The organism is Nocardia sp. JCM 38205 (assembly GCF_058222935.1).
The window spans coordinates 303,906-361,070 of sequence record NZ_JBYHFL010000002.1 but is presented as its reverse complement, the minus strand read 5'-3'; the positions used below and the strand labels follow the sequence as shown (position 1 = coordinate 361,070).

General features: G+C 67.9%; 50 protein-coding genes (2 of these 50 running past the window's edge). 26 read left to right on the top strand and 24 right to left on the bottom strand.

The annotated features are described in order from the left end of the window. A protein-coding gene (locus AC4HOU_RS08430) for an AIM24 family protein (protein ID WP_163813440.1) crosses the window boundary here: on the top strand, positions 1–597 show its 3' portion. 165 nt of this gene lie to the left of the window's left edge; the window shows 597 of its 762 coding nt (coding positions 166–762); the start codon falls outside the window, past its left edge; it ends in the stop codon at positions 595–597. 30 nt (positions 598–627) lie between these two features. Here AC4HOU_RS08430 and AC4HOU_RS08425 read toward each other — a convergent pair whose 3' ends face one another. Next, entirely contained in the window at positions 628–1,191 is a 564-nt protein-coding gene (locus AC4HOU_RS08425; RefSeq protein WP_195020301.1) for a DinB family protein, read from the bottom strand. 93 nt (positions 1,192–1,284) lie between these two features. On the opposite strand from AC4HOU_RS08425, the gene AC4HOU_RS08420 reads away from it, so the two are divergent. Further along, complete coding sequence (locus AC4HOU_RS08420) at positions 1,285–2,280, top strand: helix-turn-helix transcriptional regulator (protein ID WP_195020302.1); 996 nt, start codon at positions 1,285–1,287, stop codon at positions 2,278–2,280. Positions 2,281–2,434: 154 nt separating this feature from the next. Here the strand turns inward: AC4HOU_RS08420 and AC4HOU_RS08415 are convergent, their stop codons facing one another. Beyond that, positions 2,435–2,797, bottom strand: a complete 363-nt coding sequence (locus AC4HOU_RS08415) for a MerR family transcriptional regulator (RefSeq protein ID WP_163813437.1) — start codon at positions 2,795–2,797, stop codon at positions 2,435–2,437. A gap of 61 nt (positions 2,798–2,858) precedes the next feature. On the opposite strand from AC4HOU_RS08415, the gene AC4HOU_RS08410 reads away from it, so the two are divergent. Then, positions 2,859–3,959, top strand: a complete 1,101-nt coding sequence (locus AC4HOU_RS08410; protein ID WP_195020303.1) for an alkene reductase — start codon at positions 2,859–2,861, stop codon at positions 3,957–3,959. A 21-nt stretch (positions 3,960–3,980) separates the two neighbouring features. On the opposite strand, the gene AC4HOU_RS08405 is transcribed toward AC4HOU_RS08410, so the two are convergent. The 5 genes from AC4HOU_RS08405 to AC4HOU_RS08385 all read right to left on the bottom strand — a co-directional run bounded on the left by AC4HOU_RS08405 (position 3,981) and on the right by AC4HOU_RS08385 (position 10,423). Next, a complete protein-coding gene (locus AC4HOU_RS08405; protein WP_195020304.1) occupies positions 3,981–4,346 on the bottom strand; it encodes a hypothetical protein in 366 nt (121 codons plus the stop codon). A gap of 95 nt (positions 4,347–4,441) precedes the next feature. Next, complete coding sequence (locus tag AC4HOU_RS08400) at positions 4,442–5,227, bottom strand: HAD family hydrolase (protein ID WP_163813461.1); 786 nt, start codon at positions 5,225–5,227, stop codon at positions 4,442–4,444. A 47-nt stretch (positions 5,228–5,274) separates the two neighbouring features. Next, a complete protein-coding gene (locus AC4HOU_RS08395; RefSeq protein ID WP_228815193.1) occupies positions 5,275–7,908 on the bottom strand; it encodes a phosphoribosyltransferase in 2,634 nt (877 codons plus the stop codon). Between the two features lie 71 nt (positions 7,909–7,979). After that, positions 7,980–9,191 carry an HpcH/HpaI aldolase/citrate lyase family protein gene (locus AC4HOU_RS08390; protein WP_175585867.1) on the bottom strand — a complete coding sequence of 404 codons (1,212 nt, stop codon included), beginning with the start codon at positions 9,189–9,191 and terminating at the stop codon, positions 7,980–7,982. 14 nt (positions 9,192–9,205) lie between these two features. Then, complete coding sequence (locus tag AC4HOU_RS08385; RefSeq protein ID WP_324197367.1) at positions 9,206–10,423, bottom strand: hypothetical protein; 1,218 nt, start codon at positions 10,421–10,423, stop codon at positions 9,206–9,208. Between the two features lie 212 nt (positions 10,424–10,635). Between AC4HOU_RS08385 and AC4HOU_RS08380 the strand changes: the two genes are divergently transcribed. The 3 genes from AC4HOU_RS08380 to AC4HOU_RS08370 all read left to right on the top strand — a co-directional run bounded on the left by AC4HOU_RS08380 (position 10,636) and on the right by AC4HOU_RS08370 (position 13,325). Next, positions 10,636–11,211, top strand: coding sequence for a TerD family protein (locus AC4HOU_RS08380; protein ID WP_014353648.1), 576 nt, complete (start codon positions 10,636–10,638; stop codon positions 11,209–11,211). A 333-nt stretch (positions 11,212–11,544) separates the two neighbouring features. Then, positions 11,545–12,639, top strand: a complete 1,095-nt coding sequence (locus tag AC4HOU_RS08375) for a DUF475 domain-containing protein (protein WP_163813433.1) — start codon at positions 11,545–11,547, stop codon at positions 12,637–12,639. A gap of 83 nt (positions 12,640–12,722) precedes the next feature. Continuing rightward, positions 12,723–13,325, top strand: coding sequence for a Tellurium resistance (locus tag AC4HOU_RS08370; protein WP_163813432.1), 603 nt, complete (start codon positions 12,723–12,725; stop codon positions 13,323–13,325). Positions 13,326–13,353: 28 nt separating this feature from the next. On the opposite strand, the gene AC4HOU_RS08365 is transcribed toward AC4HOU_RS08370, so the two are convergent. Further along, the gene (locus AC4HOU_RS08365) at positions 13,354–14,313 is read right to left on the bottom strand and encodes a DUF389 domain-containing protein (protein ID WP_175585866.1); all 960 of its coding nucleotides are present in this window, start codon (positions 14,311–14,313) and stop codon (positions 13,354–13,356) included. A 64-nt stretch (positions 14,314–14,377) separates the two neighbouring features. Next, complete coding sequence (locus tag AC4HOU_RS08360; protein WP_195020306.1) at positions 14,378–14,833, bottom strand: SRPBCC family protein; 456 nt, start codon at positions 14,831–14,833, stop codon at positions 14,378–14,380. 81 nt (positions 14,834–14,914) lie between these two features. Between AC4HOU_RS08360 and AC4HOU_RS08355 the strand changes: the two genes are divergently transcribed. Then, positions 14,915–15,481 carry a KwaA family protein gene (locus AC4HOU_RS08355; RefSeq protein WP_195020307.1) on the top strand — a complete coding sequence of 189 codons (567 nt, stop codon included), beginning with the start codon at positions 14,915–14,917 and terminating at the stop codon, positions 15,479–15,481. Next, positions 15,478–16,467, top strand: a complete 990-nt coding sequence (locus AC4HOU_RS08350; RefSeq protein ID WP_195020308.1) for a hypothetical protein — start codon at positions 15,478–15,480, stop codon at positions 16,465–16,467. Before AC4HOU_RS08355 ends, AC4HOU_RS08350 begins: the two co-directional genes overlap by 4 nt. Positions 16,468–16,484: 17 nt before the next feature. Here AC4HOU_RS08350 and AC4HOU_RS08345 read toward each other — a convergent pair whose 3' ends face one another. The 3 genes from AC4HOU_RS08345 to AC4HOU_RS08335 all read right to left on the bottom strand — a co-directional run bounded on the left by AC4HOU_RS08345 (position 16,485) and on the right by AC4HOU_RS08335 (position 20,490). Beyond that, positions 16,485–17,888, bottom strand: a complete 1,404-nt coding sequence (locus AC4HOU_RS08345; RefSeq protein WP_195020309.1) for a lipase family protein — start codon at positions 17,886–17,888, stop codon at positions 16,485–16,487. A gap of 328 nt (positions 17,889–18,216) precedes the next feature. Beyond that, positions 18,217–19,899: a cutinase family protein gene (locus tag AC4HOU_RS08340; protein ID WP_195020310.1), complete on the bottom strand. Its 1,683-nt coding sequence runs from the start codon at positions 19,897–19,899 to the stop codon at positions 18,217–18,219. Between the two features lie 180 nt (positions 19,900–20,079). Further along, complete coding sequence (locus AC4HOU_RS08335) at positions 20,080–20,490, bottom strand: nuclear transport factor 2 family protein (protein WP_163813427.1); 411 nt, start codon at positions 20,488–20,490, stop codon at positions 20,080–20,082. Between the two features lie 272 nt (positions 20,491–20,762). Here AC4HOU_RS08335 and AC4HOU_RS08330 point away from each other — a divergent pair, with 272 nt between their 5' ends. Then, positions 20,763–21,338 carry a TetR/AcrR family transcriptional regulator gene (locus tag AC4HOU_RS08330; RefSeq protein WP_195020311.1) on the top strand — a complete coding sequence of 192 codons (576 nt, stop codon included), beginning with the start codon at positions 20,763–20,765 and terminating at the stop codon, positions 21,336–21,338. Positions 21,339–21,344: 6 nt separating this feature from the next. Here AC4HOU_RS08330 and dnaB read toward each other — a convergent pair whose 3' ends face one another. From dnaB to rpsF, 5 genes are all read right to left on the bottom strand, one after another. Further along, positions 21,345–22,727 carry a replicative DNA helicase gene (gene dnaB, locus AC4HOU_RS08325; RefSeq protein ID WP_163813425.1) on the bottom strand — a complete coding sequence of 461 codons (1,383 nt, stop codon included), beginning with the start codon at positions 22,725–22,727 and terminating at the stop codon, positions 21,345–21,347. Positions 22,728–23,419: 692 nt separating this feature from the next. Further along, the gene (gene rplI / locus AC4HOU_RS08320) at positions 23,420–23,878 is read right to left on the bottom strand and encodes a 50S ribosomal protein L9 (protein ID WP_104360331.1); all 459 of its coding nucleotides are present in this window, start codon (positions 23,876–23,878) and stop codon (positions 23,420–23,422) included. A gap of 17 nt (positions 23,879–23,895) precedes the next feature. Next, a complete protein-coding gene (gene rpsR, locus AC4HOU_RS08315; RefSeq protein WP_036541619.1) occupies positions 23,896–24,147 on the bottom strand; it encodes a 30S ribosomal protein S18 in 252 nt (83 codons plus the stop codon). Positions 24,148–24,203: 56 nt separating this feature from the next. After that, the gene (locus AC4HOU_RS08310) at positions 24,204–24,761 is read right to left on the bottom strand and encodes a single-stranded DNA-binding protein (protein ID WP_163813424.1); all 558 of its coding nucleotides are present in this window, start codon (positions 24,759–24,761) and stop codon (positions 24,204–24,206) included. A gap of 105 nt (positions 24,762–24,866) precedes the next feature. After that, positions 24,867–25,154: a 30S ribosomal protein S6 gene (gene rpsF / locus AC4HOU_RS08305; RefSeq protein ID WP_163813423.1), complete on the bottom strand. Its 288-nt coding sequence runs from the start codon at positions 25,152–25,154 to the stop codon at positions 24,867–24,869. Between the two features lie 139 nt (positions 25,155–25,293). Between rpsF and AC4HOU_RS08300 the strand changes: the two genes are divergently transcribed. From AC4HOU_RS08300 to AC4HOU_RS08290, 3 genes are all read left to right on the top strand, one after another. Next, positions 25,294–26,685, top strand: coding sequence for a glycosyltransferase family 87 protein (locus AC4HOU_RS08300; RefSeq protein WP_195020312.1), 1,392 nt, complete (start codon positions 25,294–25,296; stop codon positions 26,683–26,685). Positions 26,686–26,702: 17 nt separating this feature from the next. Then, positions 26,703–27,356, top strand: coding sequence for a class I SAM-dependent DNA methyltransferase (locus AC4HOU_RS08295; RefSeq protein ID WP_195020313.1), 654 nt, complete (start codon positions 26,703–26,705; stop codon positions 27,354–27,356). A 207-nt stretch (positions 27,357–27,563) separates the two neighbouring features. After that, entirely contained in the window at positions 27,564–28,691 is a 1,128-nt protein-coding gene (locus tag AC4HOU_RS08290; RefSeq protein ID WP_163813420.1) for an NAD(P)H-dependent flavin oxidoreductase, read from the top strand. A 188-nt stretch (positions 28,692–28,879) separates the two neighbouring features. On the opposite strand, the gene AC4HOU_RS08285 is transcribed toward AC4HOU_RS08290, so the two are convergent. After that, complete coding sequence (locus AC4HOU_RS08285; protein WP_163813419.1) at positions 28,880–29,653, bottom strand: GntR family transcriptional regulator; 774 nt, start codon at positions 29,651–29,653, stop codon at positions 28,880–28,882. A gap of 97 nt (positions 29,654–29,750) precedes the next feature. On the opposite strand from AC4HOU_RS08285, the gene AC4HOU_RS08280 reads away from it, so the two are divergent. After that, on the top strand, positions 29,751–31,214 hold the full coding sequence (locus AC4HOU_RS08280; RefSeq protein WP_490724327.1) for an ABC1 kinase family protein: 1,464 nt from the start codon (positions 29,751–29,753) through the stop codon (positions 31,212–31,214). A gap of 198 nt (positions 31,215–31,412) precedes the next feature. On the opposite strand, the gene AC4HOU_RS08275 is transcribed toward AC4HOU_RS08280, so the two are convergent. After that, positions 31,413–32,012, bottom strand: coding sequence for a GDSL-type esterase/lipase family protein (locus AC4HOU_RS08275; protein WP_195020314.1), 600 nt, complete (start codon positions 32,010–32,012; stop codon positions 31,413–31,415). A gap of 84 nt (positions 32,013–32,096) precedes the next feature. Here AC4HOU_RS08275 and AC4HOU_RS08270 point away from each other — a divergent pair, with 84 nt between their 5' ends. From AC4HOU_RS08270 to AC4HOU_RS08260, 3 genes are all read left to right on the top strand, one after another. Continuing rightward, a complete protein-coding gene (locus AC4HOU_RS08270) occupies positions 32,097–32,879 on the top strand; it encodes a 2OG-Fe(II) oxygenase (RefSeq protein ID WP_195020315.1) in 783 nt (260 codons plus the stop codon). Then, the gene (locus AC4HOU_RS08265) at positions 32,866–33,630 is read left to right on the top strand and encodes an SDR family NAD(P)-dependent oxidoreductase (RefSeq protein ID WP_163813416.1); all 765 of its coding nucleotides are present in this window, start codon (positions 32,866–32,868) and stop codon (positions 33,628–33,630) included. Before AC4HOU_RS08270 ends, AC4HOU_RS08265 begins: the two co-directional genes overlap by 14 nt. A 284-nt stretch (positions 33,631–33,914) precedes the next feature. Continuing rightward, the gene (locus AC4HOU_RS08260; protein ID WP_195020316.1) at positions 33,915–36,290 is read left to right on the top strand and encodes a lysylphosphatidylglycerol synthase transmembrane domain-containing protein; all 2,376 of its coding nucleotides are present in this window, start codon (positions 33,915–33,917) and stop codon (positions 36,288–36,290) included. Between the two features lie 147 nt (positions 36,291–36,437). Here the strand turns inward: AC4HOU_RS08260 and fadD5 are convergent, their stop codons facing one another. Continuing rightward, the gene (gene fadD5 / locus AC4HOU_RS08255) at positions 36,438–38,006 is read right to left on the bottom strand and encodes a fatty-acid--CoA ligase FadD5 (RefSeq protein ID WP_163813414.1); all 1,569 of its coding nucleotides are present in this window, start codon (positions 38,004–38,006) and stop codon (positions 36,438–36,440) included. Positions 38,007–38,336: 330 nt separating this feature from the next. On the opposite strand from fadD5, the gene AC4HOU_RS08250 reads away from it, so the two are divergent. Then, complete coding sequence (locus AC4HOU_RS08250) at positions 38,337–39,314, top strand: NAD(P)H-dependent flavin oxidoreductase (RefSeq protein ID WP_163813413.1); 978 nt, start codon at positions 38,337–38,339, stop codon at positions 39,312–39,314. A 190-nt stretch (positions 39,315–39,504) separates the two neighbouring features. Here the strand turns inward: AC4HOU_RS08250 and AC4HOU_RS08245 are convergent, their stop codons facing one another. After that, positions 39,505–40,464 (bottom strand): MBL fold metallo-hydrolase, encoded by a 960-nt coding sequence (locus AC4HOU_RS08245; protein WP_280499061.1) that lies wholly within the window; start codon positions 40,462–40,464, stop codon positions 39,505–39,507. Positions 40,465–40,611: 147 nt separating this feature from the next. Here AC4HOU_RS08245 and AC4HOU_RS08240 point away from each other — a divergent pair, with 147 nt between their 5' ends. The 3 genes from AC4HOU_RS08240 to AC4HOU_RS08230 are packed head-to-tail and all read left to right on the top strand — an operon-like array spanning position 40,612 to position 47,956. Beyond that, the gene (locus tag AC4HOU_RS08240) at positions 40,612–40,872 is read left to right on the top strand and encodes an acyl carrier protein (RefSeq protein WP_163813412.1); all 261 of its coding nucleotides are present in this window, start codon (positions 40,612–40,614) and stop codon (positions 40,870–40,872) included. Next, complete coding sequence (locus AC4HOU_RS08235) at positions 40,869–46,295, top strand: SDR family NAD(P)-dependent oxidoreductase (RefSeq protein ID WP_490724326.1); 5,427 nt, start codon at positions 40,869–40,871, stop codon at positions 46,293–46,295. Before AC4HOU_RS08240 ends, AC4HOU_RS08235 begins: the two co-directional genes overlap by 4 nt. Continuing rightward, complete coding sequence (locus AC4HOU_RS08230; protein ID WP_490724325.1) at positions 46,292–47,956, top strand: fatty acyl-AMP ligase; 1,665 nt, start codon at positions 46,292–46,294, stop codon at positions 47,954–47,956. The genes AC4HOU_RS08235 and AC4HOU_RS08230 overlap by 4 nt, the downstream gene beginning before the upstream one ends. 18 nt (positions 47,957–47,974) lie before the next feature. Here AC4HOU_RS08230 and AC4HOU_RS08225 read toward each other — a convergent pair whose 3' ends face one another. From AC4HOU_RS08225 to AC4HOU_RS08215, 3 genes are all read right to left on the bottom strand, one after another. Continuing rightward, positions 47,975–48,376, bottom strand: a complete 402-nt coding sequence (locus tag AC4HOU_RS08225; RefSeq protein WP_195020320.1) for an RNA-binding S4 domain-containing protein — start codon at positions 48,374–48,376, stop codon at positions 47,975–47,977. Between the two features lie 3 nt (positions 48,377–48,379). Next, positions 48,380–48,970, bottom strand: coding sequence for a C40 family peptidase (locus AC4HOU_RS08220; protein ID WP_163813454.1), 591 nt, complete (start codon positions 48,968–48,970; stop codon positions 48,380–48,382). Between the two features lie 477 nt (positions 48,971–49,447). Next, positions 49,448–49,744 (bottom strand): hypothetical protein, encoded by a 297-nt coding sequence (locus AC4HOU_RS08215; protein WP_163813408.1) that lies wholly within the window; start codon positions 49,742–49,744, stop codon positions 49,448–49,450. A gap of 153 nt (positions 49,745–49,897) precedes the next feature. On the opposite strand from AC4HOU_RS08215, the gene AC4HOU_RS08210 reads away from it, so the two are divergent. The 6 genes from AC4HOU_RS08210 to AC4HOU_RS08185 form a co-directional block, all read left to right on the top strand. Beyond that, entirely contained in the window at positions 49,898–51,079 is a 1,182-nt protein-coding gene (locus tag AC4HOU_RS08210) for an ATP-binding protein (RefSeq protein WP_163813407.1), read from the top strand. A gap of 128 nt (positions 51,080–51,207) precedes the next feature. Further along, positions 51,208–53,160, top strand: coding sequence for an acyl-CoA dehydrogenase family protein (locus tag AC4HOU_RS08205; RefSeq protein WP_194990442.1), 1,953 nt, complete (start codon positions 51,208–51,210; stop codon positions 53,158–53,160). 396 nt (positions 53,161–53,556) lie between these two features. Next, complete coding sequence (locus tag AC4HOU_RS08200; RefSeq protein WP_416381977.1) at positions 53,557–54,516, top strand: alpha/beta fold hydrolase; 960 nt, start codon at positions 53,557–53,559, stop codon at positions 54,514–54,516. A gap of 163 nt (positions 54,517–54,679) precedes the next feature. Then, positions 54,680–54,967, top strand: a complete 288-nt coding sequence (locus AC4HOU_RS08195; RefSeq protein WP_194990444.1) for an Rv0250c family protein — start codon at positions 54,680–54,682, stop codon at positions 54,965–54,967. A gap of 272 nt (positions 54,968–55,239) precedes the next feature. Further along, complete coding sequence (gene sdhC / locus AC4HOU_RS08190; RefSeq protein ID WP_163813403.1) at positions 55,240–56,070, top strand: succinate dehydrogenase subunit SdhC; 831 nt, start codon at positions 55,240–55,242, stop codon at positions 56,068–56,070. Between the two features lie 15 nt (positions 56,071–56,085). Continuing rightward, on the top strand, positions 56,086–57,165 hold the 5' portion of the coding sequence (locus tag AC4HOU_RS08185; RefSeq protein WP_163813402.1) for a fumarate reductase/succinate dehydrogenase flavoprotein subunit. 858 nt of this gene lie beyond the right edge of the window; 1,080 of the gene's 1,938 nt are visible here — the first part of the coding sequence; the start codon lies at positions 56,086–56,088; its stop codon lies off the right edge, out of view.

Sequence of the window (57,165 nt, the reverse complement as noted above, 5' to 3'; positions counted from 1 at the left end):
GGCTCGCTGATGCACATGGTGTCGCAGCAGTTCTCGGCACCGCTGTTCACCAGCGATTATGTGGTGGCCGAAGGGCACGGCAAGCTGATCATCGGTGACCGCGGCTACGACATCAACTCCTACGATCTCGACGACGGCAACCTCACCATCCGCGCCGCCAACCTGCTCGCCTTCGAACCGGGCCTGGCGCTGAACCAATCGATCGTGCCCGGCTTCCTCACCCTCATCGGCACCGGCAAGTTCCTGGCCTCCTCCAACGGCCCGGTGATGTTCGCCGAACCGCCACTGCGGGTGGACCCGGAATCCCTTGTCGGCTGGGCCGATTGCCCCTCCCCCAGCCACCACTACGACCACCGCTGGATCTCGAGCTTCCTCGCCGCGGGCGCCGCCCGCTTCGGCGTCAACTCCGGCGAGGAACGCCAATTCGATTTCACCGGTGCGGGAACGGTGCTGATCCAGTCGAGCGAGAAGGTGATCAGCGATTCCGCGCTGGTCCGCACGATCGAGGGACAGTTGCAGAGCGGGATGACGGTGCCAGGGTTGCAGCGGATCCAGGGTGTGGTCGCGCAGCAGCTTGCGGGGCAGCAGCAGTACTGAATCAGCCCCGCACACTGCCCGCCTCCGTCCTCAGGCGGAGGTCTCCGCGTCGATCGTCTCGCGCAGGATGTCGGCGTGCCCCGCATGCTGGGCGGTTTCGGCGATGAGGTGGGTCAGTACTCGGCGGACGCTCCGGACTGCTCCCGGCTCATGCCAGGGGGCTTCGGGGAGCGGGTGGGTCGCGGACAGATCGGGGATGGTGGCAAGGACCTCTTCGGTGCGGGCGGCGATCTGCTCGTAGTGGGCGAGGATATCGGCGAGGGTGTCGCCGGGCTGCATCTGGAATTCGTTGGTGTGGTCGATCATCCACTGCGGGAATTCGCGCGCCGTGCCTGCCGCGATATCGGCCCAGGTGACGCCGTCCGGCAGGTCGTAACCCATTGCCGTTGGGCCTTCCACGGCGAAGCGCATCCAGGTCTCCTCCATCGAGGCGACATGCTTGATCAGCCCGCCGAGGCACAGGGCGCTCACCGTGGGATGTTCGCCGGCCTTGGCATCGGTGAGTCCGTGAACGGTGCTGGTCAGCGCGGATCGCGCCTCGGCGAGGGCTTCGAGCAGTTCGGTGCGTTCGGCGTCGAGGGTGGGGGCGGTCATCGCGGATCCTTCCGGTGTCGTTGCTCGGTCGGATTCAACAATGACAGGGGAAGCGGACAGGATGTGTCCGCTACTTCGGGCACACTGACATTCATGCCGAAAACCTCAGCGCGACTGCTGGCCCTGCTCTCGTTGCTACAGGTGCGCCGGGACTGGCCGGGTGCCCTGCTGGCCGAGCGACTCGAGGTCAGCGCGCGCACCGTGCGCCGCGATGTCGATCGGCTGCGTGAGCTGGGCTATCCCATCGCCACCACCAAGGGGCCGGACGGCGGATACCGGCTCGAAGCAGGCACCGAGATGCCGCCGCTGTTGTTCGACGACGAGCAGGCGATCGCGCTCGCGATCGGGCTCGGTTTGGCCACCACCTCGGGCGTCGGCATCGAGGACGCCGCGGAACGAGCGCTGAACACCGTCCGGCAGGTCATGCCCACACGGCTGCGCCACCGGATCGACACCCTGCGCATCGCCGCGGTCGAGTCGCGGCCGAACCGCACGGAGGATCGGGTCGACACCGAAGTGCTGACCGCGATCGGCGCCGCCGTCCATGCCCGTGAGGTGCTGCGTTTCGACTACGCTTCCGTCACCGCGACGGAGGCGGGCGACGCTGCCCCGCCGCGCAAGGTCGAGCCCCATCACCTCGTCACCCGCGCAGGCCGCTGGTACCTCATCGCCTGGGACCTGGACCGCGCCGACTGGCGCACCTTCCGGGTCGATCGAATCACCCCGCGCACCCCGACCGGGCCCCGCTTCGCACCGCGTGAACTGCCCGAAGGGTCGGTATCGGCTTTCGTGGCCCACCGATTTCGCGGCTCCGCCTCTGGCGCGTGGCCCTGCCGGGGCGAGGTGATCCTCGACCTGCCCGCCGCCCGCGTATCGCGGCACAACTACCAGGACTGGATCGTCGAGGAACTCGGCCCGGACCGCTGCAAGGTCACCCTCGGATCCTGGTCGTGGACGGGAATAGCGGCCGTCCTCGGCAATTTCGACGCCGATATCGAGGTGGTCGGACCGCCCGAACTGGCCGAGGCATGCGCCCGGCTGGCCCGCCGATACGCCGCGGCCGGGGCCACGACCGGCCCTATCGAATAGAAGATGCGGTGACCTGGAATCACGGCGGACAGCGGACCGGTTCCGGCTCAGCGTTGTCCCCGTGCGCGGCTCAGTGTTGTCCGTGCGCGGCTCGGAGTTGTCCGTGCGCGGCTCAGTGTTGTCCGTGCGCGGCTCGGAGTTGCCCGTGCGCGGCTCAGCGTTGTCCGTGCGCGGCTTGGATCACTCCGTCCAGCACCTCCCGCGTGCGGTGCAGATCCCGGATGCAGGCGTCGATGCGATCGCGTTCGGCGGCAAGGGTTTCCGCGAGGAACGGCGTCGCGGTGGCGTTGGGGCTGCCGTCGGCGTCGTGGATGCAGGGCAGCAGTTCGGCCATGGTGCGGCTGTGCAGGCCGGCGGCGAACATTTCCTGGATGCGGATGACCCGGTCCACCGCGGACTCGGGGTAGTCGCGTTGGCCGCCGCCGGTGCGGGTCGAGGCGAGCAGGCCCTGAGTCTCGTAATAGCGCAGCGACCGGACACTGACTCCGGTCCGTTCGGCCAGTTCACCGATGCGCATGACCACACCTCCGAGGTTCGGGCTTGCCCCTGACATTGATGTCAGGTTCTACGGTACGCCCATGCTGCTTCTCACCGAATTCCGCGATCAGAACCTGCACCTGCCGAACCGCGTGGTGATGTCGCCGATGACGCGCCTGCGTTCACTGCCCGACGGATCCCCGACCACCGATGTCGCCGACTACTACGCCCAACGCGCCGGCGCCGGACTGATCATCACCGAGGGCATCTGGCCGCATTCCAGCGGTCAGAGCGAGGCGTGGGTGCCCGGACTGCAAACCGCGGCGCACGTGGCGGCCTGGCGGAAGGTCACCGATGCCGTGCACGAGGCGGGCGGGCGGATCTTCGCCCAGCTCATGCACGGTGGCCGCAAGGGCCATCCGCTGGGACGCATCGACGGCACCCTTCCGGCAGGTCCTTCGGCTGTCGCCGATGTCGATCACGTGCATCTGCTCGACGGCAGCACAGCAGATCCTGTCGTGCCCGCGGTGATGACCCGAGCCGATATCGCCGCCGCTGTCGAGCATTACGCCGCCGCGGCCGCCAACGCGATCGAGGCCGGCTTCAACGGCGTCGAAATCCACGCCGCCAACAGCTACCTCGTGCACCAATTCCTGGCCGATAACACCAACCTGCGCGATGACGAATACGGCGGCTCCATCCCCAACCGCATGCGTTTCGCCCTCGAGGTCACCGACGCCGTGATCGCCGCCGTCGGTGCCCACCGCACCGCGATCAGGCTGTCTCCGGGCAATCCGCAGTTCGGCATGCTCGAAGCCGATCCCGGGCCGCTGTATCGGCCCCTGGTCACCGAGTTGGACCGCCGCGGCCTTGCCTACCTGCACCTCATCGACAACGACGACTACCCGGCGCTGGCCGACCTGCGCCCGCTGTGGCACGGGACTTTCATCGCCAATGTCGGCGAAAACCGTGCGCAGACCACCGCGTCAGCAGCCGAGAGCGCGCTCACCGAATCCGACGCCGACCTGGTCTCCTTCGGCCGCGCCTTCATCTCCAACCCGGATCTGGTGGACAGAATCGCCCGCGATCTGCCACTGAGCCCGATCCGTGAATCCCACCTCTACGGCCGCACGGCCGAGGGGTACTCGGACTATCCGACCTGGGACGAGACCGCAGGCAATCGCCGAGAGACCGCGGCTTAGGTGAGGGTGTCCGGCCGGCTGTCAGCGCCGTCCCGGATCGTATTCCCATGCATTGTCGGGCAGACCGGGGCGCGTCGGCACCTGGGTGATCCGCGCACCGGTCACGATCCCGATCTGGCCCAGCGTGGTGGGCATCATGCAGTCCCGGCTCGGCTGCCCGGGGGTGCCGGCGAACCCGGTGACCGACTTGTAGTACGGCCCGAACGGCTGGCCGTATGTCAGGTTCAGACCGAAACAATCCACCTCGAGGATGTAGGTGCCGTCACCCCCGCACTGCGCCGCCGCGCCGGTCGCCCACTGATTCACCACACAGTCCCGCGGCTCCGCGGCCGCCGAACCGGCCGCGAGCGTGCTCATCATCGCAGCGCCCGCGACGATCACAGACATACCGACAACATTCCGGGCCATACCCATATCCAGGTTCTCCGTATCGCTGTCCGACGAATAAGCAGTCCCGGCCAACCTATCGCGAAAGGTCTCGGCTAAGCCGCCGCGGGCGCCGCGTCGATGAACCAGTCCAGGATCTCCTCGCCGGCCATGATCCCGGTGGATTCGGTGACGGTGAGGTTGGGGTGGGTCCAGTTGAGCAATTCCAGTTCGCCGTGCCGGGGGCGGATGGCGGAGTCGGCGGCGCGCAGCATTTCGGCGTCGAGGGCTCCGTCGCCCGCCGCGAGGGTGAGGGCGGTATCGGTGAGTTCGCCCGATTCGATGAGGCGGCGGCGCACCTCGGCGACGGCGCGGCTCTTGCAGACCGCCAGTGGCATGGTGTAGATCTTGCGGCCCTGCTGGGAGGCCGACCAGCCGCGGGGGCGGCACCAGGCATCCCATTCGGCGAGGAAGCCGTCGGGCACGGCCTTCGGTTTCACGACGAGATAGCAGAACAGGTGGTCGGCCACGCGGAATTTCGAGACCCAGCTCTCGTCGATCCGGGCGCGTAGTTCGGCGCTGATCGCGGAAAGGGTGGCGCCGCCGGCGCGGACTTCGGCATCGATATCGATGCGCCAGCGCATATCAGGGACGCCGTCGACGAGGATATTGCCGCCATTGCTGGTGATCGCGTAACGCCATGGGGCGCCGGGCAATTGGATGCGACCGAATTGCTTGATGGTGCGAGTGGTGGTGGGGACGACGGCGGCGGGCCGGGTGAGGGTGCGCATCCGAGTGGCCGCGATGGTCGTCATGTACGACAGCGGCGCGCCCTCGAGATGTTCGACGCAGACCGTCGCGAGCTCATCGTCGGTGCTGAACGCGTTGCGGGAGTAGATCATGGTGCGGTCCAGGTCGGTGGCGACCAGCACCTGTCTTCGAGGCGGAATCACTGCTGCACATCCTTGATCAGTCCCATACACGAATAGGCCAGGTCGTCGACGACCTCGACCGGTACACCGCGGGCCGCGGCGAGCAGGCGGATATGGGCGTGCTCGGGAGCGTCGGGCTCCCGTACCAGCACGCGCCACGGCATCCGGCGCAACAACACCCGGGTGGTCTCCCCGACCCCGGGTTTCACGAAATTCACGCTCGACACCCCGTATTCGGCCCGTACCTGCTCCACCGAGGCCCAACCGGCCCAGGTAGGGGTGCGGTCGCCGGCCCGGATGCCCGCCACGGACGCGGGCACCCGCTCGCGGACGGCATCGAAGGCCGCGGTGACGGTGTCGACGAGGCGTCCCGAGACGTCGTCGGCGGCGAGTTCGCGATAGAACTTGGCGCCGTGGAAATCGCCGGGTCCGATCAGATCGTCGTTGAGCACGGTGCGTGAGACCAGCCCGGAGACTGTCGAATTCAGGCAGGCCGAGGCGATGAGGAAGTCGTCGCGGGTGCCGTAGGTGCGGACGCAGTGGCCGGGATCGGCGAGGACGGCCAGGTCGTCGTCGAACCGCGCGCCGCCCGCCGCGTGATAGGCGTCCAGGGCCTCCGACAACTCCCGGGTGATGGCGCCCTTGCCGGTCCAGCCGTCGACGAAGACGATCGAGGCCGGATCATGATGGGCGGCCAGGTAATCCAACGCCACCGCATCGATTCCGCGATCACGCACGATCGACACCGCGTAATGCGGAATGTCCAGGCTCGGCATCTCGTGGCCGCGCCCGTCGCGCAGCCAGCGCCGCATGAGCACACCCACCGGCGTGCCCGCCCGCGCGAGCGAGACCAGCACGATATCGGTGCCGCGTTCGGCGACGACCAGCTCCGCCACGGTCCCGACGGCGAGCGCCAGCCGCTCCGCGCTGTCGGCGAGCACCTGCTCGAACAGCTCGCGGTACTGCGCATCCGGCTGGTACTCGATCGGCAGCGACTCCGCGTAATGCGCGATGCCCGCCTGAATGCGCTGTTCGCGTTCGGCGACATCGGCCTCCAGATCGACATCGGAGAGGTCTTTCAGCAGCCAGGCGACGTCGTCGGGGGCGTAGGAACCGAAGGCAGGCCCGTGCAGCGGCCCGGTGGCGATGGTCGTCCCGGAACCGGATGCCCGAGCTCCAGCGGTGGTGACTGCTACGGATGGCATCGCACCTGTTCCCTTCGAGACAACGGCGGTCGACGGACCTCCGTGCCCATTCTCCTCGCCCACGAGACCGGCGGCATCGGCGCGGGCATCGGACCGGCCCGCGTGCAGCAGGCGCGGATCGGCACCGGGCAGCACCGCTACCAGCACATCCGCACCGGACGCGGTGAGCACATCGACCAGCCCGCCCGCGCCGACCAGCTCCTCGGTATCGGCGGGCGCATCGACGACGGTCACCAGCACCGGTTCACCGCGCACCGCATCGGCCTCGGTGACATCTCCGGTCCAGGCGTCGAGTTCGGCGATGAAATCCTCGGCCCAGTGCGCGTTGTAGAGGTAGCGCGGTTGATCTTGGCCGGATTCCGGTGCGGTGAAACGGAATCCACGCCGCAACGGATAGCCGGGCTCGTCCAGCACGTAGGCCGGGGACCGGGTGGTGGTCTGATACCGCGTCGCGATGCCCGAGTCGGCCAGCGCGACCGCCAGCCGCAGCGGCAGATACATCAGCTCCTCGTGCCCGAGCACGATCACCGGGCGATCGGCGAACTCCGTGGTCAGCCGGGCCCGCAGGGCAGTGGCAGCTGTGCCGAGCGCGGATTCGAAGGCCGCGGTATCGGAGTGCAGGATGCCGTGCCGACCGCCCTCCGGAACGTGGGCGGGCCAGGGCAATTCACATCGCTGGAACGAACCCCGCTGCGGAGCCACCGGATTGAGACGTGGTTCCGGCAGGCTCGCGACGGCCTCGATGAGACCTTCGGGCAGCATGGTCCGCCCGGCGGCCAGGCACACCGTGTCGATACGAGCGCCGAGTTCGCGTGCCGCCGCCTCGAATCGGGCGCGATCGGATTCGGTGCGCATATCCACCAGCGAGGCCAGCACATAATGCGATCGCGGCGCGAAGGCGTGCAGTGCGCGTACCGCATCCATCGCGGTGTCACCGGTGGAGATCTCGTCGTCCACCAGCACCAACGGCAGATCGTTGACGAAGATGCCCGCGGGCGCGGGTTGCAGCAGATGGGAGGTGGCATGGGAATGCCCCTCCTCGAATCCGGTGAGCGTCTGCGCCAGCGGGACCTCGCGCCGGGTGGAATGCAGGTAGCAGGTGGCGCCGATGCGGGCGGCCACACAGTGGCCGAGGCCGGTCGCGGTCTCGGCGAACCCGAGCACCACCGCGTCCCGCTCGCCCAGCGCGCCGCGCACCAGATCACCGAGCCGGTCGCCCGCATCGAGCACCACCCGTGGATCGGTGGGCAGATGTTTGCCGAGCACGGTCGACACCAGCAGATGCGCGCGCTTCGAGTTGCCCCGCCGTAACCCCGGCCGGATCAGCGAATCGATCGGCAACTCGGCAGGCAGCACACCGAGTTCGGACCCATGGCGGTAGGAGTTCTCATGCTGCAACTCGATACCGAGGTGACGACTCGTCCACGCCGTACCCGCTTCGGACAACTCGCCGTCCGGCCGCGTGATCGGAGACCCAACTCCGACCGATTCGCGCTGCGACTGCGTCGCTACCTCGTTCATACCGTGACCAACGCCGTCAGCAGATCCACGAACGACACTCCTTTGTTGGCCACCCCGAACACCCTGGCGCGCAGCAAGGTCTGCCGCGCCCAGCTGCGATGCGGACGCATCTCGTTCATCTTGTTCCGGTACTCCGAGGCCGCCACCCCGCCCACATCGGCTTGCAGGATGTCGAGCGCGTCCGAGTACTCCTCATGGGTGACCACCGACAGCGCGTGTACCGCGGCCACATGCGAGGGATGGATCACCGTCTTGCCCTGAATGCCATTGGCGCGGTCGAGCGTGATCTCGCGCAGCAGGCCGTCGAGATCCCGGCTGACCAGGTAGCGCCGGAACGGCACCGCATCCGATTCCTCGAACGGCGCGGTGCGCAGCAGCGGCCGGAACATCCGCTCGTGATCGGCGAAGTACTCCCACACCGGGCCGGTGATGACGAAGCCGGTGCCGTCGGCACGGCCCAGATAGTTGACGATATCGGCGATCACATCGGCGACCACCCGCACGTCGTAGATGGTCAGATCGCGGTCGCGGCGGATACCGAAGGTCGAGCACATATCGGTCGCACCGACGCGCACGGCCAGCACATTGTCGCGGTGTTCGGCCAGCAGCGCGGCGATCTCGGTGAGTTCGGCGTCGCGCGTCTGCCGATGCACCAGCGCCGCCGACTCCAGCACCGGCATGCCGTAGAGCGGACGGCCCAGCAGGGCACGCGCATGCTCCAACGCGGCAAGATATTTCGACCCGGAGGCCGAGTCGAATTTGGGGAAGACGAAGCCGGTGAGCACCTCGGCGCCCGGCCCGAGCTGCTCGGCGAGTTCGATGATGGTGTCGGCGTCGCGCACCCGGACGAACAGCATCGGATTCGGATCCACGCCGGCCGCGAGCTCGTCGAGGGTGCGCACCGCCTGCGCCTTGGCCGATTCCACCTCGTGATCGGCCACGGCGTCCTCGAGGTCGATGACCATCGAGCACACCCCGCGCGCGGCCCGCTTGCAGATCGTCGCGGTGAGATCGGCCCTGGTCGCGGGCGCGTACAGGGTCGCGCCGAGCGCGACGGCGAGCAGTTCGCGGTCGGTCTGACCGCCGATGGGCTCGGGTTGGCGGTGGAAAAGCGTTCTCGCGTCGGGACCGTTCAGCTGCCGGAAATGGCGCAGCAGCACGCGCTTGCGCAGGGAAACTTCCTGCTTGACGGCGATGCCTGCGGTCATCGTCTCCCCACCCCTCACTCTCGTCGTGGTCCTGACTGTTTTCTCATGCGATCCACTACGCCTGCTATGAAATCCGCGACGGCGTCGAGCTCCGTCACATACGCCCAATAATCGGGATGACGCCCGGACAGCGCACCGGTGATCCGGTCGATCCGTTCGGCCTGCGCGTCCAGTACCGATCCCCACTCGGCGGCGAGCCCGCGGCCCACCGCGAGCATCTGCGCGTCCCGCAGCCGGAATCGTACGGCCTTGGCCTTGTCTTGCGGATTCTCGCGCACCTCACGCAGCAGCGTCAGCCGTTTGGTGACGGCATCGACCTGCTGTTCGGCCTCGGCGAGATTGCCGCGCGCGGTCGTGGTCAGTTCAAGTGCTAACTCCGGGTCGTTCTCGGCCGCGGCCGCGCGGGCCCGGCTCAGGGCGTCATCCGCGGCGGCTATGGCCCGCTGGCTTTCTCGCTCATTGTCAGACAGATCCGCCGAACTCGCAGCATTGAACTCCCGCAGTAGCGCGGAGTACGCCGCGCCCACCCCTTCGGCCCTGGTCCGCGCCGCGGCCAGCCGGGTGCGCACCGAGACGATCGCGGTCGATGCCGCGGCGGCGCGAGATGGGGCCTGCGCCAAAGCATCTGCCAGTTCTTTGCTCGCGGCGTCGAGCCGGTTGGCGGCCTCGCGCACCGCACCGACGCCGGCGCCCGCGCGGGCCGAACGCAATGTGATCAGTGCCTCATCGACCGCGGCACCGGCCCGGCGCACCGACCCGTAGTGCGCGTAAGGGGACTCGGCGGCCTGCCCGCGCACCGCGGCGGCAGCCGTGGTCACCTGATCGGCCAGGCGCGGCACCATCGCCACCACCGCGACGGCCTCTTCCAGCTGCGCCTGATTGCCGCGGTAGTACTCGTCCACCCCGCGCGCGGCCTCGGTCAGCCTGCGCACCGTCTCCTCGGTTCTGACCTGCCCCTGCGGCACCGGCGATCCGCCCGCCTCGGCCTGATCGAGCTGCTCGGTGAGCTTCAGGTAGGCATCGGCGGCGGCGTAGCAGCGGGCTCGCACCGGCTCCCACCGCCGGTCCAGGCCGCGTTCGGGGAAGATCTGCTCGGCGGCCGCGGTGGCCGATTCGGCGACGCTCTGGCGCCGGTCCATGTCGAGGAACGCCGACGCGAGCGAGTGCCGAGCGTGCTCGATCCACTCGGTATTCCCGGATGACCGGAACCATCCACGCCTGCGGCCTGCCACGACCCGATGGTAGGAGATCTCGCCGGGGCGGGGTCGGGACAACGGCCGAGGCCGGGCACCGTCCGCATCGAGGCCGCGCACCGGTGCGAGCGAATGCGGGCTACCCGCATCGGTTTATACGCAAGATCGCCGAAACCTACTACTGTCGTATCTCGTACCCGGCGATTCGGACATGCTGGGAATCACAGACGACTATCGAAAGGGAATCCCGCATGGGTGTCAGTTTGTCCAAGGGCGGCAACGTCTCGCTGACCAAGGCGGCGCCTAACCTGACCGCTGTCGCGGTCGGCCTCGGCTGGGACGTTCGTACCACCACCGGCACGGACTTCGACCTCGACGCCAGCGCGATCGCGACCGGAGCCGACAAGAAGGTGGTCTCCGACCAGCACTTCGTCTTTTTCAACAACCTGCGCTCGCCCGAGGGCACCATCGAGCACATCGGCGACAACACCACCGGTGAGGGCGAGGGCGACGACGAGGTCATCAACGTCGATCTGGCCAACACCCCGCCCACCATCGAGTCGATCTTCTTCCCGGTCTCGATCTACGACGCCGACACCCGTCAGCAGTCGTTCGGCCAGGTGCGCAACGCCTACATCCGGGTCGTCGACCGCTCCAACAACGAGGAGCTGGCCCGCTACGACCTGTCCGAGGACGCCTCCACCGAGACCGCCATGGTGTTCGGTGAGCTGTACCGCAACGGCGCCGAGTGGAAGTTCCGCGCCATCGGTCAGGGCTACGCCTCCGGCCTGGCCGGTATCGCCCGCGACTACGGCGTGAACGTCTGATCGAGCTCACCCTCGGCCGGGGAGGGGGCCCGGCGCCGGGCCCCTTCCACCTGCCTCGCCACCCATGGGAAACTGATCCCACCGGGGGGTTCAACGAACATCCACGCGGTCACTCACTCGCTGGGGTCCGACTGGACATCTCATGGTCGGGCGACCAGGCTTGATGATGACGGTCGCTCTCGACGTCGGCCCGAAATGTCGGGTTCACCGTCGACCGGTACGGTCGTGTCGAGCGCCGCTCGCACCGGGTCGGCGATCGCACACAGCAGCTTCAGACGTCCCACCATGCCCGGATGACGACCGACTCCGGCGCCGCACACGAAAGGTCCCCGCGTGGTCCTGCGCATATTCGGCCTATCCTTCCTGGTCACCGTCGCATCACTGGTAGTGGCACTGCTCTACGGTGGCCCCACCGCCCTGGTGCTCTGCGCGATCCTCGGTGTCCTCGAGGTGTCCCTGTCGTTCGACAACGCCGTCATCAACGCGACCATCCTGCAGCGGATGAGCGAGTTCTGGCAGCGCATGTTCCTGACCATCGGCATCCTGATCGCCGTCTTCGGCATGCGCCTGGTGTTCCCGCTGGCGATCGTGTGGGTCACCGCAGGGCTGAACCCGGTCGAGGCCTTCGACCTGGCGCTCAACCCGCCCCCGGGTGACGCCGCCTACTTCCCCAATGGCGATCCCAGCTACGAGACGTTGCTCACCGACGCCCATCCGCAGATCGCGGCGTTCGGCGGCATGTTCCTTGCGCTGCTGTTCTTGAACTTCATCTTCGCCGAGCGGGAGATCACCTGGCTGTCGTGGCTGGAGCGGCCGCTGGCCAGGGCGGGCAAGCTGGACATGCTGTCGGTGGTCGTCGCGGGTATCGGCCTCATCCTGTGCGCGGAGTTCCTCGCCGAGGAAGAGGTCCGTTCGACGGTGCTGCTGGCCGGCCTGCTCGGCATGATCACCTACATCGCGGTCGACGGTCTCGGCTCGATGTTCCACGCCGAGGAGCACGCGGGCCCGTCGGAGGCCGCCAAGGCCACGGGTAAGGCCGGTTTCTTCCTGTTCCTGTACCTCGAGGTGCTCGATGCCTCGTTCTCCTTCGACGGCGTCATCGGCGCGTTCGCCATCACCGCCGACCCGATCATCATCGCGCTCGGCCTCGGCCTGATCGGCGCCATGTTCGTCCGGTCGATCACGGTGTACCTGGTACGCAAGGGCACCCTGTCGGAGTTCGTCTACCTCGAGCACGGCGCGCACTGGGCGATCGGTGCGCTGGCCGCGATCCTGCTGATCTCGATCGGCGTGCACGTCAACGAACTCGTCACCGGCTTCATCGGTATCGCGTTCATCGGCGCGGCGTTCATCAGCAGCATCATGCGCAACCGGCGCGAGGGTGAGCCGGAAGCGGCCGCCGAAAAGGAGCCCACCCCGGTAGGCTGACCGGCGGACGCAACCGAAGACTCGAACGGCAGCGGCCTGGCTTGGCCGCTGCCGTTCTCATCTCCTGAGGGGGGATCGCGGCGATGGCGATCGACGATCAGCGGGCCGGCGGCGGGAAAGTCACCCTGTCCAAGGCCACGCCGAGCATCAATCTCACCAGGCCGGGCGAGCTGCAAGGCATCATGCGGGTCGAGCTGACCTGGGCCGCGCGCGCCAAGAGCCTGTTCCGCAGATCCACTCCGATCGAACTCGAGCTCGGCTGCCTCTACGAACTCGCCGACGGCCGCACCGGTGTGCTGCGCACCGCCACCGATGCAGGCGCACTGGAATTCGAGCCGCACATCCTGCTCGACCGCGACGGCGCCCGTCCCGGCAGCGCGGGCTTCAATATGGATCTGGCCCGACCCGAAGCGTTTCGGCAGGTCTTGATCTTCGCGCTGTGCGCGCAGGCACCGAACTGGGCCGCCGCCAAGGGCACGCTCACCCTCGCGCCGACCATCGGCGCGAACGTCGAACTGGCACTGGACGAGCCGGTCGCCGACACCCGGTCCTGCGCCATCGCGCTGTTGCAGAACCAGGGGGCGGGCATCACCGTCTACCGCGAGGCCAGGTACCTGACAGGTGCGCTGGACGAGCTGGTGCGGGCCTACCGGTGGGGCATGGACATGGATTCCGCGCGCGCCTGAACGGCGCTCAGAGCATGCGCCGCAGCGCTCAGAGCATGCGCCGCGGGTACAGCCGCGCCTTCGGCCTGCGCACCGCGACTCGCGACCACACCGCATCCTGCACGGCCAATGTGGCCCAACCGGCCAACGCCATCCCGGACAGGTTCAGCGCCAATTGCAGTGTGCTGCCCCATACCTCGTCCCAGTGCGCGAACACCGCCGCCAGCGCGATATTGCCGGCCGCGGGCACGGTCGTCACCGAGATGAACACGCCGACGAGGCCGCCCGATTTCGCCGACGTCAGCGACAGCACGCCCGCCGCGGCGGCGATCACGGCCACGATGAACGACCACTTGTCCGGGGTGTAGATGAAGGCGGTCTCCGGCCCTGTTCCCACATCCTCCGCGGTGATCCAGCCGAGCCCGCGTGCGATGAGTACCAGCAGGAACGTCAACACGATGGCGGTGAGGAACCCCAGGATCAGGGTGCGCACCGCCAGCCCGAACAGCACGAATCGCCGTCGCACCAGCGCCACCCCGAGCGCCGCGATCGCACCGAACTCCGGACCGAGCACCATCGCGCCGATCACCAGGATCTGCGAATCGACCACGATGGCGATGGCGGCCAGCGTGGTCGCCAGCGTCATGAAACTCAGGTAGGTCCAGTTGAGTTCGGTCTCCTCGTAGGAACGCTGAGCCACATCGGCCCAGACCACCGCGTCCGCGCTACTGCCGGGGGTGCGCACCTCGGCCTCGAAACCGGCCAGCGACAACCAGGTTCGCACCGGCTCGAGCTCGATACTCCCGCATTTGTGCACGCCGGTCGCGCGCAGCCGTTCCACCAGGTCATTGGCCGCTTCCCTGGCGATGTGCGCGATCACCAGGTCACCGGCCGGGCGCAGCGCGGCCCCGCGCATCACCGCCAGCCCGCTGACCGCGTCGTCGCTCTCGAGGATCTCGATCACGGCGTCGGTCTTGTCGGCAGGCGCCATTACTCGCACGTGCAGCATGCGCTCAGTCTGGCGTATGCACCGGCGGCGGGCCGAGCGAAACCCGGATAGCGCCTCGTACCGGCTAGCTCTGCTGCTCCGCGAGCTCGGCCAGCCGGTCGATGGAAGCGGCCAGCTTGTCGGCGGTGGTGGCGCGGGCACGTGGCAGCCGCATCTCGTCGGTCAGGCGCGTCCAGTCGTAGGTGTGGCGCACCAGCGAACGCCGCTCGTCCAGCGGCTCGACTTCCCAGCGCCACAGATGGCCGGGCGGTTCACGATCGGGCTCGGAAGGCTGCCAGGCGATCAACCTGCCCTCCTCGAACTCGACCACATGGTTGTGCCGGGTGGAGCCCTTGGTGATCACCATCGTGAAGACATCTCCCACCGCGCGCACCCGCTGGCCCGCGGGTGCCTCGGACAGGTTGTCGTTGCCGTCCCAGCGCGGCTGCTGCGCCGGATCGGCGATCAACTCGAACACCACCGCCGCCGGCGCCGCGACCTCACGTTCGGCTCTGACCACTGTTTCCATCTCTGAGCTCATGCCCCTGATCGAAGCACAGCCCGCGCGGCTGGGCTCCTCAGCAGCGACGATCTTGTCGGTGCCCGGTAATACAGTGGCGCTATGGCAGCAGCGGTCCACCCTGCGCCGGGCCCGTCACCTCGGCGCGCAGCCGACGATCTGATGCAGGTCGTGGCGCGTACACCGCTGTTCTTCTCCAGCTATACGCCGCTGTTCGCGATCCTCGCGGCCCGTTTCGCCGCCACCCCCTGGCTGGCGTTCGGCGCGCTCGCGCTCATGGGGTTCGGCGCGGCCTGCACGATCTGGGTGCTGTCTCTGCTCGGCTCGTCGGCGCGCTCGTCGCTCACGGTGGCGCGGGTGCACGAGACCGGCAGCGAATCCGGCGGGTATCTGGTCTCCTACGTGCTGCCGTTCCTCACCGTCGAAACGCCGCGCGGGCTCGACGTCCTCGCCTACGGCCTGTTCCTGCTGGTGTTGCTGATCGTCTACGTGCGCACCGACCTCATCCAGGTCAACCCGATGATCTATCTGCTGCTGCACCGAATCGTGAAGGTGCAGACCGAGTCCGGGGATGTGGCCTACGTCGTCGTGCGATCGGTGCCGCGCCCCGGCGATACCGTCACGGTGGCCCAGCACGCGGGAATCCGAGTGCTGACGGAGCGGCGATGAGCATGCGCAGCGGCCGGGACTGGGCAGGCATCGATATCGGCGGCGAACCGATCGACCTGCTACTCGGCTGGCGAGACGGGCGTAAGCGCTTGCAGGCGTTGCGGATCGAGTTCGCCGCTGCCCTCGGTGCGGAGCTGCGCGCGATCGCCGCGGCCACACTGGACCAGCTCGCGGCGATGGCGCCGATCGAATACGACACCATCGCCGCGCTCGTCGACGGTGAGGAGTTCTTCTCCTTCGCCCTCGACGGGCTCGACCGAGCCCGTCCCGAGGACACCGCGGGCGAGCCCGACGCCCAGATCGCCGGATTGCTACAGCTCATCGCCCGTTCGGCGACGCTGGATACCGTGCTGCCGCGGCAGATGCGCGACGGCACCTTCCTGTTCTACGTGCTGATCTGCGAATCCGCCGGGCCGGATCGGCAGCGCACCGCCTTCGTGCGGTTGCAGCACGGACTGCGGGTGGCCTCGGCGCACCGCATTCTCGCCACCTTCGGTGAACGCCTGAATCGCGTCGGCGACCCGGTCTTCGCCTTCGCCGAGGAATTCGATCTCGTCATCGCCGGCGACGAGATCGCCATCCTCAAACCCGACACCTTCCTGCGGCTGTTCACCGACCTCGAACTGCTCACCAAGGCCACCCCGGATTTCGTCGACCACATCAGCGAGGCGCTCGGCCTGGAGCTGGCCGCGCCGGTCAAAGACACCATCATCGCCGTCTGCGCCAAACGGCCCAGCTACGCCAAGCTGCTGAAACGGCTCAGCGGCGTCGACTACCTGCCGAAGATCACGCTGTCGTCGTTGCAGGCCGAGATCGACCGCTATCCCGAACTCCCCGAAGGCATACACATCGACGACTCCGGAATCGTCTTGAGCGATCAGGGGGTACCGACATTTCTGGAGGTCCTGGATCAGCGGATCTGGCGCGGACCCTTCGACGATTCGTCGCGAGTGGCCACGGCGTATCGGCGGTTGCGGCCGCGGTGAGGCGCCGGTTGCGAGCGTCAGCGGTGCCCGAGGATGGCGGCGAGCATCCCGCCGACGAAGTCGGCACCGACGGCGTTCATGGCGGCCGGTGTGGTCGGCGTCGTGCCGGTCTGGACATCGCAACCGGCGAGCGGCCGGCCGGCTGCCCGATCCTTCAGCCACGCGAAGGCGGCCGGGGCGCCGAGCCCCCACTCGAAGGCATGCGGTGACACCGCCGATGGGACGACATCGCGCCGATAGGTCACCGCGGTGCCTGCCGCACAATACTTGTCGACCAGCTGATCGGAGGACGCGATCGTGCTCAGCTCATCGTCCACCGCGTTGTACAGGTAGACCGGTGCGGCAGGAGCCGTCGCGCCGAGGGTGCGCTCGGCGATCAGCTGTTGCGTCAGCGGCGCGTTCAGCACCTGCTCCAGCGGTACCGTCAGCAGCGTGCCGAAATCCCGGAACGGGAAGCTCACCAGGTTCTGCGGTGTGCAGCTCGCGGCCGCTCCGGCCAGCAGTCGCTTACCCTCGGCGGTGAGCACCCGATCCATCATCGCGGCAAACTCCGGCGAATCCTGTTGCAGCGCGGCGATCCCCACCGGCGGCAGACCGGCGACCGGGGTGCCGTTGCCGTTCCTGAGGCCCGCCATCAGATCCACCACCGGCGCACCGATGGCCATGCCCGCCACGTTCAGTTCCGGGGCGTAGTCCGGTTGCACCTGCGCGGCCCAGGCGGTGGCGATACCGCCGCCGGAATATCCCCAGAACATCGCGGGCGCGGCCGCCGCGAGCCCGAGCTCGGCGAAGTTCTGCGCCGCCCGCACACCGTCGATCGCCACATAACCCGGTTCCTTCGGTGTCAGGAAATGGTTGTCCACCCCACCCAGGTCCGGGACCGATACGGCCCAACCCTGGTTCAACCCCGCCGCGATCATCGGCACTTCACTTGCCGTGGTGGACAACGTGATCGGACCGCCCGCACCGGCGAAATCGAACCACGGCGCGCCGGTCTGCAAGACCTGCGAGGGCATGCAGTTGGGTGCGATGGCGTCGATCATGCTGTCGTAGGACAGGATCGCGCTCGGCGCCCTGCCGTGATCGCCCATCAACACCGTGGTCACCGCGGCATACGGATCGCCATGGGAGTCGGTGGTCCGGTAGAGCAGCTGCCAGGCCCGCACCCGCATGGGAATCAGCTGGAGCGAGACCGGGGTGATCGGCCTGGCCCGCAAGATCGTGCCCGGCGCCGCCGATTCGAAGCCGGCCGGCGGCAGGTAGAAGGCGTCAGCGGTGTTCGGTATCGCCGCCGTCGGTGCTGCGACGGCGATCAGAGCCGCGCAGGTCGTGAGGACGCTGACGGCGAGTGCGGTGATCCTGGCCCGCAAACCCCGTCCCCGGCCGAGTGATTCCGACTGCCCGATCCCCGCTGTCCGCATGGGCACACTGTAGAACGTGTTCCAATCTATGGCGCCGTTTTCGAATAGGCTCGCCGCGGTCCATTTCGACCTCCGGGCCGTTGAGCTGCGGCTTCGGTGCGGCCGCCGGCGGTGCTCGGCCTTCGACGACGGGGGTTCCCGCGCCCACGATCCGCTCGCGAGCCCGGGGCGGCAGGCGCGAACCGGTCCGCCGACCCAGCCGCTGGTCCGCGTCATCGCCTGATCGGCGGGATGAACGGACCGGCACCCACGAACAGTCGATGCGGCGGACTCGACTGGAGTCCGCCGCATCGACTTTCGGCGCGCAATCAGCGGCCACCTGCTCCGCTCAGTTGGTCGCCTCCGCTCGGGCGTCGGTGGTCGGGGCCTCCGCCTTCGTGGTGGTGGTGGTCGACGGGGCCGTGGTGGTCGGTTCCGTCGTCGCCGCCGGCGCCTGGGTGGTGGTCGGCGCGGGAGCGGTGGTGGTGACCTCCGGGGTGGTGGTCGCCGCTTCGCTCGGCGTCGTCGGGGCCGTGGTCGACGGATCGGCCTCGGCCTTCGGCTTCGCCGTGGTGGTGGTCGCAGGTGCGGTGGTCGTACCCTTGGCCGGTTCGGTCGTCGGGGCCGCCGAGGTGGTCGACTCCGCCGCCTCGTAGGCCGCGGCCAGATCGGCTTCGGTGGGCTTGGAGTTGGTGTCCACCTTCTGGCCCGCCTGGGCCTGCTTGGCCAAGTGGGTGATCCAGGCCGCCGCGTACTCGGCCGAGGTCATCGGCTTACCGTTGCCGGGATCGGCGTCATCCCAGTAGTCGAAGTGATGACCGGTGTGGTTGGGGCCGAGGGTCTGCTTGTACGGATCGCTCAGGATCACCGGGATGGTGTTCTGGTTGGTCACGATCAGCCCGACGATCTCGTTGAGGATCTTCTGCGGCAGGTACGCCAGCGGCGACATCTGATCCACCGCGATGGCGTCGGCCTGCGCCGGATCCTGCGGGGCAGGCGCACCCGGCTTGTACTCCGGGTCCGAGACCCGCAGCAGCACCTCGAGGAAGGTTTCGTCGCTGGCCATCCAGTTCGGCTGGGAGGCGATATCGGCGAACGCGGTCATCGCGATCCGGCCGAGCACCACCGCGACGTCCTGGCCGGTCGCCGGGGTCAGCCCCTCACGTTCGAGTGCGTCGACATTCAACTGCCTGCCCACATTCACCGCCAGATTCAGCAGCGAGATGTTCTCCGGAGCCGAGCAGGTGAGATCGCCGTCGGAGCAGAACGAGGCGATCTTGCCGTTCAACGCCCCGAAATCACCACTGGTCCCGGGCAGGGCACCCGAACCGGGCACCGGCTTCTGCCCGTTCTGATATTTCTGGTCGAAGCCGTCCGGGTTGGCGAACGGATCCTCCGCACCGGGGAACGGGCCGTCACCGGTCGAGCGGCCGGGATCGGCGAGGATCACCACGCCGAGCACGTTCTCCGGGTCGACGATCCCGTACTCGCCGTCCTGGCCGGGTTCCTGATGCCCGACCTCCATCGCGACGCGACGCACCACGTCGGCGCCCTCGCTGTAACCGACGATGGAGAACTTGGTGTCCGGGCAAGCCGCCGCGATCTCCGACATCACCTGCTTGGCATTGGCGACACCGGCATTCACGGCGTCTTCGTAGCTGGCCATATTCGCCGGGTAGGCGATGTACACGGCGGCGTAGGAGCCCTCGGCGACGTCGTCGCGCGGCGCGTTGACCACCGGGTCCAGCCATTCACTGCTGTGATCACCCGACAGCGCGGCGGGCAGCGGATTGCCGTTGGCGTCCACCAGCATCGCCGTCGTCCCCTCACGGGGAGTGTCATTGCGACCGGCCACCGAGATGGTCACCATGTCGCGGCATTCGGTGACCGAGGCCACCAGCTGCGTATCCGCCTCTTCCGGTGCGGCGGTGAACGCGAACGTCGCGGCCACCGCCGCCGCCACCCCGAGTACCGCGGGCGCGGCAACGGCCGAGGCCAACCGATGTCGCGCGAAGAACTCACGAAGAGCCATGTCCGAACCCCAGATTCCTGTAACCGACAAGTGGAAGGACAGGCCCCCCGACGGGCCATGTGTCACGTATGAGGTCGTGGGAGGTGGGAAGAGTGTTACTGGTCGGATGTCAGTCGTGTCCTGTGATCGATGTTGCGACCGCATCCGGCCGATCCCGGAAAATGGCTCTGGCCCGCTGCTTCAGACGATGAAAGCCTCGGCGATCGCATAGCTGTCCTCGTACATGTGGTAGCGGCTGATCTTGCCGTCGGTGACGGTGAAATGCAGTGCGTAGGCATTGGTGAACGTCTTGCCGGTGGCCTTGACACCGAAGACGCAGGTGGCGAAGACAACCGCGTCCTCGCCCTGCGCGAATTTGCCGGTGATCTCGAACGATTCCGGCGCCGTCAGCACCTTCGGAAAGATGCCGAAGAATTCCTCGATTTCGGCCCGGGTGGAACGCTCACCCGCCCACGGCACATGCGCGGCGCCGTTCACCCGGAAATCGACCTTGTCGGCGAACTGGTCGAGCAGTGCGCTCATATCGCCGGAACCGAAATTGCGGAAGAACTCGTCGACGACCTCGATGGTGGAGCTGGTGTTGCCGGACATGATGTTTCTCCTTGTCGTTGGATCGGAAAGGGCGTCAGAGAGCAAGTGCGGCACAGCCGGCCGTGGCGCGCTCGGATCGCCTGGCCGGTGCTCAGCACCGCGACGTCGTCGGCGCGAGCCTGGCTACCAACTAGGTGGTTGGATTCTGACACGGCAGCTCGCAAGTGTCCAACCAACCAGTTGGATGCTAGGCTGGGCTACCGTGAACAGCCGGGGCGACGGATCAGGAAGGGCCGGGAGGACGCCGTCACGGGCGCCCTCACCGAACGGACATGCGACGAGATTCCGCTAGAACCAAACAGCTACTGCTCGAAGCGGCCAGGGCCGAGTTCGCCGAGCACGGCATCGCCGGTGCCCGGGTGGACCGGATCGCGGCTGCCGCCGGCTGCAACAAGGAACGCATCTACGGCCATTTCGGCAATAAGGAGGCCCTGTTCAGCGCCGTCCTCGCCAATGCCATGCTCGGACTTGCCGATACCGTCAAGCCCGGCGAGAGCTCCGCCGCCGAACTGGTCCGGCGCGTATTCGACTACCACCGCGCCGACCCGTCGCTGCTGCGTCTGCTGATGTTCGAGGCCCTGTACTACGGCGACACCCTCGTCGACAGCAATGTGCACCGTCGTGACTGGTACGCCCAGGTGAAAGCCGCCCTCGTCGAGCGGACCGGCCTGCCGGAACAGGAGATCGGCCGCGCCCTGCTCACCCTCGTCGGTCTCGGCGCCTGGCCGATCGCCATGCCCCAGCTCGTCCGCTTGTTCCTCGGCGATTCCGCGGGCACCGACGACGCCATGGTCGATCTCAGAGAATCCCTCGCCGCCTTCGCCGAACGAGCCGCAGAGCTGCCCTAGCCGAACTCAGCCCCGCGCCATATCCACGAATCGGCTCAAATGCAGCTGGTGCGCGACCGTGATCGTGGCCGTCGGCCCGTTTCGGTGCTTACCGAGGATCAGGTCGGCCTCGCCACCGCGCGGGTCGTCGCGTTCGAAGGCGTCGGGCCGGTGCAGCAGGATGACCATATCGGCATCCTGTTCCAGAGAGCCCGATTCGCGCAGGTCGGAGACCATGGGGCGCTTGTCGGTTCGCTGTTCGGGGCCACGGTTCAGCTGGCTGATGGCGACCACCGGGACTTCGAGTTCCTTGGCGAGCAGTTTCAGGTTTCGGGAGAAATCCGAGACTTCCTGCTGACGGGATTCGACCTTCTTGCCGGAGGTCATCAGCTGCAGGTAGTCGACCACGACGAGCTTCAGATCGTGGCGCTGTTTGAGCCGGCGCGCCTTGGCCCGGATCTCCATCATCGTCAGGTTCGGTGAATCGTCGACGAACAGCGGCGCCTCACTGATCTCACTCATCCGCCGCGCCAGCTTCGTCCAGTCGTCATCACTCATCCGCCCGGACCGCATATCCCCGAGCTTGATCTTCGCCTCCGCCGACAGCAGACGCATCACGATCTCGGTCCGGCTCATCTCCAGCGAGAAGATAACGCTCGCCAAACCGTGCTTGATCGAACAACTCCGCATGAAATCCATACCAAGGGTGGATTTGCCCACGCCGGGCCTGGCGGCGACGATGATCATCTGGCCGGGGTGCAGTCCGTTGGTGATCTCGTCGAGTTCGGTGAAGCCGGTGGGGACGCCGAGGGAGATGCCGCCGCGGCTGGCGATGGAGTCGATTTCGTCCATCGTGGGCTGGAGCAGTTCCTCGAGCGGGAGGAAGTCTTCGGTGGTGCGGCGTTCGGTGACCTCGTAGACCTCGGCCTGGGCGCGGTCGACGACCTCGGCGATGTCCTGGCCGTCGGCACCCGCGTAGCCGTACTGGACGATGCGGGTGCCCGCTTCGACGAGGCGGCGCAGAATGGCCTTCTCAGCGACGATCTCGGCGTAGTAGCCGGCGTTGGCGGCGGTGGGGACGGTCTGGGTGAGGGTGACCAGATAGGGGGCGCCGCCGATGCGTTTGAGTTCGCCCCGGCGATCCAGGCCGGCGGCGACGGTGACGGGGTCGGCGGGTTCGCCGCGGCCGTACAGGTCGAGGATGGTGTCGTAGATGGCCTGATGGGCGGGACGGTAGAAATCGCCGGGGCGCAGGGCCTCGACCACGTCGGCGATGGCGTCCTTGCTGAGCAGCATGCCGCCGAGAACGGACTGCTCGGCTGCCATATCGTGCGGTGGCTGGCGCCCGAAATCCTCGCCGGGCGGTTCCGGCGGGTAATCGGTATGCCCACGGTCATCGACGACTGCCACCTGACTCGACCGTCCTCTCTACCCGATAGGGCTCACCCTATTGACGACTGGTTCTACCCCCGGGGTACGACAGATTCGGCGTGTCGGACAGGCATGACCAGCACCGTTGCCCACCCCCGGTCACGAGTTCAGTTACCGCTCCGGCATCCACCGGATCGTGACCGCTCAGAGGCTCGCGCACGGCGATGCGACGAACCTAGGCGACCGCGCATGCACATACCAAACCCGGCTGTGCACACATCTGTGGATAACCTGTGGACTGTTTACCCAACGGTGTGCACCTCCTGTGCACTACTTGGGGAAAACCCTGGTCATCGACCACAAACACGCAGATAGGTACGTATTTCCACAGGTGCGCATGTGTGGATAAATAAAGTCTCGGCGTGTCGGTGGAGTTGAACAGCCGGGCGTGTTGAGTTAACAGACGATGGACAAGCTATGAGGTGAATCACATTACGAGCGGTTGGTTTCTCCAATGATCCACAACATGCACATCTGGGGATAACTTGCCGGGCTGTGCACAGCACGAACCCACGCCACGGTCGCCCGGCAACCGGCAGAAGACAGAGCTAATCCCCGGTTACCCACACGGGTATAGCCCGCTGAACAAACAGTGCACAGCCGAAGGCCACCCCCGTGCGGAACACGGGCGTGGCCTTCGACTCGATGTATTCCGGCGCTCGGCCGTGAACTCAGCTCTCGGCTGCGACGACGTCCAGGTCGAACGTGGCAACCACATCCGGGTGCAGGTGCACCGAGATCTTGTGCTTACCGGTCGACTTGATGTGCGACTTCGGCAGATCGATGCTGCGCTTGTCCAGCACCGGTCCGCCGGCCGACTTCACCGCGGCGGCGACGTCGGCCTGGGTGACCGAACCGAACAGCTTGCCGGTGCCCGCGGTCTTCACGCTCAGCGAGACCGACTCCAGGCCCTCGATGGCCTGCTTCAGCTCGTTGGCGTGGTCCAGGTCGCGCACGCGACGGGCATCCTGCGCCCGGCGAATGCCCTCGACCTGCTTCTGGGCGCCACGGCTGGCGACGATGGCAAGGCCGCGCGGGAGCAGGTAGTTGCGCCCGTAGCCGTCCTTGACCTCGACCGTGTCGCCGGGGGCACCGAGGTTGTCCACATCAGCGGTCAGAATGAGCTTCATTTGCGTGCCTCCCTTGCTCAGCGAGCCGTCGACACGTAAGGCAGCAGCGCCACCTCACGCGAGTTCTTGACGGCAACCGCGATGTCGCGCTGGTGCTGCACGCAGTTGCCGGTGACCCGGCGGGCACGGATCTTGCCGCGATCGCTGACGTACTTGCGCAGCAGCGCCGTGTCCTTGTAGTCGATGTTGACGAGTCCGGTCTTGCTCTCCTTGCAGAAAGTGCAAGCCTTCTTCTTGAGCACCTTTTCGCGCGCGGGCGCTTTAGGCATGGTCTTCTACTCCGTAATCTTGGTGGCCCACCGTCGCGGGCCGATATGAGCCGTTGTCAGAACGGCGGTTCGTCATCCATGCGGCCGCCCCCGAAGGAGCCTGCCGCGGGCGCGCTGCCCCACGGGTCGTCGGCGGCACCCTGGCCACCGGAACGCCCACCACTGTTGGCCTGCTGGTAGTTGCCACCACCGCCGCCGGAACCACCGGAGCCGCCGGATCCGAATCCGCCGCCGCCCCCGCCGCCGCGGCTGGTCTTGTTGACCTTCGCGGTGGCGTAACGCAGCGAGGGACCGACCTCGTCGACCTCGAGCTCGACGACCGTGCGCTTCTCACCCTCGCGGGTTTCGTAGGAGCGCTGCTTGAGCCGTCCGCTCACGATCACACGAGAACCCCTGGTCAGGCTCTCGGCGACATTCTCCGCGGCCTCGCGCCAGATGTTGCAGCGCAGAAACAGCGCTTCGCCGTCTTTCCATTCATTGGTATTACGGTCGAACACGCGGGGCGTGGAGGCGACGGTGAAGTTCGCCACCGCGGCGCCCGCGGGCGTGAATCGAAGCTCGGGGTCGGCCGTCAGATTTCCGATGACGGTGATGACCGTGTCGCCTGCTGCCATGAGGTTCCTCCTGCTCGGTGTGCAGTTCCCGGGTGCACTCGCTTGTCGTGCTAGAGCCTAGAGACAGGCACCGACCAAACACGGGTCAAACGAGGACCGAAAGAACTACTTGTCGTGGCGCAGGACCTTGGTGCGCAGCACCGACTCGTTGAGACCCAGCTGGCGGTCGAGCTCGCTCACGGTGGCGGGCTCGGCGGTCAGGTCGATGACGGCGTAGATGCCCTCGGCCTGCTTGCGGATCTCGTAGGCGAGCCGGCGGCGGCCCCAGATGTCGACCTTGTCGATCTTGCCACCATCGGTGCGAACCACGCTGAGCATGTTCTCCAGGTTCGGACCAACGGTGCGCTCGTCCAGGCTCGGGTCGAGGATGACCATTACTTCATAATGACGCACGGACCAATCACCTCCTGTGGACTAGGAAACGGCCACGGACGGTCCGTGGCAGGAGGGTCGTCGCGTCAGCAACCCGGCAAGGTTACCTGACCAGGTATTGACCGGCGAAATCGATCCCCCCGCCACTACGCTGATCGGTATGCCGAACGGACCCGCAGCAGGCGAGCTGGTCGCCGGTCGCCTGCCACGGGTGGGGGCGGCGACCGTCGCGGTGCTGCTGTGCGGACTGACGCTGCTGGCCGCGTTCTGGAACAAGGCGCGCTGCGCGGGGGCGCCGTTCCGCCAGGACGGGCGTTCGGTGGCATTCGATCTGTTCAAGGATTCGCGCGTCTGTTATTCCGATATCCAGTTCCTGTGGCTGGGCCGCGATATCGATCAGCACGTCTTTCCTTATATCCATGGCGGCATCACCGGTGACGGCGCGCTGGTCGGCGGGGCGGTCGAATATCCGGTGCTCAGCGGGCTGCTGATGTGGGTCGGCGCGCTGCGCGCCGACAACGACGCGATGTTCCTGCTGCATTCGGCGTTGCTGCTGGCGCCCTTCGCGCTGCTCACCGCCTGGTTGCTGGGCCGGATGGCCGGCTGGCCCGCGCTGTTGTGGGCGGCGGGGCCCCCGCTGGTGCTCTACGCCTTCCACAATTGGGAACTGCCGGTGGTGTGCGCGGCGGTCGCGGCGATCTACGTCATGACGATGCTGCCGCGCTGTTCGCTGCGGACCAGGGCGGTGCTTGCGGCCGTTCTGCTCGCGATCGGCTTCTGCCTCAAGTTGTATCCGGGGATCTTCGTCCTGCCGTTGCTGGCGTATGTGCTCACCGGCGGGGCCGATGCCGCGGGCGCCGGCCTGCGCGATCGGCGTTTCGACGTGCGTGGCGCGCTGCTGACCGGTGCGGCGGCGCTGGCCACCGTGGTCTTGGTCAATCTGCCGTTCGCACTGGCCGGGTACGAGGGCTGGCGGGCCTCGTTCACTTTCCAGCAATTGCGCCAGGCCGATATCACCACCAATTCGATCTGGTATTGGGGCCTGCGGCCGCTGTTCGGGCCGGAGGCAGTGGACGAGCAGAATTTCCAGCAGGTGGTCTCCGGCGCCTCGCCCGCGCTGATCCTGCTGTCGTTCGTGCTGGCGATGTGGCTGGGGTGGCGGCGGTTCAGCACCACGGGTGTGTTCCCGTGGGTGGGCGTGAGCGGGGCGATGCTGTGTGGATTCCTGCTGTTCCACAAGGTGCATTCCCCGCAGTACACGCTGTGGATCATTCCTTTCCTGGTGCTGCTGCGTGTGCCGTGGACGTTGGTCGTCGCCTATCTGGTGGCGGATGCAGCCATCGGCGTCGGCGTATTCCGGTACTTCTACGCCCTCGGCACCGGCAATTCGGTCGAACTGACCGAGGCCATCGTGCAATTCGGGGTGTGGGGCAGGGCCGGGCTGCTGCTCGTGCTGTTCTTCGTCTTCGTGCGAGCGGCCCCGCGTGCCGAAAGACCCGCCGTCCCACCGGCTCCGCGGCGCGACTCCGGCGAACTGCTGCCCGTGGGCTGAGGGTCGACAATGGTGCGATGAACGAACCCGCCGACATCGCAACGACGCGCACCGCCTACGACGGCGTGGCCGGGCTCTACGCCGACCTCGTCGCCGGCCACCTGGAGCGCAACCCCTTCGAGCGGGCCATGCTCGGCATCTTCGCGGAACTGGTGCGCGACAACGGATCCGGCCCGGTGGCCGATATCGGCTGCGGGCCCGGCCGGTTGACCGCGCATCTGAGCGAGCTCGGTCTCGAGGTGTTCGGCATGGACCTCTCGCCGGAGATGATCGCGCTGGCCGAACAGGCCTATCCCGGTCTGCGCTTCGAGGTCGGCACCATGGAGCGGCTCGGGATTCCGGACGGCTCGCTGGCCGGCCTGCTCGCCTGGTACTCGATCATCCATCTGCCGCCGCGGCGGGTGCCCGAGGTGCTCGCCGGCTTCCACCGGGCGCTGGCCGATGGGGGCTATGCGCTGCTGGCTTTCCAGGCGACCGACCCGCCCGAACCGATCACCGCGTTCGACCACAAGGTCACCGAGGCCTACCGCTGGTCACCGGAGCATCTGCTCGAGCTTCTGGTGGCGGCCGGTTTCGCGCCGGTGACGCGGATGGTGCGCGAACCGCAACCGGATGAGCGGTTCGATCAGGCCTATGTGCTGGTGACCAAGGACCCGGCCGCGGCGGTCTGAAATTTCCCCTCCCTCATAAAACTAGAACGTGTTACATTCGATTCATGGCACCGACGCCGATCGATGACGCCGCGTCCGCTCACTGGCGATTAATGCGATACGCGGCGGTTTCGAGCGCGACGTGCCGGGCAGAAGGTTTACCGGGCAGCGTCCGGCGAGCCGAACATTATGCAACCCGTTCCAGGGCATAGGGAGACCAGAACCGCCATGCGTACCGAAATCTGCGACCGCCTGGGGATCGAGTTCCCCATCTTCGCCTTCACCCATTGCCGCGATGTGGCGGCCGCGGTCAGCAATGCCGGCGGTCTCGGGGTGCTCGGCGCGGTGGGCTTCACCGCCGAACAGCTCGAGGTCGAGCTCAGCTGGCTCGACGAGCACGTCGGCGACAAACCCTACGGCGTCGACCTGGTGATCCCGTCGAAGTACGAGGGCAAGGGCATCGACGGACTCTCGCCCGAGGAGCTCGAAGCCGAACTCGCCAAGCACGTTCCCGATGGCCACCGCGAATTCGCGGCCAAGCTGCTCGCCGACCACGGTGTGCCGGAACTGCCCGCCGATGAGGTGCACCCGCAGTTGCTCGGCTGGACCGCCACCACCGCCGCACCGCAGATCGAGGTGATCCTGCGGCATCCGAAGGCCAAGCTGGTGGCCAATGCGCTCGGCACCCCGCCGCCGGATGTGGTGAGCAAGATCCAGGAGTCCGGCCGGTTGATCGGCGCGCTGTGCGGTTCGGTCAAGCATGCGCTCAACCACAAGGCCGCCGGTCTGGATTTCGCGGTCTGCCAGGGCACCGAGGGTGGCGGGCACTGTGGCGAGGTGTCCTCGCTGGTGCTGTGGCCGCAGGTGATCGACGCGGTCGGCGATATGCCGGTGCTGGCGGCGGGCGGTATCGCCGACGGCCGTCAGGTCGCCGCGGCGATGGCGATGGGCGCGGCCGGCGCGTGGACCGGTTCGATCTGGCTCACCGTCGAGGAGGCCAATGTGCCGCCCGCGCAGATGCAGACCTTGATCGAGGCCACCAGCCACGACACCGTGCGTTCGCGGGCGTGGACCGGTAAGCCGGCGCGGATGCTGCGCAATGACTGGACCGAGGCGTGGGAGCAGTCCGACACCCCCGATCCGCTGCCGATGCCGCTGCAGATGATGGTCGCCCTCGACGGCGTCAAGCGCGGGCACCGGTATCCGGAGGCCGCCAAGGACGTCAACTTCAACCCGGTCGGCCAGGTGGTCGGCATGATGAACAAGATCGAGCGTTCCGCCGATGTGATGGCGCGCCTGGTCGAGGAGTACGTGGAGTCCTGCGAGCGGCTGAACAAGCTCAACGGGGCGCTGTGAAGTAGTCACCAGTTGTAGGAAGGCCGCCGGACCTCGGGTCCCGGCGGCCTTTCTCGTCGGCCGCAAAGAGTTTCGCCCCGCTATCGGGGGCAGGTAGAGAATGCCGATCACGGCACTCCGGAGAACCGATCCGGTGGGGCGGCCCGGCACAACCCCACCCGTCGGACGGGTCGGGAGAACCGGCGCCGTCAGGCCGTCGCGGCGTGCGCGGAATCGGGTTCCTCGGCCGCGTCCAGCAACTCCGCGAATCGGGCGAGCACCTTCTCGTGATACATCCCGAAGAGGTCTTCGAAGAGCGCCAGCTGCGCTTCGGACGGCCCGGAATCGGACTCCCACACCGCCATCATGGCTCGCCACACCAGCACGTGCAGATCGGCGGCACCGGCGAAATAGGCTTCGATCGCCTCCGGGACCTCGAGCACCATCTCGCCGATGGAGTTCAAGATCGCGCGCTGCATGCTGGAGCCGAGCGCGGTGAGCAGCCGGCGCACCAGGCCGATCTCCACCGAGAGGATCTCGCGGTAGTCCGGAACCTCCAGGCGGGCAAGCGATTCCAGCCTGTCGATATCGGCCTTGAGCGCCGCCGGATCGGCATCGCAGCGGCCCGCGGTGTAGGCGAGCAGTGCGTCCATGACGATGCCGCGCTCCACCTCGACGATGTCGCGGAACATCTCGATCGCCACCTCGGGCATGGGCACCGAGTAGCGGAACAGATGCCGGTACACGTCGATGCCGCCGAGTTCGCGAACGTCGCGAATGGTGAAACCCTTGCCGCGCCGGGCGTCGACGAAGCCGTAGGACTCCAGCCTGCCGAGGGTGAGCTGCGCGGTGGCGCGGTTCATCTCGAATTCGTCGGCGACCTGGCGCACCGAGGGCATCAGATCGCCGGGCCGGTACTCCCCCGCGGCGACCCGGCGTGCCAGCTCATCGGCAGCATCGGCGACCACCGTCCGGGATCCCATCCTGCACCCTCACCTTCGTCATACGTCCCAGACAGTCTAGGCGCAATGTGCCAGACTGCACATGGATACTACGGGGCGGCGCAGTGTGAGGTGAATCATGACCACTCGATGGGGCAAGGGCCGGACAGGAGGCCAGGCGACGGGTCGATCCGGCCTGTTCCCGGCGCGCCCCGACGGCACCCCGCCCATGAGCCGGGCGGCGCGCAACGCCAGGCTGGCGGCCCTGCCGGTGGCGTACGCGGGGCGGCGCGCGGCCGGCGCGGGCAGGCGCGCACTCGGCCGTTCCGCCACGGAGGTGGATCGCGAGATCCAGTTGCGGACCGCCCAGCACATCTTCGAGGTGCTCGGCGAGCTCAAGGGGTGCGCCACCAAACTCGGCCAGCTGCTGTCCATTTATCAACTCGCGCTGCCGGAAGATATAGCCGATCCCTATCAGATCGCGCTGGCGCGGCTGCAGGACGCGGCGCCGATCATGTTGCCGCCGACCGTCGACGCGGCGATGGCGGCGAGTCTGGGCGGTGGCTGGCGGGGCTTGTTCCGCGAGTTCGACGATCGCCGCGCCGCTGCCGCCTCCATCGGTCAGGTGCATCGCGGGGTGTGGCATGACGGAAGGCCGGTCGCGGTCAAGATCATGTATCCCGGCGGGCGCGCGGCGGTGGAGGCGGATCTGACGCAGCTGCGGCGGATTTCGACGCTGGCGTCGGTGTTCCTGCCTGGTGCCGACGTCAAGGCCGTCACCGAGGCGATCTGTGAGTGTGTGCGGGGCGAACTCGATTACGGGGCCGAGGCCGCCAATCAGCAGGCCTTCGCGGCGGCCTTCGCCTGCGCACCCGAGTTCTCCATTCCCGCCGTGGTGGAACAGCGCGGCGATGTGCTGATCACCGAATGGCTCGACGGCACACCGGTCTCGCGCATCATCGCCTCCGGCAGTAAGGCCGAGCGCGATCGCGTCGGCATGCTGATGACGCGGTTCATCCTCTCGGGCTGGCAGCACGATCTGCTCTACGGCGATCCGCATCCCGGCAATTTCCGGTTACTGCCCGACGGACGCCTCGGGATCGTCGATTTCGGCGCCTGCTCGCCGTGGCCGATCGAATTCCGCGCCCTCGCTTACGATTTCTGCGACGCCTTCTTCACCGGCGGCCCGGCCGACCTCGAAGCCGCGGTGCGGGCACACGGCTTCGTCGATCCGAGCCATCCCCTCGATGCCGATGCGCTGGTCTCCGCGCTCGGGGAATGCGGGGATCCGCTGCGGCACAGCAGCTTCCACCTGTCCACCCGCTGGCTGCGCCGACAAGTACTGCGCACGACGAATCCGCGGCTGTCGAATGTGGTCAGGGAATTGGCCATGCCCGCGCCGTTCACCCCGTTCGCCAGGGCCGGGCTGACGCTGATCGGGGCGTTGAGCCAGCTCGAGGCCGAGGTGTCCTACTTGGACGAAGTGGTCGGCGCGCTGCCGTTCCTGGACGAGGTGTTCCAGCGGGCGGGCACGCTCGCGGAGCAGGTCGAGCCGGGTGCGCAGCGGCGGCTGCGAGTGGTCCAGCAGGTGCCGATCAGCTGAGGTCCGCCGATGGTCAGCGGCCGAGACCGAACCGATATCGCAACGCCGCGCGATCACCGCCGCCGATGAGTGCTCGATCACCACGGAGGAAGCGACACCGGTTTGCACTGTCCCAGACAATTGAGTTTCGCGGCTGCCGGCGCGGTCGACAGGAGGCGAGCCCGACAACCGGCCCCCGACCAGCTCACCGGCGAAAACTCAGTGCGACAACCACTCTCGCCAGGTCGGCCGGATCAGCTCCGCCAGCACCGCGTACCCCTCGGCCCCCGGATGCGCGCCATCGCCGATGCGGACCTCGTGCCGCCAGACCGGATCGGCGCTGAGCCGCTGGTGGGTGCGGACATAGGGCACGGCGGCGGTGACGCAGAGCTCGGCGAAGCGGGCGTCGAGGGCCGCGGTACGGGCATTGTGCTCGTCATCGTCGATCGGTGGCGGAGCGACGACCAGGGCCGGCCAGCCGCGGTCGGCGGCCTCGGCGAGCAGGGCGGTCAGATTCGTCACCGAATCGGTGGCGGCCACCCGCTGCCTGCCGTTCTCGATCATGGTGTCGTTGACGCCGAAGGAGAACACCACCCTGGCATCGGCGCCATCGGGCAAGCGCGGCAGGGATTCGGCGAGCCAGCGCGCCCGGATCTCGGAGGAGGTCTGCCTGCGCACGCCCAGGTTGTACGCCGTCACCGGATGGCCGCAGGCGTGCGCGTCGGCGACCAGGCGGCCTGCCCAGCCGAGCGCCGACGGGTCACCGACGCCGGCGACGAAAGAATCACCGACGAAACAGATACGGGTATCGCGACTCACCCGATGATCATGCCCCCGCACTGCGGACGTGCACGTGCCCGGCCGTGCAATAAGATCGCGGTGTTCGTTCGGGAGGGAGTGATCGTGGCAGGGGAATCGGAGCGGCGTGCCGCCGCCCCGCAATGGTTCGCGGACCTGCTCGGCAGTCGGCACTGGATTCGCCGCACCGAGCCGTTTCCGCACGTCTACGCGCGTGATGTGTTCGCGCCGGAGTTCTATCGCCGCCTGGCCGAGGAGTTCGACCGCGCCCGCCGCGAGCATGCCGATCGATTCGCCAAGGTGGCCGACAACTATGGGGCCAGCGGTATTCGGCTGACCGAGCTGAGCAACGGCCCGCTCGCGGTGTTCCAGTCCCGCGAATGGCACGACATGATCGCCGGTGTGGCCGGAGTCGAGGCGACCGGTGACGTCGAGGCGTCGCTGCACAGCCATCCGGTCGACAGCCCGCGCGGCTGGCCGCACAACGATCTCGCCCCGGCCTGGTTCGCCGGCGCCGCCCCCGGGCCGGGTGAGGTGCGCGTCCCGGAACCGAACGTCGACACCAAGACCGGCCCGCGCAGCGCCGACATCGTGGCCAGGGAAACGGTACGGGCGGTCACGCTGCTGTTCTATCTGGCCAACGACCCGTGGGAGCCGGGCGGCGGCGGTGAGACGGCGCTGTTCAGCAGGGGTGAGCACGGTGCGCGACCGGCGAAACTGGTCCCGCCGCTGAACAATTCGCTGGTGATGTTCGAATGCACACCGCGCTCATGGCATGCCTTCGCCGGTGCCAACACCGCCGAACGCAACTGTGTGGTGATGTGGCTGCACCGGCCGAAGGCCGACGTGGTGCGGCGTTGGGGAGGAGACCGCATTGTCCAATGGTGAGCGCCGCGTCTGCCTGATCACCGGGGCGGGCGGCAGATTGGGTGACGCGTTCTGCCGCGCGCTCTACACCCACTACGACATCGTCGCGGTCTGCCGCAATCGGGTGCCGGCCGCGCCCTCGCAGGAGGAGTGGTTCGTCGATCCGCTCGAACCGGACCGGGTGATTCCGCAGAACGAGTCGCGGGTCTTCGTGGTGCATTCGGATCTGACCGAGCCCGGCGAGCCCGAACGGGTCGTCGATCTGGCGCTGGCCAAGTTCGGCCGGGTGGATCTGCTGGTGAACAATGCGGCGAATATGGCGCTGCACCCGCTCGGCGTGGTCGACGGCGATGCCGCACTCGACGCGTTCGGACCGGTGTTCACGCTGAATGTCGAGGTGCCCCTGCGGCTGGCGACCCGGCTGGCGCAGCGGTTCTGGCTGCACGACGACGCCGCCAACCGCGCGAACAACCGCAATGTCGTCAATGTGTCCAGCATGTCGGGGCCGGAAGTCTTCGGTGGTCAGACGCTGTACGGCACGTCCAAGGCCGCGCTCAACAAGCTCACCCGCCATCTGGCCGACGAGTTCGACGAGTTCGGCGTGCGGGTCAACGCGATCGCGCCGGATGCGTTCCCCGGCTCCATCGCCACCACGAAGGTCGTCCGCGCCATCGTCGAACTCGACAGTGGCGAGATGACCGGGACGGTATTCAGCGTGGTCCCGCCGACCGGCCCTCCGGTGGGACGGCACGCTCGCACGGCCGGGGCCTGAGTCCGTCCGGCCGCACCCAACCGCGGCCACCGCACGGCCATCATCCCGGTGCGGAGAAGCGGGCCACGCTGATCGCCGCACCGGGCCGCAGGCACCCCGCGACCGGCCTCGGCGAGTGATCGAGGCGCCGCCGATACCACTTCCCGGCTGTCTGGGCAACCGATTGCCGGACGTCGGTGCGGCGTGTTGGTGTGTATCGTCCGCCTCGGCCTCCTGCATACTCACCTGCAGTGAGCGAGGGTGGCCGGCGTAGCTTCAACTCGATCCGAAAGTACCGATACGACATGCGAGTCGATGGGCGGGACATCCCGGTCACGGGCAGCCTGCTGCAGCCGTTGACCCGGCGCACCAGTGACATCATCCGTGTCGTACTCGCCGCGATCGGGGTCGGGGTGGTGATCGCGGGTTCGCTGATCACCCGGCCGGAATGGCTGGCGCTGGAACGTTCGGTCTCCAATATCGTCGGATTCCTCAATCCCGACCAATCCAACCTGGTCTATCTGCTCTACGGCATCGCCATCCTGATCCTGCCCTTCGCCATCCTGATCGAGCTGGTGCTCGGCAGGCAGTGGAAACTGATGGCCGGATACGCGGCGGCGGGGCTGGTGGCCGGGTTGCTGCTGTCCATCACCGGTACCGGGCTGTCGGCGCCGAAATGGCATCTGCAGGTGCCGGACAAGCTCGACAACACGTTCTTGCAGCAGTTCCTCGACGATCCGCGCTGGATCGCGATGCTGGCCGCGGTGCTGACGGTGTCGAGTCCGTGGCTGCCGGACCGGGCCCGGCGCTGGATGTGGTTTCTGCTGCTGGCCTTCGCGCCGATCCATCTGGTGGTCAGTACCGTCGTGCCGGCGAGGGCGATGTTCGGGCTCGCGGTGGGCTGGCTGGTGGGCGCGGTGATCGTGCTGGTGGTCGGCACGCCCGCGCTCGAGGTGCCGCTCGACGCGGCGGTGCGGGTGCTGGCCAAGCGCGGGTTCACCGTGACCGCGTTCACCGTGGTGCGGCCGTCGGGCCCTGGCCCGCTGTTGCTGTCGGCGGCGGTGGCCGGGCCGGAGCGCCGGCTCACCGTCGAGTTGTACGGCAAGAACCAGCGCAGCCACGGCGCGCTGCGCCAGCTGTGGCGCTGGCTGACGTTCCGTTCCAGCGAGACCGCACCGCTGCACGGTTCGATGCACCGCGCGGTCGAACATCGGGCGCTGATGGCGATCGCGGTCGGCGATCTGGGGATGGCGGCGCACGCGCCGGTGGCGGTGGCGTCGCTGGATCGCGGGTGGATGCTGTACGCGCATACGGTGCCGCGCGGGATGCCGCTGGCCGAGCTCGACGAGGAGGTGCTGCCCGGGCTGTGGCAATCGCTGGATTCGCTGCACCGGCGCCAGATCGCGATCGGTGATCTGCGCCCCGACGAGATCCGGGTGGAGGACGGCCTCGCCCGCTTCGGCGGGTTCATCGGCGCCGAGCTCGGCGCCTCCGACGCGCAGATCCAGTCCGACGTCGCACAGCTGCTGGTCTCCACGGCGTCGATCTTCGGCCGCGAGCCCGCGGTGCGCGCGGCGATCGCGACCCTCGGCGAGCAGGCGGTGCTCACCGCCTCGCGCAGGCTGACCAGATCCGGTATGCCCTCCGGGATCCGCAAATCGGTGCCGGACTGGAAGGCGGTGATGTCGGGCACCCGCGATGAGGTGCGCAAGCAGACCGGCCAGGACCGGATCGAGGCCGAGCAGATCACCCGGTTCAGCCGCAAGAGCATCATCCAGCTGGTGCTGCTGATCGGCCTGGTCTACGTGGCCTATCCGTTCATCAGCGCGGTGCCGACCTTCTTCAGCCAGCTGCGCACCGCGAATTGGTGGTGGGCGCTGGCGGGCCTTGCCTTGTCGACACTCACCTATATCGGCACCGCGGCCGCCCTCTGGGCGTGCGCGTCGGGTGTGGTGAGCTTCCGCAACCTGGTGATCATGCAGGTGGCCAACACTTTTGCCGCGACCACCACACCCGCCAGGGTGGGTGGCCTTGCGCTGAGCGTGCGATTCCTGCAGAAGGGCGGCCTCGGCGCGGTCCGCGCGACGGCGGCGGTGGCGTTGCAGCAGGCCGTGCAGGTGATCACCCACATCAGCCTGCTGGTGTTCTTCAGCATCGCGGCGGGTACCTCGGCGGACCTGTCGCATTTCGTGCCCGACGAGACCATCCTGTACCTGCTCGCCGGCGTCGGCGTCGGCATCATCGGCACCTTCATGTTCGTGCCGAAACTGCGGCGCTGGCTGAATACTTCGGTGCGGCCGCAGCTCCAAGAGGTGCTCGGTGAGCTCGCCGATCTGGCCAAGGATCCGAAGCGGTTCGCCATCATCATCGCCGGCTGCGCGGCACTGACGCTGGGTCAGGCGCTGGCGCTGTGGGCCAGTGTGGAGGCCTTCGGCGGCGGGACCACCTTCGTCACCGTCACCATCGTGACCATGATCGGCGGCACCCTGGCCTCCGCGGCGCCGACGCCGGGTGGTGTCGGTGCGGTGGAGGCGGCGCTGATCGGTGGTCTGGCCGCATTCGGGCTGCCCGCCGCCGTCGCGGTGCCGTCGGTGCTGCTCTATCGCGTGCTCACCTGCTGGCTGCCGGTGTTCTGCGGCTGGCAGGTCATGCGCTGGATGACCAACAAGAACATGATCTGAGCCGACCGGGCACACAGTTGCGCCCACCTCTGAGCGACAACATGTTTCGCTGACGCTCAAAGGTGGGCGGCACTATCCCCGGGGCAGATCTGTCGGCGGCGCTGCCGACGTCAATGGTCCGGCGCGCGGCGAGGATTCACGTGAAACCTACGAATGCTGGTTGCGCAGCTCGACTTTCACGACCTTGCCGCTGGCGTTGCGCGGCAACTCCGGAACCACCACGAGCTCCTTGGGATGCTTGTACCTGGCCAGGTTCTCGTTGAGGAACGGTTCCAGCTCGGCGAGGGTCAGCTCACCCTCCGGATCGGCGAGGGCGACCACCGCGACCGGGACCTCACCCCACTTCTCGTGCGGACGGCCGATGACGGCGGCCTCGCGGATCCGCGGATGGGCGAAGAGCACGTTCTCCACCTCGGCACAGTAGATGTTCTCGCCGCCGGAGATGATCATGTCCTTCTTGCGGTCCACCACATAGATGAAGCCCTCCTCGTCCTGGCGGACCAGGTCGCCGGAGTGGAACCAGCCGCCGGCGAAGGCGTCGGCGGTGGCCTCCGGCTTGTTCCAGTAGCCCTGCATGAGGGTCGGTCCGCGATAGACGATCTCGCCGACCTCGCCAGGGGCGACATCGTTCATCTCGTCGTCGACGATGCGGGCCTGGATGGTCGGAATGGGCTTGCCGACCGAGCCGAGCTTGCGGATCGCGTCCTTGCCCTCGAGCACGCAGGTGATCGGCGACATCTCGGTCTGCCCGAACACCGCGACGTTGAACGCGTCGGGGAAGCATTCGGCCATGGCCTTCAGCACCGTGTCGGAGGCGGGCGCGGCGCCCCAGCTGAGCGCCTTCAGCGCGAGCTTGCGCTCCTTGACGGTGGGCTCATCGCAGATCAGCTGCCATTGCGCGGGAACGCAGAAGGCTGTGGTGGCCTGCTCCGCCTCGACCGCGTCGAGGAATTCGGTCGCGTCGAAGGCGCCGAGCGGATGCAGCACCGTCTTGGCGCCGAGCATGAAATACGGTGCGAGACTGCCGAGTCCGGCGATGTGGAACAGCGGCGAGGTGCAGAAACCGATCGACTCCTGATCGATGGCCATCGCCCGGATACAGGTCAGGGCCTGAGCGTTCATATTGGCGTGCGAGAGGATCGCGCCCTTGGGGCTGCCGGTGGTGCCCGAGGTGTACATGATCAGGCTCGGCGTGTCCTCGGGGATGTCGAGCGGGGTGTGCGGCTGCCCCTCCTCGGCGAGCAGGGCCTCGAAGCCGAGTACGCCGTCGGCGGATCGGCCGCCGATGACCACGCAGGTCTCCAGCGATTCCACCTGCCCGAGGACCGCGGTGGCCAGCGGCTGGAGCACGGTGTCGGTGATGACCACCTTGGCGCCGCTGTCGGAGGCGATGTAGGCGACTTCGGGCGGGGTGAGCCGGAAGTTCACCGGGACCGCGATGGCGCCGAGGGCGTTGATGCCGAAGACCGACTCCAGGTATTCGGGATAGTTGAGCGCGAGGATGAGCACTCGGTCGCCGAAGCCGACACCGCGGCGGGCCAGCGCGTCGGCGAATTTCAGCGAGCGTTCGTGCAGTTGCCGCCAGGTGGTGTCGGCGCCACGGAACCGCACGGCGACCTCGTTCGGCCGCATGGCCGCATGGGTCGCGAGCTGGTTGTTCCAATGATTGCGCCGCGATCTGATCGGCTCGTCCAACGCTTGCACACCGGTGGTCATCCAGGCACTCCTCTCCCGCACGGTGGCCGCCGGAGCGTCCGGCGGTGGTGACGGGCTCAACCTGTGCGAAGAATAACAAGTAACTTACCCGGCAACAAGGATTCGCGCTGCTGATTCGGCGTTAATCTTCCGGCCACACCGCCATGGCAGGGCTATCGGCAATATCCGCAGGCTGTCGGCAGTTTATCCGCCTCGACAGGTAGGTCGACACAGCCAGCAGGATCGCAGACATATGCGAATCCCCACTTACTTACAGCTTGTCGAGAGGTTGATTCGCGTGTCACGATCTCCCCGAGAGCGGGCACGCCCGCGACGAGCAGAGGAGAAGCAATGCTGCGGACCAGGTTCACCGAGACCTTCGGTGTGGAACATCCGATCGTGCAGGGCGGCATGATGTGGGTCGGCCGCGCCGAACTGGTCGCGGCCGTCGCCAATGCCGGCGGGCTCGGTTTCATCACCGCCCTGACCCAGCCAACCCCCGACGACCTGCGCCGCGAGATCGCGCGCACCAGGGAACTCACCGACAAGCCCTTCGGCGTCAACCTCACCATCCTGCCGTCGATCAACCCGCCGCCGTACGCCGAATACGTGCAGGCCATCATCGACAGCGGCATCAAGATCGTGGAGACCGCAGGCAGCAACCCGGAACCGTTCCTGCCCTATTACCGCGACGCCGGCGTCAAGGTGCTGCACAAGTGCACCAGCGTCCGGCACGCACTCAAGGCCGAGCGGATCGGCGTCGACGGCGTGAGCATCGACGGCTTCGAATGCGCGGGCCACCCCGGCGAAGACGACGTCCCCGGTTTGGTGCTGATCCCGGCCGCCGCCAGGGAACTGAGCATCCCGATGATCGCCTCCGGCGGTATCGCCGACGCTCGCGGCCTGGTCGCCGCGCTGGCGCTGGGCGCGGACGGCGTCAATATGGGCACCCGCTTCCTGTGCACCCAGGAGTCGTGCATCGACCACAAGGTCAAGGAGCGGATCGTGGCAGGCAGCGAGCGCGACACCCAGCTCATCTTCCGCACCATGCGCAATACCGCCCGCGTCGCCGACAACGAGATCAGCCGCAAGGTCGTCGAGATCGAGAAGGCGGGCGGCACCTTCGACGACGTCCGCGATCTGGTCGCGGGCGCACGCGGGCGCCGCGTCTTCGACGAGGGCGATCTGGACGCGGGCATCTGGTCGGTCGGCCTGTGCCAGGGCCTGATCCACGACATCCCCACCTGCGCCGAACTCATCGAGCGCATGGTCGGCGAGGCCGAGCAGCTGATCACCGCGCGGCTGGCGGAGACCGTCGTCGTCGGCTGATCCGCAGCGGATCGGGGCGAATACCGCGCCCCGGCTCGCGCTCGGCCCCGCGATCGCATGTGCCGGGCCGACCGACCTCACTGACGCGAGACGGCGAAGTGCCGTGGGGCGAATCGGCCCGGCCCGGACCTGCCCGCTGCTGGAACTCGGTGGCGTCTCGGACGAGCGGGCCTCGCGGCCCCGACACGGCTCAATGGTGGCGCGCCGCCAGTGCCGAGACGGCGTCGTGGTCGTGTGCGGCGACGACTTCGATGCCGTCGGGCAGGGCGTGCAGACGATGGATGGTGGCGAAGGTGGCGTCGCGATCGGCGTCGAACAGCAGGCCGGGCATCGGGGCCTTCTCGCGGATCAGTTCGATCTGGAGTTTGTTCCAGACGGCATCGCCTGCGAGCAGGACGCGGGAGCCGTCGTCCACGGCGAGCAGCACGCCGATGCTGCCGGGGGTGTGGCCGGCCAGGTCTACCAGGACGACCGAACCGTCACCGAAGAGGTCCTTGCTGCGGTGGAAGGTGAGCACCGGTGGGCCGTCGAGTTCGAAAGGCGCGCAGGCCCGGTTGTCCAGCGTCGCCCGCACGACCGACATGGGCGCCTGTGGCCCGGTGGTCGCCCAATCCAATTCCGCTGCGGGCAACTTGATTTCGATCGACGACGGCAATTCGAGCAGGCCGGAGACGTGATCCCAGTGCAGATGGGTCGGCAGCACGAAATCGATATCGGAGACCGCGATATCGCGGGCGGCCAAGGCATCGGACAGGCCGAGCACAGGCTTGTCCGGCGCGACCAGCAGCGGAATCGGGAACGGCAGCCCCGGCAGCACCCGGCTGTGCGGGTCGGCGCACAACGCCGGGTCGACCAGGAACCGGGCGCTGGGATGTTCGACCAGGTACGAACCCATCGCCATCGGCAGCTCGCGCAAGCTACGCACCCCCTCGGCGACGATGGTGGCCGGCGCCGACATCGTCGCCTGCGGGATCACCCGCAACCGGACGGTGGCGCGGGCCCGCGGTAACGGCGCCTGCTCGATGCTCGCCAGCAACCCGGCATCGGGACGGCGTGGGCGCAGCAATTTCGGCGGCGTAGCCACCAACGCCGCACAGCAGCGCAGCACGGTCGGCACGGTCGGAATACGCCCATCGCGGATATCGGCCACGCTGCCACGGTAGGCGATCCGGCGTGTCGGCGAAAGGGCACGCAGGCGGCGCAATCGCACCTTGCCGAGACCGAATTCTCCGGCATAATCGCGTGGGTACCAGCCGGGGTGCGCGGCTGCCGATGCGTGATCGGGAAGAGGGGACGGATGGGGGCGAATCAGCTTGGCGGCCAAGCGCTTACCCGCCGCGCGCTCACCGATGCCGCGGTCGCGACCGTCGCCGGAATACTCGCCGTGGACCCGTCCACGATCAGCACCGGCACGAGCTTCGCCGACCTCGGCCTCGGCTCGGCGCAATTGGCTCGGTTGACCGCGCATCTGGAGGACGCCTTCGGCGTCGAGGTGCCGATCACCGCCCTGTACGACCACCCCGATATCGAACAACTGGTCGACTCCCTCATGCGATGAGCCCACCCCATCCCACCTCGACGCCGGTCTCGGTCATCGGCATCGGCTGCCGCCTGCCCGGAGCCGACGGACCGCACCAGTTCTGGCAGCTGCTCCTCGACGGCCGAGACGTCACCGGAATGCCGCCGCAGGGCCGCGCCGGTCATCAGCGAGGCGGCTACCTCACCCGGATCGACCGCTTCGACAACGAGTTCTTCGGGATCTCCGGCCGCGAGGCAGCGGTGATGGACCCACAGCAGCGGATCGCCTTGGAAGTGGCCGTCGAGGCACTCGACGATGCCGGAATCGGCTACCGCGCACGCGGTTCGGCGGGCGCGGTGATCTTCGGCGCCTGCGGGTTCGAGCACGGCGGTGCGGTACTCGGACACGGCGGCTACGACCCGCCGTACGCCGTGACCGGCTCGGCGTCGAGCATCATCGCCAACCGGCTGTCCTACGCCCTCGATCTGCGCGGCCCGAGCCTGGTAGTCGACACGGCCTGCTCGTCGTCGCTGGTCGCGGTGGATCTGGCGGTGCGATTGCTCGCCGACGGCAGCGTGCCGTTCGCGGTGGTCGGTGGCGTCAACCTGACCTTGCTTCCGCATACCGGCGACTATCTGGCCGAGGCCGGGTTCCTATCGCCCACCGGCCGGTGCGCCCCGTTCGACGCGGCCGCCGACGGCTATGTGCGCGGCGAAGGGTGCGCCGTCGTCGTGTTGCAACGCAGTATCGACGCTCGGCGCGAGGGCAATCGCACGTATGCGGAGATCGTCGGCTCGGCGGTCGGCTCGGACGGCCGGTCCAATGGGTTGTACGCGCCGAACGGGCGGGCGCAGCGCGAGATCATCCGGACGGCGTGGCAGCGTGCCGGGCTCACTCCGAGCGTGCTCGGGTATCTCGAATGTCACGGCACCGGTACCGCTTTGGGTGACGCGGTGGAGGTCGGGGCACTGGCCGAGGTGCGCGCGGAGGCCGATGGCGATGCCTGGATCGGGTCGCTCAAATCCACTGTCGGCCATCTGGAAGCCGCGGCCGGAGTGGCCGGGTTGATGAAGGCCGCGCTGGCCGTGCATCACGGAACCATTCCGCCGACCGCCAATTTCACCTCGCCCAATCCATTGCTGCGGCTCGACGAGCGCGGGCTGCGTGTGCCGGAGGTGGCCGTCGACTGGACCGGCGTGCCCGCGGTCGAGCGATATGCCGGGGTCAGCTCGTTCGGGTTCGGCGGAACCAATGCGCACGTCGCGCTGCGTGGGGTCGTGAAGCCGCAACCGCGCGAGCCGCAGCCACCATCGCTCATACCGCTGTCGGGTCGCGACGCGGGCGAACTGAGGGAAACTGCGTCGCTGATGGCGCGGATGCTGGATCCTGCGGCATTCGTTCGTGATGCCGACTCCGGCGTCAGCGCTCGGCGCGGTCCTGACGCCGTGCGTGCGGCGGTGGATGACGCCGATAGCGCCGACCGGCCGATCGGCCATGCGGAGCCGATCACAGCGCGCCCCGGCCCACCCGCGGCCGAGCAACCCACCCAGGTCTCGGCGGCTGACGGTGACCGTCGCGGCGGCACTCCGCTGCCGGTTCTCGCCGCGGGCTCGGCCCGGCTCATCGGCGCGGCGATGCGAGCGGCGGTGATCGCCGACGACGCCGCGGCCGCCGTCGCCGGGCTGCGTGGATTGGCCGGGGGCGCAGCGGATCCGCGCGTGATCGGGCCGGCGGCACAGCGTCGGCCCGGTGGATTGCTGTTGCTGTTCTCCGGTCAGGGCGGCCAGCATGCGCGGATGGGACGGGTGCTCGCCGCGCGCTATCCGGTGTTCGCCCGCGCGCTCACCGCGGCCGCCGATGCCGTCTGCGACGCGGGTGGACCGCGGGTATGGACGCCGCGACGTGGCTTCGGCGGCAACGACAGCGGACGTAACGCGACCGAGGTCGTGCAGCCCGCGTTGTTCGTCTATCAGATCGCGCTGTCGGAGCTGCTCGCCTCATTCGGGGTGCGCCCCGACGGCGTCGCCGGGCACAGCCTCGGCGAAGTCGCCGCGGCCGCGGTGAGCGGAGCATTGACGTTGGCGGACGCGGCGCGGGTGGTCGTCGCGCGCAGCCGGGCATTGGCGCGGTTGGACGGTCAGGGTGCGATGGCGGTGCTCGAGGCCGAACCGGACCAGGTGGCGCTCATGGTCGAGCCACTGCGGGCGTCGGCCGGGATCGCGGCGGTCAACGGACCGCGTTCGGTGGTGGTGTCCGGCACCGAACGCTCGGTGGAGGCGGTGGTGCGGCGGGCACGGCGGCGAGGCCTGTTCGCCCGTCGGGTGGCGGTGGCCTTCGCGGCGCACAGCCCGCAGGTGGAGGCGGTGCTGCCGGAGTTCTGCGCGGCCATCAAGGACGTCGTCGCCCGCGTACCGCAGACGCCGGTGTACTCGACCACCCATGCCGGTCGCACGATCACCTCCGATGCCACCGACGCCGAGTACTGGCTCGATAATGCCCGTGGCACAGTCGAACTCGCACGCGCGTTGCGCAGCGCCGCCGATGCGGGGTTCTCGACGGTGCTGGAGATCGGCCCGCATCCGCAGCTGATCTCGGCAGTGCGTGACCACGACGATCTCGGCATGACCGCGCATGCGGCGACCACTCGCGACGACGAGGCGGCAGGCCTGCTGGCCTGCCTCGCCCAGCTGTATGTGGAAGGCCGGGCACTGAATTGGTCGGCGCTCGGCGGGTTTTCGGGTGCGCCGCGCAGGCGATGGCGGCGGCGCCGGTTTCCGCTCGTCGCCGGTGCGGCATCGGCCGGTGCCGAGGATTTCGGTGAGCACGTGGTCGGCGGTGTGGCTCTGGTGCCCGCGGCGTATTGGTTGCGGCGGTTCACGCAGTTGGCCGGTGCGTGCGGGCGGGCCGCGCTCGCGGAGGTCGTGGTGCACGCGCCACTGGCGGCCGGCGCGACGGCCGAGGTGGTGTTGCGGCGGGAATCGGAAAGTGTGCGGGCGGAGGCCCCGGGTGCCGGAACGCTGGCTAAAGCACGGCTCACCGATGGCCCCACACCCGGTGACATCATCGCATGGATGCGGGTGGTCGATGCCAATCGGGCAGGCCGTAGCGGTCTGCGTGTCATCGCACCCACCGCCTTCTACGCGGCGCTGCGCGAGCGCGGACTCGCCTACGGCCCGGCGTTTCGCCCGCTGCGTACCATTGCCGGCGGCCACGACCGTGCGATCGGCACCCTCGCGGCCGCCGACGCCGACGCCACCGCGACGATCGACGGCTGCCTGCACCTGCTGGCCGCCCTCGACCACTCCGCTCTCCCGCCCGATGCCGTCCCGCTTCCGATCGCCATCGCCGCGGCCTGGCTGTCCACCGAACGAGACCGCCGCCTCTGCGAGGTCCACGCCCTGCTGCGTACCCGCACCGCCACCGGGCTCATCGGCGACGTCATCGCCACCGACCAGCACGGCGCACCCGCCCTTGCCCTCACCGGTGTCCAGATCCGCTTCACCCGTCCGGGCGGCGAGCCGGCGAACCCGGTGGCGGCGCCGGCGAATGCGCTCGCGCCCCGGCGCGGCGCGCGCACACCCGTGGGCGCGGAAACGGTCGTGCGAAGCACGGGCACGGTCGATTTCGATTCCACGTGGCACACCGGGGACGTCCGGAGCGACCCGTGGCAGCCGACTCCGCCCGATGCCACTGCCCGGTCGACGCCGGGCCGGACGGCGCTCCCCGGCCGCCCGCCCATCGCCTACCCGGACCGGGCAGCGCCCGCCCTCACCCGCGTCCCCGAAGCGCCCACCGTGTGGTGGCGCGAGACCTGGGAACCGTTCGAGTTCCCCGCGCCTTCGCCGAGTCCGGTGACCGCGACGGCATCGGTGAATCCCGCCGGGCCCGGCGCCGGCGCAGAAGTTCGGCGGATGCTGGTGGTCGGTGAATCGGAGGCTGCGGTCCGGCTGACGCGGGTGCTGGATCGGCGCATGCCCAGTGAGCGGGTGGCGCGAGAGGCGGATGCGGCAGCACCGATCGTGGACGCGGTGCTCGCGGGCAGGACCGCGGCGGCGCGGACGGCAGTGGTCGTGGTGTGGCCCGCCGACGATGACGACCTGGCCGACGCGGGCTACGGGGCAGTCGTCGATCGGATGGGGCGCGTGCTCGACCTGGTACAGCGAGTCGTGCGCAGCCCCGTGGCGGCTTCGCTGAGCATGGTGCTGCCCGAGCTGCACGGTGTCGCCGAGCCGAGCGTGATCGGCGGGGTCGCGGGGCTGCTGCGCTCGGTGCGGCTGGAATCCGGTCCGATGGTGCGGCTGGTGTGGACCGATGACCGTGGCGACCCGGAGATGCTGGCCGAATTGCTCACCGATGCGTCGCCGGACCTCCCGGCGGAGCTGCGGCTCACCGGCGGCGGGCCGGCCACCCGCCGATTCGTCCCCGTCGCACCGGAGCGGGCGCCCGGCACCATCGACCCGCTCGGCACGTATGTGGTCTGCGGCGGGCTCGGCGCGCTGGGTTCGGTCGCGGTGCGGTGGTTGCTCGACAGCGGCGCCCGCGACGTGGTGGTGCCGACGCGCGCCCCGCGGCCGGTGCCGCCGCTGCTGGATGGTCGCGAGGATCGGATCGTGGTGGTGCGCTGCGATACCGCCGATCGCACCGATCTCGACCACGCACTGCGCGATATCCGCGAATGCGGTTCCACCATCCGCGGTGTGGTGCATGCCGCCGGCGCACTGGAGGACGCACTGATCGAGGACGTCACTCCCGCCCAGCTGGACCGGATGTTCGCGCCCAAACTGGCCGCCGCCACCAACCTCATCGAACTGACCGCCGCCGATCCCACCGATTTCGTGCTGCTGTTCTCCTCCGCCGCCGGTGCGTTCGGCGCACCCGGCCAGTCGGCGTACGCCTGCGCGAATGCCGCCATGGACGCCCTCGTCCACCGTTATCCGCATCGGCGCGTCATCAGCGTCGGATGGGGACTGTGGGACACCGGGCTGGCCGAATCTGCCGGTGGGGCCGACCATTTGCGGCGGGCGGGCATCGTCCCGTTCGACGCCGATCGTGGCGCGGAGCTGTTGCAGCAGGCCATCGGCCATCAGGCGGGCCACCTGGTCGCGCTGGACTACCGGGAGACGGCGGATCCGTCACCGGTGACGCAGCGCTTGGCCGAACTGCTGGCCGGGCGCCCAGCCGTCACCGAGCCCGGTCCCACCGGGGATATCCAGCTGGTTGCCCTGATCCACCGAATCCTCGCAAACACCTTGCGGGTGGCTGCCGATTCCATCGATACCGCAACGGATTTCAACGATCTCGGCTTGACGTCACTGCTCGCTGTCGAGATGCGCCGCGCGCTCGAGCACGAACTGCGTATCCGCATCGCGACCGCGGACCTGTTCCGCCATCCCACCGTCGAATCGCTGGCCGCCGCGCTCGCCGAACGCATCGAGCACCCGGCTGCCGGTCACCCCACATGACGCCGTCGTCCTATCTGCTGCACGAGCGCGTGGGGGCACATGCCCTCGACCGGCCGGACGCGCACGCTGTCGTCACCTTGACCTATCGGGGGACCGAACGCCTTGCCGCAGCATCGACCTATTCCGTACTTCACCACGCCGCCCTCGCTTACGCGCAGACCTTGCTCGACATCAGTGCGCCAGGGGACCGGATAGCCATCATGTGCCCGCACGGAGCCGCCTACGCCGTGGCGTTCCTGGCCTGCCTGAACTCCGGACGCATTGCGGTGCCGCTGTTTCCGGTGGGCCGTCCGGTCGAGGCCGAGCGCGCGGCCGTGATCCTCGCCCACGCCCGCCCCACGGTGGCGCTCACCGCGCCCGGCGATTCGCGAACATCGGCGGTCATCGGTGAGCTGCCCGTCGTCACCGTCGATCCACTGGTAGAAACGCGAACCGACCCGCAGCCACCGCGGGTCGATCCCGCGAGTACGGCCTACCTACAGTACACCTCCGGCTCGACGCGCACGCCCGCGGGCGTCGAGGTGACGCACGCGAATCTCGCTGCGGCGATACGGCAATTGCGATCCGCCCTACCGGCGACGACCGCCGCGCCCATCGTTTCCTGGCTGCCGTTCTTTCACGACCTGGGTTTGGTGTTCGGGCTGTCGCTGCCGCTGTACTCGGGGGTGCCTGCCGTGACCATGGCTCCGGAAGAATTCGCCAAACGTCCGGCGCGCTGGCTGCGCGCCTGCTCGGACTATCGTGCCGGTGCCACCGCGACACCGAATTTCGGCCTGGCCCTGTCGGTTTCACACACCACGGGAGCTGAACGCGATGGATTGGACCTGTCCGCGCTTCGTGTCGTTCTCAACGGCGCCGAACCCATCCGTGCGGCAACCCTCACCGAATTCACCGCCACCTACGCGGCACACGGGTTCCGTCACCACGCCCACACACCGGGTTTCGGGCTCGCCGAGGCCACCCTTCCGGTCACCATCGCGGGCCAGGACGACGAACCGGTGGCGCGGCTGTTCGATCGCCGGGCGCTCGGTGCGGGGCGGGTCGTCGTCACCGACGACGAGCCGACCGGCACCCGGCTGGTCGGGTGTGGCGTGCCGGTGGGGCAGCGGATCGCCATCGTCGACCCGGACCGCTGCACCGAGGTCGAGCCCGGCCGAGTCGGCGAGATCTGGGTGGCGGGCCCGAATGTCTGCGCGGGCTACTTCGAGAACCCTGCGGTATCGGCCGCGACCTTCGACCAGCCCTTGCCCTCGACATCCGGCGGATGGCTGCGCACCGGCGATCTCGGGTTCCGGCACGACGGCCAGCTGTACATCGCCGGACGGTGCAAGGACGTGATCGTGGTGGACGGCCGCAATCATTACCCCGCCGATATCGAGGCGACCGTGACGGCCTGCGCGCCGGAACTGCGGCCGGGGCGGATCGCGGCGTTCGGTCACGACGACGGCAGCAGCGAGCAACTGGTGCTTGTCGCCGAGATCAGGGCGGCCGATGTCTGTGCCACGCAGATCGACCGCCGGATCCGCAGCGCCGTCGCGACGGTCCACGGCATCACCCCGCGCGACATCGTGCTGACCGTGCGCGGTCGGCTACCACTCACCAGCAGCGGAAAGATTCGCCGCTCGGCCTGCCGGGAACACTATGTTGCGGGCACACTCTGAGTCTCCACAGCGGCGCGATCATTCGGTGCGGCCGAGGAGCCGGTCGGTTTCGCGGCGTTCACGTTTGGTTGGCCTGCCGGAACCGCGATCGCGGCGCGGCATGGTGGCGAGGATTTCCCGCGACGGCGGCGGCGGACTGCGGTCGATCAGGCATTGCGCGGCGATCGGAGCGCTCACTCGTTTGGTGATGACGCGCTCGACGATCACGATGCGTTCGATACCGCTGATCCGGATGCGCACCTCGTCGCCCGGGCGGACGGGCTGGGCGGGCTTGGCCGTCGTGCCGTTGACGCGGACGTGCCCACCTCGGCAGGCTTCAGCGGCGGCTGAGCGGGTTTTGAACAGCCGGACCGCCCAGGTCCAGGAATCCACTCGGGCCTGGTTCGCGGTGTTCTGGTTGCCGGGCTCGGCGCGGGCCACTCTTTAGACGATACGGCGTGCGGTGACCACGTCGTCGGGGCTCAGCGGGGTGTAGGAGACCGGGGTACCGGACTGGACCGCGTTGAGCAGCTGACCGCCGCCGGCGTAGATGCCGACGTGTCCGCCACCGTTGGTGATGACGATGTCACCGGGACGCAGATCGTGGAAGGCCACGGGAGCGCCGACGTGCGACTGTTCGAAGCTGGTGCGGGGAAGCTTGATTCCGGCCTGCCGGTAGGCCCACTGGACCAGACCGGAGCAGTCGAAGCTGAACGGGCCCGCCGCGCCCCAGGAGTACTGGGCGCCGACCTTGGTCTTGGCGGCGTTGAGGGCGATATCGCCGGGGGAGTTGTCGAACACGCCGGGCATCACCGGGGCGAAGCCGGGAACACCGGGTGCCGGGGCGGCGGCCTGCGGCCCGCCCTGCGCGTGCGGGGCCATGGCGGCCTGCAACTGCTTGTTGAGCTCGTCTACCGGCTGCTGGAACTCGGGCGGGACGTCCACCTCGAACTTACCGACGCCGGGAACGTCGATCGTGGCCGCCGATGCCGAAATGGCCGGCATGGCCCCTGTGGATGCTGCCACCGCGCCCATGACGAGCGCACCCTTGACGGAATTCGGCAAACGAGAATCCCGCTGCAAGCTGTGTTTACCCACCGAGCTGCGTCTCCGATCTTCGTGCTCTACCGCCGACCGAGCAAGGTTGACGACTATCTGCCGATGCCCGGTTCGAACAGCCGAGACCCACGAATCCCGACCGACGATGAAGCGGTGACCAGGTGGCGCCGCCTCTCTGACGAAGCGACAGACTCCACTAAGTCACGAGAAGATTACGGTGCGGACGCGATGTTGTCCAGCGCACAGAGCAGGGACTTTTCGAGATCTGCACACGCGGATGCAAACACAGTGCGCAACCGGACCATTCGCTCGGAGCCGCTTCGATAACGGACCGGTATCGCTGAAAACCTCCCGTTATCGGACCGATGCCGATAGTTACCCATCATCGGAGCTGGCCACGGATTTGCCAGCGTGAACAGCTACCACCCGTGAACCCGAACAGCATCCGCACAGCTATCTTCCGCGGGCCGAACCGCCGGCGAGATCGCCGACCGAGCGCTCGAGTTCTTCGATCCTGCGCCGCGCGGCCGCCAGCTCGACCTCCAGTTTCCCGACAGCCATCACCAGGGGCCCGACCGCCAGGTCCGCCACCAACTGCGGATCGTCGTAACCGCGCTGAATGGCGATGAGGATGTTGTCGCGAATCCGGCTCGCGACCACCGAACCGGCGGGGACCTCCCAGGACTCGACGACCTCGGCGGTGCCGGAGGGAATCTCGTCCTCGCCGGGCATCTCGTGCTCGCCGGACATAGTCGACTCCAATCTTCGCGGGAGGCCCAGCTTAGTTTCGGCAGGCACCGGCCGCGTCGCCGCCGCTCCGTGATCATGAATCGATAGCCGTATCTAGGACACGCCGTAGAGATGCCCAGAGATCTCTGTCGATCCGCGCTACGGTGTCGGGGTATGGACCCCGTGCGCAATCCGTATGCTCCCGGCGCCGGTCAGCGCCCACCCGAATTGGCCGGGCGCGATAAGCAACTCGACGCTTTCGACATCGTGCTCGAACGCATCGCGCGCGGGCGGCCCGAACGCAGCGTCATGCTCACCGGGCTGCGTGGAGTCGGAAAAACCGTGCTGCTCAATCAACTTCGTTCCGCCGCGGTCTCCCGCGGTTGGGGCACGGGCAAGATCGAGGCTCGTCCCGATCAAGAATTGCGAAGGCCACTGTCGTCGGCGCTGCACATGGCCGTCCGCGCGATCGCGATGGCGCATCGCAATCCCGAGCGGGTCGACGATTTCCTCGGCATCCTCAAGGCCTTCGCTCTGCGCGCGACCGCGGACAAGGGCATGCGGGAACGCTGGCAGCCCGGCATCGACGTGCCCGCCGTGACCGGGCGCGCCGACTCCGGCGATATCGAGATCGACCTGGTGGAGCTGTTGGTCGAGGCGGCCGCGCTGGCCGCCGATATCGGGGTCGGGATCGCGATCTTCATCGACGAAATGCAGGATCTCGGGCCCGCCGACATCTCCGCCATCTGCGGGGCCTGTCACGAACTGAGTCAGGACGCGGCGCCGCTGATCGTGGTCGGCGCGGGTCTGCCACATCTGCCCGCGGTGCTCTCGGCCTCGAAAAGCTATTCCGAGCGGCTGTTCAGCTACCACCGCATCGATCGGCTGGACCGCGAATCCGCCGACCAGGCACTCATCGCGCCGGCCGAACGCGAGGAAGTGAAGTTCACCGACGAAGCACTGCGGGCGCTGTACCAAAAGGCCGACGGCTACCCCTATTTCGTGCAGGCCTACGGCAAGGCGACCTGGGATCAGGCCCCTGGCAGCCCGATCACCGCCGAGGACGTGGCGGTCGCCGCGCCGACGGCCGAGGAGGAGCTCGCGGTCGGCTTCTTCGGTTCCCGCTATGAACGCGCAACCCCCGCCGAACGGGAGTACATGCGGGCCATGGCGGATCTGTCCGGCGATGACGGCCCGGTCGCGACGGCGGCGGTTGCCGCGGAACTCGGCCGGAAACCGGCGTCGCTGTCGCCGGCGCGCGATGGGCTGATCAAGAAGGGGCTGATCTACTCGGCCGAGCGCGGGACGATCGGATTCACCGTTCCACATTTCGGCCGGTATCTGCGCAGCGTCTGATTGCCCGTTATCCACCCTTCTACCGCGAGGGTTAGAAACCTGTAGAAATCGCCGGACTCCAGACCTACCGGCGGGTAACCAACTTTCCTACACTCGAATGTGATCCCGATCACGTCCGAGGAGCAGATATGGCTACCACCGCGAAAGTCGACGCCACCGAGGAACAGGCCCGGGCTCTCGTCGAAGAATCCCGCGAAACCGGCTGGGCCAAGCCATCCTTCGCCAAGGAGATGTTTCTCGGGCGATTCCGGCTGGACCTGATCCACCCGTATCCACGCCCTACCGCCGACGACGCCGACCGCACCGACGAGTTCCTGGCCCGGCTGCGCCCGGTCTGCGCCTCGATAGACGGCGCGCTGATCGAGGAGCAGTCGCGCATTCCCGATGATTACGTCCGCGCGCTGGCCGACCTCGGCTGCTTCGGCCTGAAGATCCCGCACGACTACGGCGGGCAAGGCCTGTCGCAGTACGGCTACAACCGGGCGCTCATGCTGGTCGGCTCGGCACACCCGAGCCTCGGCGTGCTGCTGTCGGCGCACCAGTCCATCGGTGTGCCCGAACCGCTCAAACTGGCGGGCACCGAAGAGCAGAAGCGTGAATTCCTGCCCCGCTGCGCCGCGGGCGCGGTCAGCGCGTTCCTGCTCACCGAACCCGACGTCGGCTCCGATCCGGCACGCATGGCGAGCACCGCAACCCCGACCGCGGACGGCGAGGCCTACGAACTCAACGGGGTGAAGCTGTGGACCACCAATGGCGTGGTGGCCGAACTGCTGGTGGTGATGGCACGAGTGCCCAAGAGCGAGGGGCATCGCGGCGGGATCTCGGCGTTCGTGGTCGAGGCGGACTCACCGGGATTGACCGTGGAGCGGCGCAATGCGTTCATGGGCCTGCACGGCATCGAGAACGGCGTCACCAGGATGCACAACGTTCGGGTGCCTGCACGCAATCTGGTCGGCCGCGAGGGCGATGGGCTCAAGATCGCACTCACCACGCTCAATGCGGGCAGGCTGGCGATTCCGGCGCTGTGCACTGCGGCGTCGAAATGGTCGCTGAAGATCGCCAGGGAATGGAGCGGTCAGCGGGTGCAGTGGGGCAGGCCGGTCGGCGAGCACGCCGCGGTCGCGGCGAAGCTGTCGTTCATCGCGGCCACCACCTTCGCGCTGGAAGCGGTGCTCGATCTGTCGGGCACCATGGCCGACGAGGGCCGCAACGACATCCGGATCGAAGCGGCCCTGGCCAAACTGTGGTCCAGCGAGATGAGCTGCCGGATCGCCGACGAACTGGTCCAGATCCGTGGCGGCCGGGGCTACGAGACCGCCGCCTCGCTGGCCGCCCGCGGCGAACGCGCCGTTCCGGCCGAACAGCTGGTGCGCGATCTACGGATCAACCGCATCTTCGAAGGCTCCAGCGAGATCATGCGGCTGTTGATCGCCCGCGAGATGGCCGATGCGCATATGGCCGCCGCCGGCGCGCTGGTCGACCGGAACGCGGAGTTCAAGGACAAGGCCAAGGCGGCCGTCGGGGCGGGCGGTTTCTACGCGAAGTGGTTCCCGCAGCTGGCTGTGGGTGCCGGCACCGTGCCCGCGAGCTATCCCGAGTTCGGCCCGCTGGCCGGGCATCTGCGGTTCGTGGAGCGCAATGCGCGCAAACAGGCCCGGTCGCTGATGTACGCGATGGCGCGCTGGCAGGCGGGCCTGGAGTACCGGCAGAACTTCCTCGGCCGCATCGTCGATATCGGTGCGGAGCTGTTCGCCATGTCCGCAGCCTGCGTGCGGGCCCAGGACCTGCGCACCGCCGGTGCGGTGGAGGCGCGCTCGGCGACCGAACTGGCCGACACCTTCTGCCGGCAGGCCAGGCTCCGGGTCCGGGCACTGTTCGAAGCGCTCTGGGACAACACCGATGACGAGGACCGCGCGCTGACCCGCGGCGTGCTCGACGGCAACCACGAATGGCTCGAGGACGGTGTGCTCGATCAGAGTGAAGGCACCGGCCCGTGGATCGCCGAATGGCAGTTCGGTCCGTCGACCCAGACCAATCTGCTGCGCCCGTTCCTGCCCTCGACCCGCCGCGTGGGGACCTGACCGCACCGCGCCGGAGCAGCGCGATGGAAATATTCAGCAATCTCGGGGATGCGCTAGAACTAGCAATACTTCCATCGCGAAGCGGACGCCCATCGTCGTCAGCACAATCTACGGTTATCTAGCAGTTCTGCTCGATAGCCGAAGAAAAACCTCCACACGGCCATCAGCAGAATCTGCGAAGTTATAGCAAAAATCCTAGATACACCCATAGTTTCCTGCGTTCGATGCGGGCCGCCCCCGATGTCGACCGCAGGACTCGGTTGGACAACGTGTGCATAACGCCAGGTAGGTGCGGCTAACGGGGCACCATCCGGCAGCGACATCCGGACGAGAACACTCCGACCACGGTGCGGACCTGTCCCACGGTGGGGCCGACAGGAGATAGTCATGTCCACGATGACCCTTGCGTGCCGGGCAGCCGACCACGACGGCCATCGCCTCACCGTGGCCACCGACGACGGCGTCCCGCTCGCCGTGCGCGTCTTCGGCGCCGAGGACGCCCCGCTGACCGTGGTCTTCGTGCACGGACATTGTCTGCACACCGAATCCTGGTCGTTCCTGCGGGCCCATCTGCTGCGGCACTGGGGCGGCGCGACCCGCATGGTGTTCTACGACCACCGCGGCCACGGCGAATCCGGTGCGGGTGATCCGGCCACCTACACGATCGAACAACTCGGCCGCGACCTCGACACGGTGCTGCGAACGGTGAGCCCGCGCGGACCGGTGGTGCTGGTCGGTCATTCGATGGGCGCGATGGTGGTGCTGGCCTATGCGCGATTGTTCCCGCAGTCGATCGGCACCCGCGTCGTCGGAGTGGGGCTCATCGCCGGTGCCGCCAAGGGCCTCACCGAGGTCGGCCTCGGCAGGTTGCTGAATCGGCGCGCGGTGAACTCACTGCATTTCGCGGTGCGGCGGGCGCCTCGGACGATGCAGGCCTCGAAGCGGCTCTCGCGGCGAATCCTCGAACCTATCCTGCGGGAAGCGAATTTCGGTACCAGGAAGGTGAATCCGCGTCTGGTCGCGCTCGCCACCGCCATGATGAACGAGACCTCACTGCTCACCATGGCCGGATTCCTGTCATCCCTGATGGCCTTCGACGAGACGGCCGCTCTGCACCGGCTCGGCGCGATTCCGGCGCTGGTGCTGGCGGGCACGGCCGACATCATGGTGCCGTTCACCCATTCGGTGGTGCTGGCCTCGCAGTTGTCGGGTTCGGAACTGGTGCGGCTCGAAGGAGCAGGTCACGGCGTGATCTTGGAACGCGCGGAGGAGGTCGCCGCCTCGATCGCCGGCCTGGTGGAGCGAGCCTTCGCGGCGGCCACAGGGCACGGCGGCGGGTACGCGTCGGCGGGCTGAAGACATCGCTACTTGCCGGTATCCGACGAGCCGAATCCGATAACTTCAGTTACTGTGTTGTAGATCACGATGTGTGGTCGGTCACACGACACGCCGTCACGCGGCCAGCGAGGTCCGCGCGGTAGCCGATCCGGATGACCGGGTATGAACTCAGGAGGAATCGATGACACGCAGCGAATTCGCGGATCTCCGCTACGCCGTCGGCCAACTCCGGCAGTCCATAGAGGCACTGCGCGCGAACTACGGCGATGCCACTACGGTGCGCCGCCTCGAAAACGATTTGGAGCGGCTCACCATCGACAGCGAAGACCTCGAGCAGTCACCGCCACCGAGAGTGACCAAGCGGTCACAGGAACCCATCTACGTGCCCGACAGCAAGTCCGACGAGGCCGCGTGGATGGGCGCACAGGACGAGGGCCTGGGCTTCCACTCCCGCCCCCGCACCACATAGCCCTGCCGTCGTCCGCCCGCCGCACGCGGGCGGACGACGTGCGTCTACCTCCCGATCCCCGTTCCCGCGGCGAGTTGCCACCGGTTCACCACACCCGGCGCCGGCGCATCGCCCGCGATCGACTGTGATACAAATCACCGCACTACGGCGGGGTCCGCGTTGGCGAGACCCTGCTCATGCGATAGCACCTGCGGCGTATGGTGCTCAGCATCACATTCGATCGCGGAGGTAATGATGACCACCCGCACCGCGGATCAGCGAGGGATCGACCGGTGAGTGCCGCACCGACCGTGACCCCCGAAACGGGAACCGGCGTCTTCAGCAGGACAAGGGCCCGCATCACGCAGCAGACATTGCGCACCGACCGATGGTGGGTGCCACCACTGTTCACGGTGCTCGGCCTGGCCGCGTTCGTCATCTACGCGACGATCCGCTCGTATGTGCGCACGGCCTACTGGGTCGCCGACTACCACTACCTGACGCCGTTCTACTCGCCGTGCCTGAGCACCTCCTGCGTCGAGGGCTCCAGCCATTTCGGCACGCCGATCGGTGACATCCCCGCGATTCTGCCGCTCGGGTTCGTGGCGCTGCCGTTCCTGCTCGGTTTCCGGCTCACCTGCTACTACTACCGCAAGGCCTACTACCGCTCGGTGTGGCTGTCGCCGCCGGCCTGCGCTGTCGCCGAACCGCACAAGAGCTACACCGGCGAGACCAGGCTGCCGCTGATCATCCAGAACGTGCACCGCTACTTCTTCTATGTCGCGGTGATCATCTCGGTGATCAACACCTACGACGCCATCGGCGCCTATCACGGCGCGAGCGGCGGCTTCGGGATGGGTCTGGGCAGCCTGATCCTCACCGGCAATGTGATCCTGCTGTGGGCTTACACCCTGTCCTGCCATTCGTGCAGGCATATCGCGGGCGGCAGGCTCAAACACTTCTCCGCCCATCCGGTGCGGTACTGGTTCTGGACCCAGGTCTCCAAGCTCAACACCCGGCACATGGCCCTGGCCTGGACCACCCTCGGCACGCTGGTGATCACCGACTTCTACGTGATGTTGGTTGCCAGCGGGACGATTTCGGATCTTCGATTCATCGACTGAGGAGTTTTCGCGGCTATGCCAGAAGTGGAACGGCACGCATACGACGTCGTCGTCATCGGTGCCGGTGGCGCCGGACTGCGCGCGGTGATCGAGGCTCGGGAACGTGGTCTTTCGGTGGCGGTGGTGTGCAAATCGCTGTTCGGCAAAGCCCATACCGTGATGGCCGAGGGCGGCTGCGCGGCGTCGATGGGCAATGCCAACGAGAAGGACAACTGGGAAACCCACTTCCGTGACACCATGCGCGGCGGCAAATTCCTCAACAACTGGCGCATGGCCGAACTGCACGCCCGTGAGGCGCCGGACCGGGTGTGGGAGCTGGAAACCTATGGCGCACTGTTCGATCGGACACCCGACGGGCGGATCAGTCAGCGCAATTTCGGCGGCCACACCTATCCCCGGCTGGCGCACGTCGGCGACCGGACCGGTCTGGAGATCATCCGGACCATGCAGCAGAAGATCGTGTCGCTGCAGCAGGAGGATTTCGCCGCGACCGGCGATTACGAGTCGCGGATCAAGGTCTTCGCCGAATGCACGGTGACCGAACTACTCAAGGACGGCGACCGGATCAGCGGCGCCTTCGGCTATTGGCGCGAATCCGGCCGGTTCATCCTCTTCGAGACACCCGCGGTGGTGCTCGCCACCGGCGGGATCGGCAAGTCCTACAAGGTCACCTCGAACTCCTGGGAGTACACCGGCGACGGCCACGCGCTCGCGCTGCGCGCCGGGGCCGCCCTGATCAATATGGAGTTCCTGCAGTTCCACCCCACCGGCATGGTCTGGCCACCGAGTGTGAAGGGCATCCTGGTCACCGAAGGTGTGCGCGGTGACGGCGGGGTGCTCAAGAACACCGACGGCAAGCGGTTCATGTTCGACTACATCCCCGCGGTGTTCAAGGGCCAGTACGCCGAGACCGAGGCCGAGGCCGATCAGTGGCTGCGCGATAACGATTCCGCGCGCCGCACACCCGATCTGCTGCCGCGCGACGAGGTGGCACGCGCCATCAACGAGGAGGTCAAGGCCGGTCGCGGCACCGAGCACGGCGGTGTCTACCTCGATATCGCCTCCCGCATGCCGGCCGAGGAGATCGTGCGCAGG

Bases quoted from the DNA above. Each gene is read 5' to 3' on its own strand.
- AC4HOU_RS08425 (WP_195020301.1), bottom strand. From the start codon at position 1,191: ATGACCGCCCCCACCCTCGACGCCGAACGCACCGAACTGCTCGAAGCC.
- AC4HOU_RS08420 (WP_195020302.1), top strand. From the start codon at position 1,285: ATGCCGAAAACCTCAGCGCGACTGCTGGCCCTGCTCTCGTTGCTACAG.
- AC4HOU_RS08415 (WP_163813437.1), bottom strand. From the start codon at position 2,797: ATGCGCATCGGTGAACTGGCCGAACGGACCGGAGTCAGTGTCCGGTCG.
- AC4HOU_RS08410 (WP_195020303.1), top strand. From the start codon at position 2,859: ATGCTGCTTCTCACCGAATTCCGCGATCAGAACCTGCACCTGCCGAAC.
- AC4HOU_RS08405 (WP_195020304.1), bottom strand. From the start codon at position 4,346: ATGTCTGTGATCGTCGCGGGCGCTGCGATGATGAGCACGCTCGCGGCC.
- AC4HOU_RS08400 (WP_163813461.1), bottom strand. From the start codon at position 5,227: ATGATCTACTCCCGCAACGCGTTCAGCACCGACGATGAGCTCGCGACG.
- AC4HOU_RS08390 (WP_175585867.1), bottom strand. From the start codon at position 9,191: ATGACCGCAGGCATCGCCGTCAAGCAGGAAGTTTCCCTGCGCAAGCGC.
- AC4HOU_RS08380 (WP_014353648.1), top strand. From the start codon at position 10,636: ATGGGTGTCAGTTTGTCCAAGGGCGGCAACGTCTCGCTGACCAAGGCG.
- AC4HOU_RS08370 (WP_163813432.1), top strand. From the start codon at position 12,723: ATGGCGATCGACGATCAGCGGGCCGGCGGCGGGAAAGTCACCCTGTCC.
- AC4HOU_RS08365 (WP_175585866.1), bottom strand. From the start codon at position 14,313: ATGCTGCACGTGCGAGTAATGGCGCCTGCCGACAAGACCGACGCCGTG.
- AC4HOU_RS08360 (WP_195020306.1), bottom strand. From the start codon at position 14,833: ATGAGCTCAGAGATGGAAACAGTGGTCAGAGCCGAACGTGAGGTCGCG.
- AC4HOU_RS08355 (WP_195020307.1), top strand. From the start codon at position 14,915: ATGGCAGCAGCGGTCCACCCTGCGCCGGGCCCGTCACCTCGGCGCGCA.
- AC4HOU_RS08350 (WP_195020308.1), top strand. From the start codon at position 15,478: ATGAGCATGCGCAGCGGCCGGGACTGGGCAGGCATCGATATCGGCGGC.
- AC4HOU_RS08345 (WP_195020309.1), bottom strand. From the start codon at position 17,888: ATGCGGACAGCGGGGATCGGGCAGTCGGAATCACTCGGCCGGGGACGG.
- AC4HOU_RS08340 (WP_195020310.1), bottom strand. From the start codon at position 19,899: ATGGCTCTTCGTGAGTTCTTCGCGCGACATCGGTTGGCCTCGGCCGTT.
- AC4HOU_RS08335 (WP_163813427.1), bottom strand. From the start codon at position 20,490: ATGTCCGGCAACACCAGCTCCACCATCGAGGTCGTCGACGAGTTCTTC.
- AC4HOU_RS08330 (WP_195020311.1), top strand. From the start codon at position 20,763: ATGCGACGAGATTCCGCTAGAACCAAACAGCTACTGCTCGAAGCGGCC.
- rplI (WP_104360331.1), bottom strand. From the start codon at position 23,878: ATGAAGCTCATTCTGACCGCTGATGTGGACAACCTCGGTGCCCCCGGC.
- rpsR (WP_036541619.1), bottom strand. From the start codon at position 24,147: ATGCCTAAAGCGCCCGCGCGCGAAAAGGTGCTCAAGAAGAAGGCTTGC.
- AC4HOU_RS08310 (WP_163813424.1), bottom strand. From the start codon at position 24,761: ATGGCAGCAGGCGACACGGTCATCACCGTCATCGGAAATCTGACGGCC.
- AC4HOU_RS08300 (WP_195020312.1), top strand. From the start codon at position 25,294: ATGCCGAACGGACCCGCAGCAGGCGAGCTGGTCGCCGGTCGCCTGCCA.
- AC4HOU_RS08295 (WP_195020313.1), top strand. From the start codon at position 26,703: ATGAACGAACCCGCCGACATCGCAACGACGCGCACCGCCTACGACGGC.
- AC4HOU_RS08290 (WP_163813420.1), top strand. From the start codon at position 27,564: ATGCGTACCGAAATCTGCGACCGCCTGGGGATCGAGTTCCCCATCTTC.
- AC4HOU_RS08285 (WP_163813419.1), bottom strand. From the start codon at position 29,653: ATGGGATCCCGGACGGTGGTCGCCGATGCTGCCGATGAGCTGGCACGC.
- AC4HOU_RS08280 (WP_490724327.1), top strand. From the start codon at position 29,751: ATGACCACTCGATGGGGCAAGGGCCGGACAGGAGGCCAGGCGACGGGT.
- AC4HOU_RS08260 (WP_195020316.1), top strand. From the start codon at position 33,915: ATGCGAGTCGATGGGCGGGACATCCCGGTCACGGGCAGCCTGCTGCAG.
- fadD5 (WP_163813414.1), bottom strand. From the start codon at position 38,006: ATGACCACCGGTGTGCAAGCGTTGGACGAGCCGATCAGATCGCGGCGC.
- AC4HOU_RS08250 (WP_163813413.1), top strand. From the start codon at position 38,337: ATGCTGCGGACCAGGTTCACCGAGACCTTCGGTGTGGAACATCCGATC.
- AC4HOU_RS08240 (WP_163813412.1), top strand. From the start codon at position 40,612: ATGGGGGCGAATCAGCTTGGCGGCCAAGCGCTTACCCGCCGCGCGCTC.
- AC4HOU_RS08235 (WP_490724326.1), top strand. From the start codon at position 40,869: ATGAGCCCACCCCATCCCACCTCGACGCCGGTCTCGGTCATCGGCATC.
- AC4HOU_RS08230 (WP_490724325.1), top strand. From the start codon at position 46,292: ATGACGCCGTCGTCCTATCTGCTGCACGAGCGCGTGGGGGCACATGCC.
- AC4HOU_RS08220 (WP_163813454.1), bottom strand. From the start codon at position 48,970: ATGGGCGCGGTGGCAGCATCCACAGGGGCCATGCCGGCCATTTCGGCA.
- AC4HOU_RS08215 (WP_163813408.1), bottom strand. From the start codon at position 49,744: ATGTCCGGCGAGCACGAGATGCCCGGCGAGGACGAGATTCCCTCCGGC.
- AC4HOU_RS08210 (WP_163813407.1), top strand. From the start codon at position 49,898: ATGGACCCCGTGCGCAATCCGTATGCTCCCGGCGCCGGTCAGCGCCCA.
- AC4HOU_RS08205 (WP_194990442.1), top strand. From the start codon at position 51,208: ATGGCTACCACCGCGAAAGTCGACGCCACCGAGGAACAGGCCCGGGCT.
- AC4HOU_RS08200 (WP_416381977.1), top strand. From the start codon at position 53,557: ATGACCCTTGCGTGCCGGGCAGCCGACCACGACGGCCATCGCCTCACC.
- AC4HOU_RS08195 (WP_194990444.1), top strand. From the start codon at position 54,680: ATGACACGCAGCGAATTCGCGGATCTCCGCTACGCCGTCGGCCAACTC.